58 protein-coding genes, 1 tRNA gene and 1 pseudogene (2 of these 60 cut by a window edge) are annotated in these 55,833 nt (G+C 67.3%); 21 read left to right on the forward strand and 39 right to left on the reverse strand.

Going from position 1 to position 55,833, the window contains the following annotated elements:
* Window positions 1–303 carry the 3' portion of a DUF4383 domain-containing protein gene (locus tag AB4Y94_RS06460; RefSeq protein WP_441726357.1) on the forward strand. Its footprint begins 162 nt before the window's first position, so the window shows 303 of its 465 coding nt (coding positions 163–465); the start codon falls outside the window, past its left edge; it ends in the stop codon at window positions 301–303.
* A 75-nt stretch (window positions 304–378) separates the two neighbouring features.
* Window positions 379–1,722 carry an MFS transporter gene (locus AB4Y94_RS06465; protein WP_441726360.1) on the forward strand — a complete coding sequence of 448 codons (1,344 nt, stop codon included), beginning with the start codon at window positions 379–381 and terminating at the stop codon, window positions 1,720–1,722.
* A 14-nt stretch (window positions 1,723–1,736) separates the two neighbouring features.
* On the opposite strand, the gene AB4Y94_RS06470 is transcribed toward AB4Y94_RS06465, so the two are convergent.
* Both AB4Y94_RS06470 and dcd read right to left on the reverse strand, forming a co-directional pair.
* On the reverse strand, window positions 1,737–2,261 hold the full coding sequence (locus tag AB4Y94_RS06470) for a hypothetical protein (protein ID WP_441726362.1): 525 nt from the start codon (window positions 2,259–2,261) through the stop codon (window positions 1,737–1,739).
* Between the two features lie 130 nt (window positions 2,262–2,391).
* Entirely contained in the window at window positions 2,392–3,009 is a 618-nt protein-coding gene (dcd, locus tag AB4Y94_RS06475; RefSeq protein WP_441726364.1) for a dCTP deaminase, read from the reverse strand.
* Window positions 3,010–3,084: 75 nt separating this feature from the next.
* Between dcd and AB4Y94_RS06480 the strand changes: the two genes are divergently transcribed.
* From AB4Y94_RS06480 to AB4Y94_RS06490, 3 genes are all read left to right on the forward strand, one after another.
* Window positions 3,085–3,155, forward strand: a tRNA-Gly gene (locus AB4Y94_RS06480).
* Between the two features lie 327 nt (window positions 3,156–3,482).
* The gene (locus tag AB4Y94_RS06485; protein ID WP_441726367.1) at window positions 3,483–3,737 is read left to right on the forward strand and encodes a hypothetical protein; all 255 of its coding nucleotides are present in this window, start codon (window positions 3,483–3,485) and stop codon (window positions 3,735–3,737) included.
* Window positions 3,738–3,760: 23 nt separating this feature from the next.
* Window positions 3,761–4,531, forward strand: a complete 771-nt coding sequence (locus AB4Y94_RS06490; protein ID WP_441726369.1) for a hypothetical protein — start codon at window positions 3,761–3,763, stop codon at window positions 4,529–4,531.
* Window positions 4,532–4,559: 28 nt separating this feature from the next.
* Here the strand turns inward: AB4Y94_RS06490 and AB4Y94_RS06495 are convergent, their stop codons facing one another.
* Both AB4Y94_RS06495 and AB4Y94_RS06500 read right to left on the reverse strand, forming a co-directional pair.
* Window positions 4,560–4,892, reverse strand: a complete 333-nt coding sequence (locus tag AB4Y94_RS06495) for an antibiotic biosynthesis monooxygenase family protein (protein ID WP_441726372.1) — start codon at window positions 4,890–4,892, stop codon at window positions 4,560–4,562.
* Window positions 4,889–5,368 (reverse strand): MarR family winged helix-turn-helix transcriptional regulator, encoded by a 480-nt coding sequence (locus tag AB4Y94_RS06500; RefSeq protein WP_441726375.1) that lies wholly within the window; start codon window positions 5,366–5,368, stop codon window positions 4,889–4,891. Before AB4Y94_RS06500 ends, AB4Y94_RS06495 begins: the two co-directional genes overlap by 4 nt.
* 75 nt (window positions 5,369–5,443) lie before the next feature.
* Between AB4Y94_RS06500 and AB4Y94_RS06505 the strand changes: the two genes are divergently transcribed.
* The 3 genes from AB4Y94_RS06505 to AB4Y94_RS06515 are packed head-to-tail and all read left to right on the forward strand — an operon-like array spanning window position 5,444 to window position 8,945.
* Complete coding sequence (locus AB4Y94_RS06505) at window positions 5,444–6,094, forward strand: NADPH-dependent F420 reductase (RefSeq protein WP_441726378.1); 651 nt, start codon at window positions 5,444–5,446, stop codon at window positions 6,092–6,094.
* The gene (locus tag AB4Y94_RS06510) at window positions 6,091–7,128 is read left to right on the forward strand and encodes an LLM class flavin-dependent oxidoreductase (protein WP_441726381.1); all 1,038 of its coding nucleotides are present in this window, start codon (window positions 6,091–6,093) and stop codon (window positions 7,126–7,128) included. Before AB4Y94_RS06505 ends, AB4Y94_RS06510 begins: the two co-directional genes overlap by 4 nt.
* Before the next feature lie 56 nt (window positions 7,129–7,184).
* Window positions 7,185–8,945 carry a pyruvate dehydrogenase gene (locus AB4Y94_RS06515; protein WP_441726384.1) on the forward strand — a complete coding sequence of 587 codons (1,761 nt, stop codon included), beginning with the start codon at window positions 7,185–7,187 and terminating at the stop codon, window positions 8,943–8,945.
* Between the two features lie 27 nt (window positions 8,946–8,972).
* On the opposite strand, the gene AB4Y94_RS06520 is transcribed toward AB4Y94_RS06515, so the two are convergent.
* Window positions 8,973–9,494: a DinB family protein gene (locus AB4Y94_RS06520; RefSeq protein ID WP_441726387.1), complete on the reverse strand. Its 522-nt coding sequence runs from the start codon at window positions 9,492–9,494 to the stop codon at window positions 8,973–8,975.
* Window positions 9,495–9,543: 49 nt separating this feature from the next.
* The gene (locus AB4Y94_RS06525; protein ID WP_441726389.1) at window positions 9,544–10,842 is read right to left on the reverse strand and encodes a serine hydrolase domain-containing protein; all 1,299 of its coding nucleotides are present in this window, start codon (window positions 10,840–10,842) and stop codon (window positions 9,544–9,546) included.
* Between the two features lie 251 nt (window positions 10,843–11,093).
* Here AB4Y94_RS06525 and AB4Y94_RS06530 point away from each other — a divergent pair, with 251 nt between their 5' ends.
* Both AB4Y94_RS06530 and AB4Y94_RS06535 read left to right on the forward strand, forming a co-directional pair.
* Entirely contained in the window at window positions 11,094–11,510 is a 417-nt protein-coding gene (locus tag AB4Y94_RS06530; RefSeq protein WP_441726392.1) for a DUF4383 domain-containing protein, read from the forward strand.
* 35 nt (window positions 11,511–11,545) lie between these two features.
* Window positions 11,546–12,139 carry a hypothetical protein gene (locus AB4Y94_RS06535; RefSeq protein WP_441726395.1) on the forward strand — a complete coding sequence of 198 codons (594 nt, stop codon included), beginning with the start codon at window positions 11,546–11,548 and terminating at the stop codon, window positions 12,137–12,139.
* Window positions 12,140–12,193: 54 nt separating this feature from the next.
* Here AB4Y94_RS06535 and AB4Y94_RS06540 read toward each other — a convergent pair whose 3' ends face one another.
* Window positions 12,194–13,483, reverse strand: a complete 1,290-nt coding sequence (locus AB4Y94_RS06540) for an ATP-dependent DNA helicase (RefSeq protein WP_441726398.1) — start codon at window positions 13,481–13,483, stop codon at window positions 12,194–12,196.
* Between the two features lie 400 nt (window positions 13,484–13,883).
* Between AB4Y94_RS06540 and AB4Y94_RS06545 the strand changes: the two genes are divergently transcribed.
* Window positions 13,884–14,867 (forward strand): hypothetical protein, encoded by a 984-nt coding sequence (locus tag AB4Y94_RS06545; RefSeq protein WP_441726401.1) that lies wholly within the window; start codon window positions 13,884–13,886, stop codon window positions 14,865–14,867.
* Between the two features lie 493 nt (window positions 14,868–15,360).
* Entirely contained in the window at window positions 15,361–16,404 is a 1,044-nt protein-coding gene (locus AB4Y94_RS06550) for a hypothetical protein (RefSeq protein ID WP_441726404.1), read from the forward strand.
* Window positions 16,405–16,452: 48 nt separating this feature from the next.
* Here the strand turns inward: AB4Y94_RS06550 and AB4Y94_RS06555 are convergent, their stop codons facing one another.
* The 14 genes from AB4Y94_RS06555 to AB4Y94_RS06620 all read right to left on the reverse strand — a co-directional run bounded on the left by AB4Y94_RS06555 (window position 16,453) and on the right by AB4Y94_RS06620 (window position 28,781).
* Window positions 16,453–18,426: a cytochrome c oxidase assembly protein gene (locus AB4Y94_RS06555; protein WP_441726406.1), complete on the reverse strand. Its 1,974-nt coding sequence runs from the start codon at window positions 18,424–18,426 to the stop codon at window positions 16,453–16,455.
* Window positions 18,427–18,500: 74 nt separating this feature from the next.
* Entirely contained in the window at window positions 18,501–18,788 is a 288-nt protein-coding gene (locus AB4Y94_RS06560; RefSeq protein ID WP_441726409.1) for an HU family DNA-binding protein, read from the reverse strand.
* 271 nt (window positions 18,789–19,059) lie between these two features.
* Window positions 19,060–19,365: a 30S ribosomal protein S14 gene (gene rpsN, locus AB4Y94_RS06565; protein ID WP_441726412.1), complete on the reverse strand. Its 306-nt coding sequence runs from the start codon at window positions 19,363–19,365 to the stop codon at window positions 19,060–19,062.
* 2 nt (window positions 19,366–19,367) lie between these two features.
* Window positions 19,368–19,535, reverse strand: a complete 168-nt coding sequence (gene rpmG / locus AB4Y94_RS06570) for a 50S ribosomal protein L33 (RefSeq protein WP_066598602.1) — start codon at window positions 19,533–19,535, stop codon at window positions 19,368–19,370.
* A complete protein-coding gene (gene rpmB, locus AB4Y94_RS06575; protein ID WP_441726415.1) occupies window positions 19,535–19,771 on the reverse strand; it encodes a 50S ribosomal protein L28 in 237 nt (78 codons plus the stop codon). The genes rpmG and rpmB overlap by 1 nt, the downstream gene beginning before the upstream one ends.
* 144 nt (window positions 19,772–19,915) lie before the next feature.
* Complete coding sequence (locus AB4Y94_RS06580) at window positions 19,916–20,353, reverse strand: Fur family transcriptional regulator (RefSeq protein ID WP_441726418.1); 438 nt, start codon at window positions 20,351–20,353, stop codon at window positions 19,916–19,918.
* On the reverse strand, window positions 20,350–21,150 hold the full coding sequence (locus tag AB4Y94_RS06585; RefSeq protein WP_441726421.1) for a metal ABC transporter permease: 801 nt from the start codon (window positions 21,148–21,150) through the stop codon (window positions 20,350–20,352). Before AB4Y94_RS06585 ends, AB4Y94_RS06580 begins: the two co-directional genes overlap by 4 nt.
* Entirely contained in the window at window positions 21,150–22,151 is a 1,002-nt protein-coding gene (locus AB4Y94_RS06590; protein WP_441726424.1) for a metal ABC transporter permease, read from the reverse strand. Before AB4Y94_RS06590 ends, AB4Y94_RS06585 begins: the two co-directional genes overlap by 1 nt.
* Complete coding sequence (locus AB4Y94_RS06595) at window positions 22,152–22,934, reverse strand: metal ABC transporter ATP-binding protein (protein WP_441726427.1); 783 nt, start codon at window positions 22,932–22,934, stop codon at window positions 22,152–22,154.
* A 5-nt stretch (window positions 22,935–22,939) separates the two neighbouring features.
* Complete coding sequence (locus tag AB4Y94_RS06600) at window positions 22,940–23,950, reverse strand: metal ABC transporter substrate-binding protein (protein ID WP_441726430.1); 1,011 nt, start codon at window positions 23,948–23,950, stop codon at window positions 22,940–22,942.
* Window positions 23,951–24,013: 63 nt separating this feature from the next.
* Complete coding sequence (locus AB4Y94_RS06605; protein WP_441726433.1) at window positions 24,014–25,471, reverse strand: dihydrolipoamide acetyltransferase family protein; 1,458 nt, start codon at window positions 25,469–25,471, stop codon at window positions 24,014–24,016.
* Window positions 25,472–25,496: 25 nt separating this feature from the next.
* The gene (locus AB4Y94_RS06610; RefSeq protein ID WP_441726436.1) at window positions 25,497–26,516 is read right to left on the reverse strand and encodes an alpha-ketoacid dehydrogenase subunit beta; all 1,020 of its coding nucleotides are present in this window, start codon (window positions 26,514–26,516) and stop codon (window positions 25,497–25,499) included.
* Window positions 26,513–27,613, reverse strand: a complete 1,101-nt coding sequence (locus AB4Y94_RS06615; RefSeq protein WP_441726687.1) for a thiamine pyrophosphate-dependent dehydrogenase E1 component subunit alpha — start codon at window positions 27,611–27,613, stop codon at window positions 26,513–26,515. The genes AB4Y94_RS06610 and AB4Y94_RS06615 overlap by 4 nt, the downstream gene beginning before the upstream one ends.
* Before the next feature lie 61 nt (window positions 27,614–27,674).
* Complete coding sequence (locus AB4Y94_RS06620; RefSeq protein WP_441726439.1) at window positions 27,675–28,781, reverse strand: histidinol-phosphate transaminase; 1,107 nt, start codon at window positions 28,779–28,781, stop codon at window positions 27,675–27,677.
* Between the two features lie 206 nt (window positions 28,782–28,987).
* Here AB4Y94_RS06620 and AB4Y94_RS06625 point away from each other — a divergent pair, with 206 nt between their 5' ends.
* Window positions 28,988–29,383, forward strand: coding sequence for a phage holin family protein (locus AB4Y94_RS06625; protein ID WP_441726442.1), 396 nt, complete (start codon window positions 28,988–28,990; stop codon window positions 29,381–29,383).
* A 10-nt stretch (window positions 29,384–29,393) separates the two neighbouring features.
* Here AB4Y94_RS06625 and AB4Y94_RS06630 read toward each other — a convergent pair whose 3' ends face one another.
* Together AB4Y94_RS06630 and AB4Y94_RS06635 are read right to left on the reverse strand one after the other, a co-directional pair.
* Window positions 29,394–30,917, reverse strand: coding sequence for a hypothetical protein (locus AB4Y94_RS06630; RefSeq protein WP_441726445.1), 1,524 nt, complete (start codon window positions 30,915–30,917; stop codon window positions 29,394–29,396).
* Window positions 30,918–30,956: 39 nt separating this feature from the next.
* Window positions 30,957–31,295, reverse strand: a complete 339-nt coding sequence (locus tag AB4Y94_RS06635; RefSeq protein WP_441726448.1) for a hypothetical protein — start codon at window positions 31,293–31,295, stop codon at window positions 30,957–30,959.
* 165 nt (window positions 31,296–31,460) lie between these two features.
* Here AB4Y94_RS06635 and AB4Y94_RS06640 point away from each other — a divergent pair, with 165 nt between their 5' ends.
* Both AB4Y94_RS06640 and purB read left to right on the forward strand, forming a co-directional pair.
* On the forward strand, window positions 31,461–31,988 hold the full coding sequence (locus tag AB4Y94_RS06640) for a low molecular weight protein-tyrosine-phosphatase (protein ID WP_441726451.1): 528 nt from the start codon (window positions 31,461–31,463) through the stop codon (window positions 31,986–31,988).
* On the forward strand, window positions 31,985–33,367 hold the full coding sequence (gene purB, locus AB4Y94_RS06645; protein WP_441726454.1) for an adenylosuccinate lyase: 1,383 nt from the start codon (window positions 31,985–31,987) through the stop codon (window positions 33,365–33,367). The genes AB4Y94_RS06640 and purB overlap by 4 nt, the downstream gene beginning before the upstream one ends.
* 50 nt (window positions 33,368–33,417) lie before the next feature.
* Here purB and AB4Y94_RS06650 read toward each other — a convergent pair whose 3' ends face one another.
* From AB4Y94_RS06650 to AB4Y94_RS06720, 15 genes and pseudogenes are all read right to left on the reverse strand, one after another.
* The gene (locus AB4Y94_RS06650; protein ID WP_441726457.1) at window positions 33,418–34,146 is read right to left on the reverse strand and encodes a DUF72 domain-containing protein; all 729 of its coding nucleotides are present in this window, start codon (window positions 34,144–34,146) and stop codon (window positions 33,418–33,420) included.
* Window positions 34,147–34,174: 28 nt separating this feature from the next.
* Window positions 34,175–34,444 (reverse strand): hypothetical protein, encoded by a 270-nt coding sequence (locus AB4Y94_RS06655; protein WP_441726459.1) that lies wholly within the window; start codon window positions 34,442–34,444, stop codon window positions 34,175–34,177.
* Entirely contained in the window at window positions 34,441–35,040 is a 600-nt protein-coding gene (locus AB4Y94_RS06660) for a DUF308 domain-containing protein (protein WP_441726462.1), read from the reverse strand. The genes AB4Y94_RS06655 and AB4Y94_RS06660 overlap by 4 nt, the downstream gene beginning before the upstream one ends.
* A gap of 77 nt (window positions 35,041–35,117) precedes the next feature.
* Window positions 35,118–36,491 carry an NAD(P)(+) transhydrogenase (Re/Si-specific) subunit beta gene (locus AB4Y94_RS06665; RefSeq protein WP_441726464.1) on the reverse strand — a complete coding sequence of 458 codons (1,374 nt, stop codon included), beginning with the start codon at window positions 36,489–36,491 and terminating at the stop codon, window positions 35,118–35,120.
* Entirely contained in the window at window positions 36,488–36,793 is a 306-nt protein-coding gene (locus tag AB4Y94_RS06670; RefSeq protein WP_441726690.1) for an NAD(P) transhydrogenase subunit alpha, read from the reverse strand. The genes AB4Y94_RS06665 and AB4Y94_RS06670 overlap by 4 nt, the downstream gene beginning before the upstream one ends.
* Window positions 36,793–37,938, reverse strand: a complete 1,146-nt coding sequence (locus AB4Y94_RS06675; protein WP_441726467.1) for a Re/Si-specific NAD(P)(+) transhydrogenase subunit alpha — start codon at window positions 37,936–37,938, stop codon at window positions 36,793–36,795. The genes AB4Y94_RS06670 and AB4Y94_RS06675 overlap by 1 nt, the downstream gene beginning before the upstream one ends.
* Window positions 37,939–38,073: 135 nt before the next feature.
* Window positions 38,074–39,462, reverse strand: a complete 1,389-nt coding sequence (gene dnaB, locus AB4Y94_RS06680) for a replicative DNA helicase (RefSeq protein WP_441726470.1) — start codon at window positions 39,460–39,462, stop codon at window positions 38,074–38,076.
* A gap of 456 nt (window positions 39,463–39,918) precedes the next feature.
* Window positions 39,919–40,368, reverse strand: coding sequence for a 50S ribosomal protein L9 (gene rplI / locus AB4Y94_RS06685; RefSeq protein WP_441726472.1), 450 nt, complete (start codon window positions 40,366–40,368; stop codon window positions 39,919–39,921).
* A gap of 11 nt (window positions 40,369–40,379) precedes the next feature.
* Window positions 40,380–40,643: a 30S ribosomal protein S18 gene (rpsR, locus tag AB4Y94_RS06690; protein ID WP_123044549.1), complete on the reverse strand. Its 264-nt coding sequence runs from the start codon at window positions 40,641–40,643 to the stop codon at window positions 40,380–40,382.
* A 51-nt stretch (window positions 40,644–40,694) separates the two neighbouring features.
* The gene (locus AB4Y94_RS06695; RefSeq protein WP_441726476.1) at window positions 40,695–41,201 is read right to left on the reverse strand and encodes a single-stranded DNA-binding protein; all 507 of its coding nucleotides are present in this window, start codon (window positions 41,199–41,201) and stop codon (window positions 40,695–40,697) included.
* 186 nt (window positions 41,202–41,387) lie between these two features.
* Window positions 41,388–41,735: pseudogene (gene rpsF / locus AB4Y94_RS06700) on the reverse strand (30S ribosomal protein S6); the annotation flags it as partial.
* Window positions 41,736–41,870: 135 nt separating this feature from the next.
* A complete protein-coding gene (locus tag AB4Y94_RS06705; RefSeq protein ID WP_441726479.1) occupies window positions 41,871–43,202 on the reverse strand; it encodes an ABC transporter substrate-binding protein in 1,332 nt (443 codons plus the stop codon).
* Window positions 43,203–43,269: 67 nt separating this feature from the next.
* Window positions 43,270–44,091 (reverse strand): carbohydrate ABC transporter permease, encoded by an 822-nt coding sequence (locus tag AB4Y94_RS06710; RefSeq protein ID WP_441726482.1) that lies wholly within the window; start codon window positions 44,089–44,091, stop codon window positions 43,270–43,272.
* Window positions 44,078–44,974 carry a carbohydrate ABC transporter permease gene (locus tag AB4Y94_RS06715; protein WP_441726485.1) on the reverse strand — a complete coding sequence of 299 codons (897 nt, stop codon included), beginning with the start codon at window positions 44,972–44,974 and terminating at the stop codon, window positions 44,078–44,080. The genes AB4Y94_RS06710 and AB4Y94_RS06715 overlap by 14 nt, the downstream gene beginning before the upstream one ends.
* Window positions 44,964–46,394, reverse strand: a complete 1,431-nt coding sequence (locus AB4Y94_RS06720) for a CCA tRNA nucleotidyltransferase (RefSeq protein WP_441726488.1) — start codon at window positions 46,392–46,394, stop codon at window positions 44,964–44,966. The genes AB4Y94_RS06715 and AB4Y94_RS06720 overlap by 11 nt, the downstream gene beginning before the upstream one ends.
* 98 nt (window positions 46,395–46,492) lie before the next feature.
* Between AB4Y94_RS06720 and AB4Y94_RS06725 the strand changes: the two genes are divergently transcribed.
* From AB4Y94_RS06725 to AB4Y94_RS06750, 6 genes are all read left to right on the forward strand, one after another.
* A complete protein-coding gene (locus tag AB4Y94_RS06725) occupies window positions 46,493–48,730 on the forward strand; it encodes a DUF6049 family protein (protein WP_441726490.1) in 2,238 nt (745 codons plus the stop codon).
* Window positions 48,723–50,342, forward strand: coding sequence for a murein biosynthesis integral membrane protein MurJ (gene murJ / locus AB4Y94_RS06730; protein WP_441726493.1), 1,620 nt, complete (start codon window positions 48,723–48,725; stop codon window positions 50,340–50,342). The genes AB4Y94_RS06725 and murJ overlap by 8 nt, the downstream gene beginning before the upstream one ends.
* Window positions 50,343–50,519: 177 nt before the next feature.
* The gene (gene trxB, locus AB4Y94_RS06735) at window positions 50,520–51,512 is read left to right on the forward strand and encodes a thioredoxin-disulfide reductase (RefSeq protein WP_441726496.1); all 993 of its coding nucleotides are present in this window, start codon (window positions 50,520–50,522) and stop codon (window positions 51,510–51,512) included.
* A gap of 40 nt (window positions 51,513–51,552) precedes the next feature.
* On the forward strand, window positions 51,553–51,876 hold the full coding sequence (gene trxA / locus AB4Y94_RS06740; protein WP_441726499.1) for a thioredoxin: 324 nt from the start codon (window positions 51,553–51,555) through the stop codon (window positions 51,874–51,876).
* 105 nt (window positions 51,877–51,981) lie between these two features.
* Window positions 51,982–53,301 carry an aminotransferase-like domain-containing protein gene (locus AB4Y94_RS06745; RefSeq protein WP_441726502.1) on the forward strand — a complete coding sequence of 440 codons (1,320 nt, stop codon included), beginning with the start codon at window positions 51,982–51,984 and terminating at the stop codon, window positions 53,299–53,301.
* A gap of 52 nt (window positions 53,302–53,353) precedes the next feature.
* The gene (locus tag AB4Y94_RS06750; RefSeq protein WP_441726505.1) at window positions 53,354–54,370 is read left to right on the forward strand and encodes a D-alanine--D-alanine ligase family protein; all 1,017 of its coding nucleotides are present in this window, start codon (window positions 53,354–53,356) and stop codon (window positions 54,368–54,370) included.
* 598 nt (window positions 54,371–54,968) lie between these two features.
* On the opposite strand, the gene AB4Y94_RS06755 is transcribed toward AB4Y94_RS06750, so the two are convergent.
* Window positions 54,969–55,833, reverse strand: partial view of a ParB/RepB/Spo0J family partition protein gene (locus AB4Y94_RS06755; RefSeq protein WP_441726508.1) — the 3' portion only. Its footprint extends 83 nt past the window's final position; the window shows 865 of its 948 coding nt (coding positions 84–948); the start codon falls outside the window, past its right edge; its stop codon occupies window positions 54,969–54,971.

A 55,833-nucleotide genomic window follows, 5' to 3' on the forward strand; every position in this document is an offset into this window, starting at 1 on the left:
GCCCTCCTGTTGGGAGTGTTCCAGGTCTCCATCCTGCACAACATCGTCCACCTGCTTTTCGGAGTGGCGGGCGTCGCGTTGGCGCGCAGCTACTCGGGTGCGCGCAACTTCCTCATCTGGGGCGGAGTGATCTACCTCGTCCTGTGGCTGTACGGGCTCTTCATCGGACCCGAGTCGACGGCCAACTTCGTACCGCTGAACAGTGCAGACAACTGGCTGCACCTCATCCTCGGCATCGGCATGATCGCCTTGGGGTTCCTCCTCAGCCGCAACCGCGCCCGCGCCGGCGACGCCCGGGCATGAACCCGCGCGGAAGGCCGCTGCACCTCGTGCCGCGGCCTTCCCCATTTGTTTCCCACCGGGCACTAGCCTGATCGCATGACCCACATCACCGACCGCGACAGCACGGATGCCGGCGGTCCTGGCGAGGCCTCCGCTGGAGCGACGGTACCCCGCAGCCGAGTCGTCGCATGGAGCCTCTGGGACTGGGGATCCGCTGCGTTCAACGCGGTTGTGACGACGTTCGTCTTCACCGTGTACATCACCGGATCGTCCTTCGGCGACAAGGACGTCGTCTCCGCCCAACTCGGCTGGGCGTTGGCCATCGCGGGGTTCCTGATCGCCGCGCTGGCACCGATCACCGGCCAGCGCTCCGACACGTCCGGGCGGCGCAAGTTCTGGTTGGGCGTGAACACCGCCATCGTGGTCGGCCTCACCGCCTGCATGTTCTTCGTGCAGGCCAGCCCCAGCTACCTGCTGCTCGGCCTGTTCCTGGTCGCCGCCGGCAATGTCTTCTTCGAATTCGCCAGCGTCAATTACAACGCGATGCTCGCGCAGGTGTCCACCCCTCGCACGATCGGCAAGGTCAGTGGCTTCGGCTGGGGCATGGGCTACATCGGCGGCATCGTGTTGCTCCTGATCGTGTATTTCGGTTTCATCAAGCCCGAGGTGGGCCTCTTCGGCGTCACCAGTGACAACGGACTCGCAGTGCGGGTCTCGATGCTGATCGCCGCCGCCTGGTTCGGCCTGTTCGCCATCCCGGTGCTTCTGAAAGTGCCGGAGTATCGCCTCCCCGCAGCGGCGCGGCGGGAGCGGGTGGGCTTCTTCAGGTCATACGTCGTGCTCGGGCACGATATCGCGCGGCTGTGGAAGACCAGCAGGCAGACCGTCTACTTCCTCATTGCGAGCGCAGTCTTCCGCGACGGCCTGGCCGGGGTGTTCACCTTCGGTGGTGTGCTCGCGGCATCCGTCTTCGGGTTTTCACCCGGGGACGTGATCATCTTCGCCATCGCGGCCAACGTCGTCGCCGGGATCGCGACGATCGGCGTCGGAGCGCTCGACGACCGCCTCGGGGCGAAACCGGTGATCGTGACCGCGTTGGTCGGCCTGGTGGTGTGCGCGCTCATCGTCTTCTTCCTGCATGACGGCGGGCAACTCGTGTTCTGGACGGCCGGGCTCGCCCTGTGCCTGTTTGTGGGGCCGGCCCAGTCCGCGAGCCGCACGTTCCTGGCCCGGCTGATCCCGGCCGGCCGCGAAGGCGAGGTGTTCGGCCTCTACGCCACAACCGGGCGCGCCGTGAGCTTCCTGGCGCCGACCGCGTTCGCCGTCTTCGTGACCATCTTCGGCGCCACCTACTGGGGCATTCTGGGCATCATGCTGGTTTTGCTGCTCGGCCTGCTGCTCCTGTTGCCGGTGAAGGCGAAGCAGGATCAAATCGCGTAGCCGGCATCCGCTCGTCAGCTGATGCGGGTGGCCTCATTGTGCTCGACCAGGGTCCAGGTGGCGCCCTCGTCGTCGGAGAGCCAGCCCTCCCAGGTGTAGCTGGCTGCGGTGATCGAGGTGAAGTTCCACCGGATCAGCTTGCTATCAGTCCGGGTGCCGTCCTGGCGGATCCCGTGCCGGTACGGTGTGGCGATCAACTGGCAGTATTCGTCGATCGCCGGCGCGAAGGAGCTGACCCGCCACACCCCGGCGTGGGGGTCGTAGACGCGCACCGCGGTGGCCACGGTCTTGAAACCCGACGGATGCGAGGCGCTCGCGACGACTTCGATGTCCTGCACCGCTCGTCCGTCGAGAATGAAGTCCACGATCCAGGTGAATTCACGCCCGACCCACTCGCCGGTGGCCTCATCGAGGCGGGAGCCCGTGGCCGCCCAGGACCCGACGAGTTGCCCGAACCGGTTCATCCGGCTGGGATAGTCCGGCGTCGGCCCGGACGCGACAAGCGCCTCGGCGAATCTAGGCGTCACTACTGCGGTCATGCCGCGATTTTACCGGCCGCACGTTGCCTGCGTGTTACGCGCTACGTCTTGTTGCCGGGTTGTGACACGGGTGGGCGTTGGATTGCCCGCTTCCGTGCTCGCTCCTGCCCTGCCTGGAGAGGGCAGGGACTCAGCGTGTGCGAACGTCGGCGACGTCCGCGCTCGGCTCGGCCGTGACATCCGTGCGGTGGAAGTTCAGGTGCGACCGCGAGGCGGTCGGGCCGCGCTGGCCCTGGTAGCGCGAGCTGTACTCGCTCGACCCGTACGGTTTCTCGGCCGCCGACGACAAGCGGAAGAAGCACATCTGCCCGATCTTCATGCCCGGCCAGAGCTTGATCGGCAGCGTCGCCACATTGCTCAACTCCAGCGTGACGTGCCCGGAGAAGCCTGGGTCGATGAAGCCCGCGGTGGAGTGGGTGAGCAGGCCGAGTCGGCCGAGTGAGCTCTTGCCCTCCAGCCGCGCGGCGATGTCGTCGGGCAGCGTCACCAGTTCGTAGGTGGAGCCGAGCACGAACTCGCCGGGGTGCAGTATGAACGGTTCGTCGGGCTTGGCCTCGATTAGACGCGTCAGGCCCGGCTGGTCTTCGGCCGGGTCGATGAACGGATACTTGTGGTTGTCGAACAATCGGAAGTAGCGGTCCAGTCGCACGTCGATGCTCGACGGCTGGATCATCGCCGGTTCATATGGCGCCAGGCCGATTCGCTGCGCGCCGAGTTCCGCCTTGATGTCGCGATCCGAGAGAAGCACGATGCCAGCCTACCGGCGAGGTCTTGGTACGATGACATGGTTACGGATGCCGCAGAGTACGCGACCCCGTCACGCGCGGATGTAGTTCAATGGCAGAACTTCAGCTTCCCAAGCTGATAGCGCGGGTTCGATTCCCGTCATCCGCTCTCTTTTCTCAGCCGCGACCGCGCCGGTGCCCGCCCTCGCCACTCGCACCGCGCCCGCACCGCGCCCGCGCCCCGCACGACTGTGAGGGCGCGCCCGCGGAGCCGCACGCTCCCCCACTATGGGGTTCTTGTCCTCACAAATGAGGACACGTATCGTCATGAATGCGGGAACTTCGAAACCCGAATAAGAAGTGGCCGCGCACGCCGAGTCCCCCTGCGCCGCCCTCTCTTGGGAATCGCAGGGGGCTCTGGCTTCGCCTCCAGCGACATCGAACGACTTGTCGGCAAACCGCCTCCCCAACGCACGAGGGTGCCTATGCTCAAGTCATGGCTGATCTGCCTCATTCCCACTCCGTCTACGACTACGACGGGCACACGCTCACCCTGATGTACAGCGAGGACAAGGCCGGGGTGTGGGAGGTCTACGACGGCGCGACATACCTCGGCATTGTGCTGCAGGCCGAGGCCGGCACCGAGCACGGCTATGCGACGCGGTTGCCGGGCGAAGAGGACGACGACCGCGACGACGATTCCACCGACGACTGGCGCGCCGCCGTGCAGTATCTCGTCGACACCGCTTAGGCCAACTGGGCTAGTCTCTCGAGGTGACCGACCCGACCCTCCGCCTCCCGGCGACTACCTTCCGCGCCGTCCTCAACCTGGGCGTGACACCGATCGGCGGCGCGGCACTGCCGGCCCGCTTCCAGAACCCTGACCTCGACGTGGAACTGCACGATGAGCCCGGCGACGAGTTCGCGGCGTTCTATCTGGAGTTCCCCGACGGTAAACTCCATGCCGAAGTCAGCGCCGACCAGCTCGAGTACCACTACCACGACGCCGACGACGAGTTCAGTGAGGCGAGCCCGTGGCCGGCCGACGACACTGCAGCCCTGCTCGACTGGACGACGAGGCTCATCGCACATGTGCTGCCACGCCTTCCCGATCTCCTGGTCGACATCGACGAAGCCGCAGAATGGTGCGACCTCGGCTTGCCCGTCTATGCGCGCGACTACGATCCCGTTCCGCTGGAGATCATTGAGGTGGAAGTCGAAGGAGATCTCCTCATGCTCCCGTGGCTCGGCGCCGGGTATGTGGACCACGCGCACCTCGACGGAGCCGATGAGCCGATCGCACTTCTCTGGAACCCGGAGCACGAGCTGGCCGACCGCCCGATCGCGAAGGCGTGGCTCGACGGGGAAACGGGGCACCCGGCGTCGGCGGCGGAACCCGGGACCGACTGGGCGGCCGTGGGCCTGCCGGAGGCCGAGGTACTCGCGTGGTTCGAGGGGTTCTATCTCAACCACCAGGTCATCGCGGACCCCGCCGACCTCATCCGCTCGGCAGCATTGAAGCGCATCGGCGGGCTCGACCGCTGAACGGGCGGTGGCGGGAAGGCTGAAGGGATCAGGCCTGGACTCCCGAGCCGCCGGCCACGACGTACGACCACAGTTCGCTGCTGACTCCGACGTGCGCCGGCGCTGCCCCGCCCGAGCGCTCGGCGTCACCGCGGTGACCGTGCCCGAAGGCCGGTGAATTCACCCAGGCCTGGAACGACTCCTCGCTGTCCCATCGGGTGATGACAAGCCACGTGGTCCTGTCATCCGTGGGCTGGAGGAGCTCGAAGCCCTCGAAGCCCGACTGCCCGTCCACCGCGCCGGCGCGGGAAGCGAAGCGCCGTGCAAGTTCGTCGCCGCTGTCGGCCGGCACGGTTATCGCGTTGATCTTGATCACAGTCATTGAGTGTCCCTTGGTTGGTCGAGGCCGTGCACGATCGCCTCTGAAATAGCCTCCAGCTGCAGCAGTTGCTCCGGCGTGAGCGCATCGACGACGTAGCGACGTACGGCCTCATCATGGTAAGCGCGAGCCTGGACGGCCAGCGACCTCCCGGCTTCGGTGATGCTCACATCCGTTCCACGGTTGTCCACCGAGCAGTCCCGGCGGATGACCAGGCCGCGTTCTTCCATGCGACGCAACTGGTGCGAGAGGCGGCTCTTCTCCCATTCCAGCCCGCAGCGCAGCGCGAGGGCGCGAACGGAGTCTCCCGGAGCCTCCAGGAGTGCCCACAGGATCTCATAGTCCGCGTCTGAGACGCCGGCATCCCGCGCGAGTTCCCGGCCGAGTCGCCCGCCGAGCCGAGCCCGCATCCGCTGGTAGCTCGCCCATGACGCAGCCTGGGTGTCGGTGAGCTGCGACGTCAGGTCGGTGGCGATCATGCGACCACTCTAGTTGATGCGTCATCCAAACCGGCTATAGTGGTTGACGGATCAACCGAAAGAGGAGACTTCTGGATGGCAACAATCGGCATTCTCGGCGCCGGACGGGTGGGGTCGGCGATCGGCCGCACCGCCCTCGCGGCCGGATTCAAGGTCACCATGGCTGCGTCCGGAGCGGCGGAGGACATCCAGTTGCTCGTCGACATCGTGGTTCCCGGCGCCAGGGCCATGACCGCAGCGGATGCCGTTGCGAGCGCTGACGTCGTCATCGTTGCTGTCCCGCTGCACAAGTACCGCACCGTGTCCCCGGAGATGCTGGCCGGGAAGATCGTGATCGACACCATGAACTACTGGGCGCCAGTGGACGGCACGCTCGACGACTTTGAGGCCGGGTCCCGCACGAGCAGCGAAGTGATCGCAGACCACCTCGCGGCGTCTCGCGTCGTGAAGACGCTCAACCACATCGGCTATCACGAACTCGAGTCCGACAACACGCCGAGCGGCACGGCGGGGCGGCGCGCCCTCGCCGTCGCCAGTGACGACACGGATGCCGCGATGACGGTCGTGGGCATCATCGACCGGTTCGGGTTCGACCCGGTCTACAGCGGCCCGCTCGCCACCGGCGCGGCGTTCGAGCCCGGCACCGTCATCTTCGGCGGCCCGCACACGGTCGCCGACCTGCGGCGCGAGTTCGACCGCGCCGACGTCATCGTGCCGGCGGCATGACCATGGAGATCGGTGCGTACAGCTTCGGCGACACCCAGCGCAACGCGGACGGGAGCCTGCGGTCGACAGCCGAGGCCATCCGCAACCTGTTCGACGCCATCGTGCTGGCTGACGACGCGGGCCTGGACTACTTCGCCGTCGGAGAGCACCACACCCTCGACATGCCGGCCTCGTCACCCGGAGCGATGATCTCGGCCGCCGCCGGTGCCACCCGGCAGATCACACTCGGCAGCGGCGTCAGCGTCATCAGCACCGACGACCCGGTGCGCGTCTTCCAGCAGTTCGCCACAGCGGATGCCGTCTCAGGGGGCCGGGTGGAGATCACCGCCGGCCGCGGATCGTCGGTGGAGTCGTATCCGCTGTTCGGCTACGACCTGCGCGATTACGACCGGCTCTACGAGGAGAAGCTCGACCTGCTGCTGGCCATCAACCGCGGGGAACGGGTCAGCTGGGCGGGTTCCGTGCGTTCGGCGCTGGACGACCTGCTGGTCGTGCCCCGGCCGGCCAACGGATCGCTCCCGATCTGGGTGGGCACCGGCGGCAGTGCGCCGTCGTCAGTGCGAGCCGGCAAGCTTGGCGTGCCGGTGTCCTACGGGATCATCGGCGGTCAACCGGCCCGCTTCGCGCCCCTGGCGGAACTGTACCGCCGTTCCGCCGCGCAGGCCGGTCACACCGAGAACATCAAGGTCTCCGTGGCCGCGCTCGGCCTCGTCGCGCCCACCAAGAAGGAAGCGCTGGACCGCTTCTACCCAGGCTGGCACAACCTCAACATCGAGATGGGCAAGCTCCGCGGCTGGCCGGCACCCGACAAGCGCCACTTCGACATCCAGGCTGAGGCGCCCGGCGCCTACTATGTCGGGGATCCGGATGACGTGGCCGAACGCATCGTCGACCTTCACCGGCACATGGGCCACATGCGCCACTTCCTGCAGATGGACCTCGGCGGCCTGCCGCAGGACCATTTCCTGGAGTCGATCACGCTGCTCGCCACCGAGGTGAAGCCACGGGTTGAGCGGTTGCTCGCGCGGCGCTAGTCTCCCGGCGGGTAACGCCGCTGTTCTTTCACTACCGGCTGGCGTTGAATGAGGGCATGGCAACCACAGTCGCAGACCAGCTCATCGGCCAACTCCAGCAGGCGGGTGTCCGCCGGATCTACGGGATCGTCGGCGACAGCCTGAACCCGATCGTGGACGCCGTACGACGAACCGGCGGATCTGCCAAGGGCGGAATCGACTGGATTCATGTTCGGAACGAGGAGGCCGCCGCCTTCGCCGCGGGAGCGGATGCTGGGCTCACCGGTGAGATCGCCGTCTGTGCCGGCAGCTGCGGGCCCGGGAACCTGCACCTGATCAACGGCCTCTACGACGCCCATCGCAGCGGCGCGCCGGTTCTCGCGATCGCGAGCCACATCCCGAGTTTCGAGATCGGCAGCGAGTACTTCCAGGAGACCCACCCCGACCGCCTGTTCGTGGGCTGCTCCAACTACCGAGAGCTGATCTCCACGGCCGCGCAGGCTCCGCGAGTGGTCAACTCCGCGCTGCGCCACGCAATCAGCCTCGGCGGCGTGGCCGTGATCAGCCTCCCGGGGGACATCGCCGAACAGGGCGCCGTCGGTGCGGCACCGGACCTGGTGCGCCCGGGCACCCCGGCGCTGGTTCCGGCCGACGCCGACGTGAAGGCCCTCGCCGATGCCATCAATGGCGCGACGCAGGTGGCCATCTTCGCCGGCGCCGGCGTTGCCGGCGCGCACGATGAGGTGGTCGCCTTCGCCGACCTGCTCGCGGCGCCGGTCGGGCACACCCTGCGGGGCAAGGAGTGGATCCAGTACGACAACCCGTTCGACGTGGGGATGACCGGCATGCTCGGCTACGGAGCCGCGCATGACGGGATCCACGACGCGGACCTGCTGATCCTGCTGGGCACTGACTTCCCCTACGACCAGTTCCTGCCGGACGGCGAGAACGAGCGGATCGCCCAAGTGGACACCAAGGCCGAACACCTCGGCCGGCGCGCGAACGTGCACATCCCGGTCCACGGCGACGTGGCGTCCACGATCGCCGCCGTGACCCCCCTGATCGCTCCGCGCACTGATCGGCGCTTCCTTGAGAAGACGCTCAAGCGCCACGACCGGCTGCTGAACAGCGTGGTCGGCGCCTACGCGAAGAACGTCGACAAGAAGGTGCCGATCCACCCGGAGTTCGCGGCATCGTTGCTCGACGACCTGGCGGCGGAGGACGCCATCTTCACGGCCGACACCGGCATGTGCAACGTCTGGCAGGCCCGCTACATCAACCCGAACGGACGGCGCCGCATCATCGGTTCCTTCCTGCACGGCTCGATGGCCAACGCGCTCCCACAGGCCATCGGCGCGCAGCTCAGCCATCCCGGCCGGCAGGTCATCTCGATGTCCGGCGATGGCGGGCTGGCCATGCTGATGGGCGAGTTGGTCACGATTGCCCACTACAAACTGCCGGTGAAGATCATCGTGTTCAACAATTCAACCCTCGGCATGGTCAAGGTCGAGATGCTCGTGGACGGCTTCCCCGATTTCGGCGTGGACGTTCCCGCCGTCGACTATGCGGCGGTGGCCAACTCGCTCGGGATCTTCGGGCAGCGGGTGGAGAAGCCCACGGACATCCGTTTGGCCCTCGAAGCCGCACTCGCGTACGACGGGCCGGCGCTGGTGGACCTGGTCACCGACCCGCTGGCACTCTCGCTGCCTCCGACGATCTCCGGGGAGATGGTGCGCGGCTTCGCGCTGGCGGTGTCGAAGGTGGTGATGAACGGTGGCGCCGGCGAAGCCGTCAAGCTGGCCAAGAGCAACGTGCGGTTGATCCCGGGTCGTCGCTGACCTGCGGTCAAGCCCTGGCCGGGGCGGTCAGTCGCCGTGCACGTCGTGGAGGTGATGCACCGGGTCGTGCAACAGGTACCGGCCGAGCGTCACCACGGTGAACACCGCGCCATCGCTTCGTCGTCCGGGGCGCTGCCGGTCCTCGGGGCGCACTGACGCGAAGGCGTCGGCAACGGATGCTGCCGCCTCGCCGAGTTCGTCCGCCACGCCGGCCGGGTCCTGCTCGTTGTACCGTTCGTCGATCGCCGTTTGGTCCTGGTCCCAATTGGGAAACCGCGGGTTGTCTTCGGCGAGCATCAGGGCCAGCCGCTCCGTGAAGATGCGGAACACGTCGCGCACATGCGCCCCGTATTCGAGCGGGGACCAGGTGTGGTCGTCCGGCCGCACCGCGGCATCCGCGCGGTCGAGCACCGGTGACCAGGCGGCCGCATTCTCACGGAGCAGACGCGGGATGTCGTCGAACGCCACCGAACCGGCGTCGAAGCCGCACTCCGGGCAGCGGCGCGTGAGCACCCAGGTCCAGTCCTTGCTGTCGGGGGTGATGGCCATGACGACAGCCTAGGGCCGGCGCGTGACGCCCGTCGAGGGCGCGGACTCGTTACGGAGCCGGGGCCGGGGCCGGGGGCGGCTGACAGACGGCGCCGGCCTGCATCTGCTGCACCATCTGCTCTTCCGACCAGGGAAGCTCGAGCTGCGGCGCTGTTTCGGTGCCCTTCGCCGGTTCCTTCGACACTATCGCGGCCAGCCGCTGCGCGAGGTGCTGCACGAAGGCCGCGCCCGCGTTGGAGTTGTTGAGCATCACGACGACCGTCAAGCCGCTTTTCGGTTCGGCGAACGCGGCGGAGAGGAATCCGGGAATGGCGCCGGCGTGGCCACGTAGCGGCCCGATCTGCTGCACCCCGAGACCATAACTCTCCGACGATGCGGAGTTGGCGCCGAGTGGCACGGTCGCCCATTGCGCCTTCGCAGACTTGCTGGAGACCAGGGCGCCGGCGGCGAGTGCCTGCGCCCAGGTCTTGAGGTCCCCGACCGTCGAGACCACGCCGCCGGCGACCCATGCCATGGAGGGAGAGAGCCGGGTGTCATCATGCACGACGTCGCAGACCAACTGCCGGGATGGGTCGAGGGCAGAGGCGTACCCGTGAGGATGCGGCCCGGGGACCTCGATTTCGCCCGATCCGGGGAACGATGTTCCGGTCATCCCCAGCGGGCCGAAAATGTAATGGTCATAGAGGGAGGCCCAGTCCTGGTTCGTCGCTGCCGACAGTGCCAACCCGAGCAGGATGAAACCGGTGTCCGAGTCGGCCCACGCGCCGCCGGGCTCGGATACCCGGTTGGCGGCGAGGCCGCTGGAGACCACCTCGAGCGGCGGCCACTGCCGGGTCGGGTTGTTCACGAACTGGCCGGCCAATTCGGGGCGGTAATCGGCGAGGCCGGAGGTGTTCTGGCACAACTGGCCGAGCGTGATGCCGTCGATGCCCGGCATCCGTTTGAGGTACATCGTGACCGGGTCGCTCAGCTTCACCCGCTGCTCGTCGACCAGCTTCAGCAGCACGGTGCAGGTCATGGCCCGGGTGCTCGATGAGGCGCGGAACCGCATGTCCGTGCTCAGCGGCTCGGTGCCGCCGATGGTGGTGGTGCCGGGGGAGACCAGCCATTGTCCGGCCCAGGGCGCCCACACGCCCGCGATCGCCCCGGATGACCCGCTCAACGTGATCGCCTCCTCCAGCGCCGCGTCGAGGCGGGCGGATACGTCGGTGGGGAACGGGGACTCAAGCTGCGGGCGGCCGTTGATCGTCGCATCCGCCGACGGGCTGCATCCGGAGAGCAGGAGGGCGACGGCGGCGGCGGCCGCGAGCACCGCGGTCAGGCGTCTCCTGCTGGCGCGGTCTTTCATGGCACCCCCGTGCTGAATCACTGTCCCCTGTATGTGGGATCCTACCCGGCACTGACGGAGTGGGCGTCGTGCCACGGGCTGATCAGCAGGTCACGATTCGCTACCGAATCCCACCAATCCGAACCGGGCGGCGACTCCGAACTCCCGACAAGCACACACCTGCCGGCCCACCCGGCACTGCGGTGCGAGAACACATCGATCACGGTTCTCCAGTCACCTGCGGGGCCGTGTCCCATTCAAGGAGGCACCTCATGCGCACATCACCCAACCGTCTGCTCGGAACCATATTCGGTGCGGTCTACCTGTTGGTCGGGCTCCTCGGCTTCGCCGTCACCGGCGGGGTCGGGTTCGTGGCCACCCAGGGCGGGCTGCTCCTCGGAATCTTCGAGGTCAACCCGCTGCACAACATCGCGCACCTGCTGATCGGTGCCGCGCTGCTGATCGCCGGGCTCTCCACGCCGTCGGCGGCCAAGGCCACGAACACGACGGTCGGCGCGGTCTATCTGCTGCTCGGCATCGTCGGGTTCTTCATCGCCAGCACGGCCCTGAACATCCTGGCCCTGAACACGGCCGACCACTTCCTCCACCTCGCCAGCGCCATCGTGCTGCTCGGGGTCGGGCTTGCCGCCGACAAGGTCGCGAGTACCCGGCGTCCCGCGGTTGCGTAGGCCGCTGTCGTAACGGTCACACCGAGGAGCACCCGATGACCGCCGTCCTCCGAATCTGGCTCGCCTTCTCCGCCATCGGCGCCGGCCTGATCCACGTGGCCGTCGGGGCGGGTGCTCCCCTCATCCTCAGCGTGACCCTGGTCGGGTTCGGCCTCGCCGAGCTCGGCTGGGGCGCCCTGGTGCTCATTCGCGCCCGGATCCTCGCCGGGGACGTCGTCCTCGGGGCGACGCTCATCCCGGTGGTCGTGTGGGCTGCGGCCAACACCCTCGGCAGCGGCTTCGGCGTTCCCGTCGACGCCGTGCTGCTGCCTCTCCTTCCGATGCTGGTGGCGTCGCTGTTCAACCTGTTCCTCGCCGGCTCGCTGGCGGTGCTGCGCCGCGGACGGGCGGACCATTCGGCCGACACGTCACCGGCCCATGCGTCACCGGCCCACACGTCACCAGCGGATACCGCGGCTGATCCGCAGGGATGGCGATTCCTGATCGGGCTGGTCCTGGCCGGCTTCCTGTTTGCCGGACTCACCACGCCGGCCCTGGCGGCGACGGATGCCGGATTGCACGCGGTCCCGCACGGTTCGCACTCGGTCCCCGGGCTGGAATTCCTGGGCGGCGGGCACGGTGGGCACTGACCGGGCGGGCGACGCCGGGGACGCTTTCCGCAGCATCCGCTGGGAACCCCGGTGTTACTCCGCGCGGGGAGTGGTCGTCATGAAGCGCTGCACGTTCTGGTCGACGATGATGTCCGCCGGGCGGAGCGGCCGGCTGAGATACAGGCCCTCGAGGCTCGTCAGCCGGCTGAGCGCGACGTAGGTCTGGCCGGGACTGAAGACCCGTGAGCCGAGGTCGACGATGGCGCGTTCGTAGGTGGCGCCCTGCGACTTGTGGATCGTGACAGCCCAGGCCAGCCGCAGCGGGAACTGGGTGAATTCGGCCACGACGTTCTTGCTCAGCTTCTTCGTCGTCGTGTCGTAGCTGTACTTGTACTTCTCCCACACCACCGGCTCGACCTCGTGCGTGTCCCCGTCGATGTCGACGTACACGGTCGAATCGATGCGCGTGACCGTGCCGATGCTGCCGTTGACCCAGCGCGGGCCGCCGCCCTCGTGGCCGGAGTCGTTCCGCAGGAACATCACCTGCGCGCCCACCTTGAGCTCAAGCGTCTCGTCGGCAGGGTAGGTGCGACCGCCGAAGTCGCCGGTGACGTCGGCCTTGGCCGACAGCGCTCGGCCGGAGAGGCGGGCCAGAGCGGATGCGTTGATCCGGTTCACCGAGTCGTTGCGCGTCGCCAGCGTGATGGCGCCCTCGGTTGGCGCGGGACGCGCGCCCATGGAGTTGAGGGCGCCGGCGATCTCGGCCGTGACCTGCCCGTGCCGCACCGCGTTCAGCATGTGCTTGAAGTCGGCGTCGTGCTGGCGATGAATCTCCCGCAGTTCGAAGATCCGCAGGTCGGTTTCCCGCCACACCCTGGCGTCGAAGAACCACATCGACCGGTAGGTGTCGGCGAAGTAGGCGCGCTCGTCGCCGTCGCCCGGAACCGGGGCCAGCTGGTACGGGTCGCCGAACAGCACGATCTGCACGCCGCCGAACGCGTCGCCCGGGCGCTGCCTGGCCTGTCGGAGGCTGCGGTCGATCGCGTCCATCAGATCGGCGTTGACCATCGAGACCTCGTCGATGACCAGGGTGTCGATGGCGCCCAGGAGCTTCCGCACCTCGTTGGACTGGTCGATCGGGTGGTCGGCGATCACGCCGATCGGCAGCCGGAACAGCGAGTGGATGGTCTGCCCGCCGACGTTCAGTGCGGCGACCCCGGTCGGGGCGGCGATCACGATCTGCTTGCTGGTGTTCCAGGACAGGTGGTTCAGCAGGGTCGACTTACCGGTGCCGGCACGCCCGGTGACGAAGACGTTCTGGCGCGTGCCTTCGATCGCCTGGAACACTTCGGCCTGTTCAAGCGACAGCGGGATTTCGGACACGGGGCACTTTCTGGCAACGGCGGTGGACATTCAACTGTAGCCGCCGCCGCTGGGTGCGGGTCGGCTATCCCCAGCCCCGTTTCGCGCTGCCCTGCCCGTGCGCCCTGCGCCGCCCGTGCGCCCCGCGCCCCGCCCACCGCCCTCCCCGCGCGCCCCGCCCACCGTCCTGCCCGTGCGCCCCGCTTCCGTGCCCTCCGCTTCCCGCACCCCGCCCCAGTTGCCGCCCGCTTCTCCTTCGCGCTGAGGATTCCCGCATGCGCGGATGGCCTGCCATCCGCGCATGGTCAAAACCTCAGCGCAAAGGTGAGGAGCGGTTTCCACAGGCAGCAAATCGCCGAGTTATCCACAGTTGTGACTGAGGCCGGCGGCCGGGGTCCGGTGATCCAGCAGGGTGTGTGACATGAGCACGTTTGAACTGGCCCGCGAGGCCCTGATCTTCGCATGCGACACCGGAACGCTCGGGCATGACGACGGGCGATTGAGCCGCGCTGCGCACCGCGGGATCCTCGTCCGCGTCAAGCAGGGCGTCTATCTTCCGATCGACATCTGGAAGGCCCTCGAACCGGTCGAACAGCATCGGCTCCGGCTCGTGACCGTCGAGCGACTGTCCGGACCCGGCCTCGTTTTCTCGCACGAGTCGGCTGCCGCACTAGTGGGGCTTCCGGTGCTCGGACGCTGGCCCGACAAGGCGCACGTGCTGCGGGAGTGCGCGGCGGGCGGACGCTCGAACGCAGGCATCAGCCGTCACTCTCTTGGCCTCGCGGGCGTTCCCATCAGCAGGGCCGACGGGCTCACTTTCACGGCGCCGGCCCGGACCGTCATCGATCTGGCGACAACGATGCCCTTCCTCTCAGCCGTCGTTGCAGCGGATGCCGCGTTGCGGGTCGACCGCCGAACCGGTCAATCGCTCACGACTCCCGCGGATGTGCGCTCCCTTTTGGACGCGATGATGCCGTTCCGGGGAATGCGGAAGGTCCTCTCGGCCCTGGACGCCGCGACATCGCTCTCCGACTCGGTGGGAGAGACGGTGTGCCGGCTGATCCTGCTGGAGCTCGGCTTCGCTCCTGCGGCGCTGCAAAGCGAATTCCGCGATGGCAGGGGCTTGATCGGGTACGTGGACTTCACCTGGCGACGCAGCCGCGTGCTGCTCGAGTTCGACGGCGCAGTGAAATACACCGACCCGCGGTATACGCACGGGCTGACGGTGAGCCAGATCGTGATGCGCGAGAAGAACCGCGAGAACCGGTTGCGCGCTCTCGGCTTCCGGGTTGTCAGGACGGACTGGCATGAGCTGCAGAACCCCGCCCTCCTGCTTCGGACGTTGCGCGACGCCGGGCTGGAGCCGGTCAACCCGACCACGATCATCCGCCGCCCCTGGCTGTGACGCCAGGTCACTAGCCGCCCCGCCCACCCAACCGCCGCGCCCCCCAACCGCCCCGCCCGCCCATCCCCTGCCCGTTCCTCCGCTGAGTTCCCGGCACGCCCCATTCCGTCACGCTGAGGATTCCTGCACGCCCCACTCCCTCACGCTGAGGATTTGACCACGCGCGCAGGGCAGGCCATCCGCGCGTGGTCAAAACCTCAGCGCGAGCGGGAAGGAGGCCCTCTCGCACCCGGCACACGGGCGCTCGGGCGCAGGCACGCGGCGCGCCGGGTGCAGGCACGCCGGGTGCCGTGGCGCGGACGCAGGGGCGTAGGGCGCGAGGCCGCCCGCGCAGGGGCGTAGGGCGCGAGGCCGCCCGCGCAGGGGCGTGGGACGCGAAACCACACGCACCCGCACACCCGCACACCCGCACTCCCGCACTCCCGCACAGGCGCACAGGCGCACAGGCGCACAGGCGCACAGGCGCACAGGCGGCCGACCGTAGGATGTTGGGGTGACCAACGGGGACGGCGTGAGGCGGCAGAGTCTGGCGCGCGTGCTCATCGGAGTCGTCATCGTCGGCGTGCTCCTGGTCGGAGCGCTGTTCGCGGCGGTCGGCTCACTCAACCGCGACGTCTACAGCGCCGGCGGATTCGTGCGCCAGTACCTCGACGCGCTGGCCCGGCACGACACGGCGTCTGCCCTCGCGCTGGAGGGGGTCCGCCCCTCAGACGCGCAACTGGCCGCCGCCAGCCTGCCGCAGGATCTTCCGGAGACACTGCTCCGGGCATCCGTGCTGGGATCCCTCACCGACATCGCACTCGTCAGCGACCGGGCGACCAAACCAGGACTCCACACCGTGAAGTTCGGGTTCACCCTGAACGGTGAACCCGGAGCGATGGAATTCTCCGTGCAGAACACCGGCACCTTCGCCGCCGTGTTCAACAGCTGGCGGTTCAGCGTGAGCCCGCTCGCGGTGCTGCAGGTGACCGTGATGCACGCGGCCGATTTCACGGTCAACGGCCTGTCCCTCGATGCGCGTGCGCACGCTCCCGCCGGCGCCCCGGCCACCTTCTCGAACCAGGCGGCCTACCTTGCCTTCGCTCCGGCCGCGTATTCCTTCGCGCATGAGTCGTCGCTGCTGACCGCGCCGAAGACCACGGTGCCGGTCACCGCCTCTGGCGCAGCGGATGTCACGGTGGACGCCGAGCCGAACGATGCGTTCGTCACACAGGTGCAGACCGAGTTGAACAAGTTCCTCGACGACTGCGCCACCCAGGAAGTTCTGCAGCCCTCGAATTGCCCGTTCGGCATCGACATCGACGACCGGGTGAAGGGCCTGCCCGCCTGGTCCATCGCGGAGTACCCGGCCGTGACGTTGGCCGCCGGTGAGACGACCTTCGACATGCCTGACACACCGGGCCGTGCCCACATCGTGGTCGTGGTGCAGTCGCTGTTCGACGGTGAGGTGAGCACCACGGACGAGGATGTGCCGTTCGCGGTGGGGCTTTCGGTCGCGATGAACCCCGACGGCTCGCTGCGGATCCAGCTGCACTAGCTGCACAGCCAACAGCGCCAACAGCGCCAACAGCGCCAACTATCCGGGTTACACCGTGTCGCGTTCGGCGAGCCGGGCCAACCGGGCGTTGTACTCGCCGAGCTCGGCGTCGTGGGTACGATCCGCGTTCCGGTCCCGGCGCCGGGTTTCCTTATCGTCGCTTCGGCTCCACTGGATTGCCACGATGATGGCCAGTGCGATGGTCGGCAGCTCGCCGATGCTCCAGGCGATCCCGCCGCCGGCCTGCTGGTCGGCCAGGGCGCTGGTTCCCCACCCCATAGCGCCGTACCAGTCGGCCAGGAACAGCCCGGTGCCGGTCATGATCGCCAACCCGAAGAAGGCGTGGAACGCCATCGTGCCGAGCAACAGCAGCAACCGGAACGGATAGGGAAGTCGCCAGGGCACCGGGTCGATCCCGATCAGCGACTGCACGAACAGGTACCCGGTGATCAGGAAGTGGACGACCATCCACTCGTGCCCGATGTGGTCCGTGGTGGCCCAGCTGAAGATCGGGGAATAGTAGAACACCCAGAGCGAACCGGCGAACAGCCCGGCCGCCACAAACGGGTTGGCGAGGATACCGGCCGGCTTCGAGTGCACCGCCAGCAGGATCCACTCCCGGGCGCCCCTGCTGTCGTCCTGGCGCTTGCGGATCGCCCGGGCCGCGAGGGTCACCGGCGCCCCGGGTACGAGCAGGACCGGTACCAGCATCGTGAGCACCATGTGCATGAGCATGTGGGTGGAGAACAGGTACTTCTGGTACACGTTGACGCCACCGCTGGTGATGTAGAACAGGGTGATCATGCCGAGCACCCAGAGGATGGTTCGGTAGAGCGGCCAGGAATCGCCGCGCCGACGCAGGCGCCAGACGCCTGCGAGATAGAAGAACACGCCGAATGCGCAGAACAACACCCAGGCCAGGTCGAAGTTCCATTCCGTGAAATAGCGGCTGAACGTCAGCGGCGGCGGCAATGGTTCGCCGGTGAGGAATTGCGCCGGCGTGGAGGTGGGGATCTGTGAGCCGACGACCTGGGCGACCGGGGTCGCCGTTTTCGCCAGGGCTGCGGCCACCCCGGATGCGATGCCCATGAAGCCGAGTTCGGTGACGACCAGCCACCAGAACCAGGGCCTGGTCGGCGTAACGCCGCGCCGCATCCGCTCGATGAAGAACCGCCGCTGCATCAGTCCGAAGCAGCCGAGCAGGATGAGAGCGGCGACCTTCACCAGCACCAGGATCCCGTACGGGGTCAGCAGGTTGTCCAGGGTACCGATGCGGAGTTCCGCGCTGACATACCCCGATGCCGCGACGACGGTGAACGACACCAGCGCAACCGAGGAATACCGGTCGAGTACCGCATTGATCCGCCCGCCGACGAGCTGCTTGCGCAACAGGATGATGGTCAGCAGCCCACCCAGCCAGGCCGCCGCGAACGCGAGGTGCAGCCCGAGCGCCGTGACGGCGGCGTCATGGCCTTCGGCGCCGGCCGAGTGGCCCTGCTGGGCCATCGGCACCAACGCTGCGATCGCCAGGGCCGCCACGAACAGCACTGCCGTCTGGTTCCGCACCGCAAAACACAGCACGGTGACCACCGCGGCGACCAGGGTGGTGCTGAGCCAGGACTGCCCCACTTCGATCTGGGTGAAGAACTGTCCGAGGGTGGAGCTGAACCGGTCGTCGAAGCTGAGCGAGACGTTGGTCACCTGCAGGAAGGTGAAGAAACCGGTGACGGCGGACGCGACGGTGAAGAAGGCAGCGGATGCCGCAGCGAAGTCGAGGGCGGTGTTGAACTCAGGTTTCCCGGGGCTGAGCGCGAAACACGCCAGCACCAGGGCGCCGATCATGCCGGCCGCCCCGATGTTCACCAGCAGTTTCGCGATCGGGAGTCCCCAGCGCACCACCGGACCGGGATCCGACAGCAACTGCGGAGCCGTCGCCCCGCCGAAGGACAGGGCGGCTACCGCGGCCAGCAATGCGACCAACAGGAGGACTGCAGGACCGGCAACACGGACAAGACGGGGCACTGATCAAGCTTAACCGCGCACGAAGGGGGCGCCGACCGAAGTCGACGCCCCCTTGGCGTTGCAGAAGTCTCGAACTACTTGGCGGCAGCCTTGAGCTTGCTGCCGGCGGTCAGCTTGACGCGGTGGCCGGCTGCGATCTTGATCTCTTCGCCGGTCTGCGGGTTACGGCCGGTGCGGGCAGCGGTCGCGGTGCGCTCGACGCCGAGCCATCCCGGGATGGTGACCTTGCCGTCGTTCGCAACGGTGTCGGCGAGGGTGGTGAAGAATGCGTTCAGAACGCCATCCACGGTTGCCTGGCTCTGGTTCGAATCCGCGGCAACCTTGGCAACGAGCTCGGTCTTGTTCAGCGACTTGTCAGCCATTGAGTGTCCTCCTCGGACCTACGTCTGTAAAAACAGCTATTACGTGAATCGGATGCTCGAAAAGAGCCAGTCCGCTGGTCGTTCGACCGCGTTGAATCTAGCAGAGATCACCCGCAGTTCCGCGTATTTACGGCCTTTTCTGACGCAATAACCCGATGATTCGCCCCGTTTTCGCTCTCCGCGGACGAAAATCCGACCACCCTGCGCCCCGGGACGACAAAAACGGATGCCGACTCTCGAGAGTCGGCATCCGTTTCAGACAGGGTGCGAGTTACCAGCTGGACTTGGTGATGCCCGGCAGTTCGCCGTCGTGCGCCATGTCGCGGAAGCGGACACGGGACACACCGAACTTGCTGAGGTAGCCGCGCGGGCGACCATCGATGGCGTCACGGCCGCGAACGCGAACCGGTGAGGCGTTACGGGGAAGCTTCTGCAGGCCGAGGCGGGCTGCCTCGCGGGACTCGTCAGTGCCGTTGACGTCGACGAGGGCCTTCTTCAGCTCCAGTCGCTTCGCGGCGTAGCGCTCGACGATGACCTTGCGCTGTTCATTGCGGGCAATCTTGCTCTTCTTCGCCATGTTTAGCGCTCCTCGCGGAAGTCAACGTGCTTGCGCACTACGGGATCGTACTTCTTCAGCACGAGACGGTCGGGGTTGTTACGACGGTTCTTCTTGGTCACGTAGGTGTAACCGGTTCCTGCCGTCGAACGCAGCTTGATGATCGGACGAACGTCCTGAGCCTTGGCCATTAGATTTTCTCCCCACGAGCGAGCAGGTCCTTGACAACGGACTCGATGCCACGGGCGTCGATAACCTTGATGCCCTTAGCCGACAGCTGCAGCGTGACGTTGCGGCGAAGCGACGCCACGTAGTACGTCTTCTTCTGGATGTTCGGGTCGAAACGACGCTTGGTGCGTCGGTGCGAGTGTGAAATGTTGTGCCCAAAGCCGGGGATGGCTCCGGTCACCTGGCAGGTTGCTGCCATGGTTCTCCTCCAATACCGAAGGGCGAGTGCCCTTCCCAAGATCTCTTGTCGGCGGGCAGGAATCCAGTCATTCCGAGGAGGGAGTGGATGCGCAAGCCCGCAATGCACGCACAGATATGCGCAGCAGCGGTTAACATTACGGGCTTAGCGGGCGTGGCGCAACCCGGCCGCGTCGGCGGCGTCCGGCGGCTCGACGCCGAGGGCCGAGCAGGAGGCGCACAACCCGAACACGTCCACCACGTGGGCGGCCTGCGTGAACCCGTTCTGCGCCGCGACCGCCTGCGCCCAGGTCTCAACGGCATCCGCTTCGATCTCGACGGTGAGACCGCAGTTGCGGCAGATCAGGTGGTGGTGGTGCAGGTCGGTGCTGCAGGCACGGTACAGGCTCTCACCCTCCGGCGACTGCAGCGAATCGGCCTCACCGGTGCCTGCGAGGTCGGCGAGGGCGCGGTAGACCGTCGCCAGGCCGATCGGCGAACCAGTGGCGTGGAGGCTGGAGTGCAGGCCCTGGGCGCTCACGAAACCCTCGGCGGAGGTCAGTGCCGCGCGCACCGCCTCCCGCTGCCAGGTGTTTCGCTTCATGTGTTCAACCGTAAGCGGGCGAGGCGCTGAACCCCTAGCGCGAGCAGGAAGAACGCTGCCGCCGTGAGCGAAATGGCGGGCCCAGCGGCCACGTCGACAGCCCGGGAGAGCAGCACTCCGATGACTCCTGACGCGGCGCCGATCAGGGGCGCAATGAGGAAGATCTCCGCGGTCGTGCGCCCGAGCAGCCGGGCGGCGGCGGCCGGTGCGGCGATCAGCGCGATCGCGAGGATCGCGCCGACGGCCGGCATCGCGGTGACCACGGTCGCGGTCGTCAGGGCGAGGCAGAGCAGCTCGATCGGCCACTCCCGGTATCCGGCGGCACGGAATCCATTGGCGTCGAAGGAGGAGAACAGAATCTCCTTGCCGAGGAAGAAGACCACCACGACGGCGACCGCGAGCACAATCGCGGCCAGGGTGATGTCGCCGATTGTGACGCTGAGGATCGATCCGACCAGGAACGACTCCGCACGCACCGGCAACGACGGATCGAGCGACTGCAGCAGCACACCCAGTGCGAATCCTGCCGTGAGCACGATGCCGGACGCGACCTGGGTGCCCTGGCGGCGCACCCGTTGCACCAGGCTCATCAGGCCGACGATGGCGACGCTGGCGATAGCTGCGCCGAGGGGGATGCTCACCCCGAGCATGGCCGCGCCGACGGCGCCGGGGAAGGTGGCGTGGGTGAGCGCCTGGGCGAAGAAGGTGCGCCGCCGCAGCACCACCAGGGTGCCGACCAGCCCGCTGAGCCCGCCGATCAGGATCGCGGCGACCAGTGCCTTCTCGAAGTACCCCATCAGCGCCCGCCGCCCGTCGCGGTGCGGGGCTCACCCGCGCTGTCGGCGATGCGCGGTAGCTGCGCCGGTATGCGGGTGGCACGCCTGCCGCGCAGCGGCGCAGCCGCCGCAGAACGCTCCCCGCCGCCGGAAGCGCCGAGGCTTCGGCCGCGGCGGCCCCGGTCCACGAGCACCCGGGCGACCAGCACCGCCGCATAGCCGGCCACCAGTACCAGCACGACCGTCGCGCCGCTCGGCAGGTCGATTCCGGCCACGACGGATGCCTGGTACCCGACCACCAGCCCGAGCCACGCCGCGAGCGCGGCGAATCCGGCGGCGAGCCCGAACAGGAGCGACAGCCGGGTGGTGACCAGCCGGGCGACGGCGCCCGGCACGATCAACACGGCGAGTACCAGCAGGTTGCCGACGGCACTCGACGCGGCGACAACGACCAGGGCGATCGCCACGTTGAGGATCACGTCCAGCACCAGCGTTCGGTAGCCGGCAGCCTCGCTTCCGGCACGGTCGAACGCGCGGAACACCTGTTCCTTGAGCGTGAGTGCGACCAGGAGCAGGGCCAATCCGCAGATGATGACGGTGTGCACGACCTCGCTGGCCGTCACGGTGAGGAGGCGGCCGAACAAGAGCTGGTCGAGCTGCCCGGCGTAGTTGGACTGCCGGGAGACCACGATCACACCCACGCTGAAGGTGGCGGTCAGCACGATCGCGATGGCCGCGTCGGCCGGGACCCTCGACCGCACCAGGAGGGTCAGCACCACGGCGGCGATGATCGCAGCGATCATCGCGCCGACGAACAAGCCGTCTCGTCCGCCCCAGACGAAGCCGATGGCGATGCCGGGGAACACCGCATGGGTGAGGCCGTCGCTGATGAACTCGAGGCCGCGGAGGTTCACCAGCACGCCGACGACGCCGGCGACCAGGCTGAGCACGATCAGCACGGTCAGCGCCCGTGCCATGAACGATAGCGCGAAGGAGCCGAACAGTAGGCCGATGAGGTCCACCTAGTGACCCCCGTGGCCCGGGACGACCACCGTGTGCTCGTCCATCTCGACGCCCACCTCGCTGAACGCCTGTTGCACGTTGGCCAGGGTGAGCACCTCGTCGCGCGGCCCGAAGGCGACCTGGCTGCCGTTCAGCAACAGGATTCCATCACAGACGGCCCTCGCCAGCTCGAGATCGTGGGTGGAGACGAGGACCGCCACCCCGTCGGCCTTCAGCCGCTGCAGTGTGTGGATGAGGGCGTCGCGGTTCTTCTGGTCGAGCCCGTTGAACGGTTCGTCGAGGAGCAGCAGGCGAGGACCGGATGCGATCGCGCGCGCCAGCAGCCCGCGTTGCTGCTGGCCACCGGAGAGTTCACCGAATCGCGTCCGGGCGCGGTGCGCGAGGCCGACCGCCTTCAACGCCGCGCGGACCGCCTCGCGGTCACGCCGCCCGGGCAACCGCAGCCAGCCCAGCGTGCGGTAGCGGCCCATCATGACGACCTGTTCGAGTGAAACCGGGAACTGCGGGTCCAGCTCGCCGGCCTGCGGCACGTACCCCACGGCTCCAGCCGGGGCGGGAGAATCACCGAGCACCGTGACGGTTCCCGCCACGCGCGGGATCAGCTCGAGCACCCCCTTGAGCAGGGTGGACTTCCCCGACCCGTTCGGGCCGATCAGCGCCACGGCCTCACCCGGCCGCACATCGAACGTGATGTGCTCCAGCGCAACGGCCTGGCCGTATGCGAAGGATGCGTCAGTGACGTCCAGGACCGCGGGCCGGTCGGTGCGCTGCATCTGGCTCATCTCGCTCACTCTCGCAGGCCGGGCGGCACGCCGGAGGGCGTCACGCCCCAGGACTTCAGGATCAGGGAGACATTGTGCACCTGCGAGTGGATGTACGTGTCTCCGGGGCTGCCGGCGGGGCCGAGCGAGTCGCCGTAGAGTGCGTCGGCGCCGGAGTACACCTCCACGTGGGCTTCCTTCGCGATGGTGTCCGCCGCCTTGGGGTTGATCGACGCCTCGGAGAAGACGGCCTTCACGCCGGTCTTGCGGATGTCGGCCACCAGTTGGTCGATTTGGGCGGCGCTCGGTTCGGCGTTGTCGTCGAAGCTCGGGATGATCGAGCCGACGTAGGTGATGCCGTAGGCGGCGGTGAAGTAGCCGAACGCGTCGTGGTTGCTCACCAGCAGGCGCCGGTCCACCGGCACCCGGTCGACGTTGGTGCGGATCCAGGTGTCGAGTTCGGCCAGCGTGCCGTCATACGCGCTCGCGTGGGCTTCGAACGCAGCGGCGTGGGCCGGGCTGGCCTTGGCCAGGCCGGCGGTGATGGTCCGGGTCATGGTCCGCACGTTCCCGACGGCAGTCCAGATGTGCGGGTTGCCGCCGGCGTGGTCGTGGCTTGCCTCTTGGGCCGCATCGGTTCCGTGCTTGTCGGCCGCGTCCTGGATGCTGATGCCGGCATCCGCATGGATGGTCACGCCGTGGAAGCCGGACGCGTCGATCGCGTCGTCGAGCCACTCTTCGAGGCCAACGCCGTTGATCACGAGGACGTTCGCCTCGGCGAGCGCGGTGAGGTCGGCGGCTGAAGGGTCGTAGCTGTGGGAGCTCTGGTTGGCCTGGATCAGCTGGGTGAGGTTGATCCCCGCGGTGTCGCCCACGATGTTGCGGGTGAAGTCTGCGACCTGCGTGGTCGTGGCGACCACCCGCAGGTCGCCCGGCGTTTCGTCGTTCGACCCGGCGATCGGGTTCGCGGCGCAGGCGCTCAGCGCCAGGACCGCGCTGGCGGCCAGGCCGAGGAGGGTCGCCTTCGGGAAAAGCATATGCCGAAGGTACGCCTATTGAGAATGATTGTCAAAAGCATGGGACCGGCCGGACCGGTGAGGTTACTCGAGCAGGAGCGCGGGCTCCTCGATGATGCTCGCCACGTCGGCGAGGAAGCGGCTGGCCACGTCGCCGTCGACAACCCGGTGGTCGAAACTGGCGCCGATCGTGGTGACCAGGCGAGCGCGCACCTCACCGTCCACGACCCACGGCTTCTGCTTGATCGTGCCGAGCGCCACGATGCCGGCCTCGCCCGAATTGAGGATCGGAGTTCCGGTGTCCATCCCGAATACGCCGATGTTGGTGATCGTGATGGTTCCGTTCGACATCTCGGCGGGGGAGGTCTTCCCGTCCCTGGCCGTGATCGTGAGCGTCTCCAGTGCGCGGGCGAGCTCGAGGAGGCTCATGTCCTGCGCTTCCTTGATGTTCGGAACGATGAGTCCGCGCGGCGTTGCCGCCGCGATGCCGAGGTTCACGTAATGCCGCACGATGATCTCCTCGTCGGTGAACGTCGAGTTGACCGTTGGATTGCGACGAACCGCCCAGATCATCGCCTTGGCCATGATCAGGAGCGGTGAAACCTTCACGCCGGCGAAGTCGGTGGAGGTCTTGAGCCGCTTGACGAACTCCATGGTGCGGGTCGCGTCAACGTCGACGAACAGGCTCACGTGCGGCGCCGTGAAGGCGCTGGACACCATCGCCTGGGCGATCACCTTCCGCACCCCCTTGACCGGGATCCGCTCCTCGCGCACCTCCGGCCATTCCGGGGTCTGGATGTTACGGAACACACTCACCTGGGTGGCCTCACGCAGCACGTCGTCCCGGGTGACGTCGCCGATCGGGCCGGTCGGCGTGACAATGCCGAGGTCGACGCCGAGGTCCTTGGCCAGCTTGCGGATCGGCGGCTTGGCCAGCACCTGTCCGGCGGATGCGGCGAGCACCGGAACCGGGAACGGGTGCGCGTTCGGTGCCTGCCGCGCAGGAGGAGGGGACATCGATTCATGGGCGACGGGAGGCCCGCTGTGGCGCCGTCGGCGGGTGGGCATGGTGGACGCGCTGCCGCGCCCCACGAGCATCGCCCGTGCTCCATCCATCGCGGCGGGAATCGCCGAGCCGTCGACGGAAATGGTGCCCTTCGCGTCCGCTGTCGCGGCGGCGACGTCCGCTGTGACGGCGGTGACGGCGGAGATGTCGGCCGCGGTGTCGGCGGACCCATGCGCCCCGGCGGGACGTGCGTCGGGCGGCGTCGCCTCGGTGCCGATCCGGGCGGGGGCGGCGGCGTCCGTTGTGATCGTGATGATCGGCGTGCCGACGTCGACGGTGGTGCCTTCGGGGATGAGGATCTCACCGACCACGCCGACGAACGGCGACGGGAGCTCGACCAGGGACTTGGCGGTCTCGATCTCGACCAGCACCTGGTTGATCGTGACGGTGTCGCCAGGGGCGACCTTCCATTGCACGATCTCGGCCTCGGTCAGGCCTTCGCCGACGTCGGGGAGAGTGAACTTCGACACGCTCATGAGGTGCCTTCCAGATGGTTGATGGTCAATAGGCCAGCGCGCGGTCGACGGCTTCGAGTACCCGGTCGGGACTCGGCAGGAAGTGGGTCTCCACAGCGGCCGGCGGGAAGGGCGTGTCGAATCCCGACACCCGGATCACCGGCGACTGCAGCGAGTAGAACGCCCGCTCGGCCACCGTCGCGGCAATCTCGGAGCCGACGCTGACGAAGCCGGAGGCCTCCTGGGCGACGACCAGCCGGCCGGTGTTCTCGACCGAGGCGAGGATCGGCCCATAGTCGATCGGGGAGATCGACCGGAGGTCGACGACCTCGATGCTGATGCCCTCGGGGGCGGCGATCTCGGCGGCCTGGAGCAGCACGCTCACCATCGCCCCGTGGCCGACGACGGTGACGTCCGTTCCGCGACGGACCACGCGGCTGGCGTGCAACGGGGTGCCGCTTTCGGCGAACTGCACCTCGCCCTTCGGCCAGTAACGGCTCTTCGGCTCGAAGAAGATCACCGGGTCATCAGAGGCGATCGCCTCTTGCAGCATCCAGTACCCGTCGTGCGCGTTCGACGGGCTGACCACGCGGAGCCCCGGCGTGTGTGCGAAGTAGGCCTCCGGGCTTTCCTGGTGATGCTCGATCGAGCCGATGTGACCGCCGTAGGGAATGCGGATGACGATCGGCATGGTCAGGGCGCCCTCGTGCCGGTTGCGCATCCGGGCCAGCTGGGTGGTGATCTGGTTGAATCCGGGGAACACGAAGCCGTCGAACTGGATCTCGCAGACCGGGCGGTAGCCCCGCATGGCCAGGCCGATCGCGGTGCCGACGATGCCGGCCTCGGCCAGCGGCGTGTCGAGCACTCGCTGCGGTCCGAATTCGGCGTGCAGCCCTTCGGTGACCCGGAACACCCCGCCGAGCGGCCCGATGTCCTCGCCCATCAGGATCACCTTCTGGTCATCCTGCATGGCTTTTCGCAAGGCCCCGTTCAGCGCCTTGGCCAGCGGCAGGGTCGCCGATTCGGCGACGGATGCCGGTGCGACGGAGAGGTTCGTGTCGGTCATGAGCCGTCCCCCTCGAATGAGGCCTCGTAGCGGTCGAGCCAGACCTTCTGCTCGACCATCAGCGGATGCGGTTCGGCATACACATGGTCGAAGATCACGTCCTTCTCCGGGCCCTGGAGCTCGAGGGTGCGCGCACGCACGTCGGCGGCGAAGTCGCCGGCCTCCTCGTCGATGGCGTCGAGGAACTCCTGCTCGACCCCGAGCCCCTGCAGGTAGCTGCGGAAGCGCACGATCGGGTCGCGGGCGACCCAGGAGGCCAGCTCCTCTGGGGTGCGGTACTTGGTGGGGTCGTCGGCGGTGGTGTGGGCGCCGATCCGGTAGGTGAGGGCTTCGATCAGCGCCGGCCCCTTCCCGGCCCGTGCCTCATCGAGCGACTTGGCCGTCACGGCGTAGCTCGCGAGCACGTCGTTGCCGTCGATCTGCGTGCCGGGGATGCCGAAGCCGCCGGCGCGCAGGTACAGCGGGGTCCGGGACTGGCGGGTGACCGGGACCGAGATCGCCCAGTGGTTGTTCTGCAGGAAGAAGACCTGCGGGGTCTGGTAGCTGGAGGCATAGACCAGGGCCTCATTGGCCTCGCCCTCTGAGGAGGCGCCGTCTCCGTAGTAGACGATCACCGCCTGGTCCGTCTCGGGGTTGCCGGTCGCCGTGGAGCCGTCGAGCTGCATGCCCATCGCGTAACCGGTGGCGTGCAGGGTCTGCGCCGCGAGCACCAGCGTGTAGAGGTGGAAGTTGCCGTGCTCCTCCGGGACCCAGCCGCCCAGGGTCAGGCCGCGTAGCATGCGCAGGATGTCGACCACGTCGATTCCCCGGATCATGCCGACGACGTGTTCCCGGTACGAGGGGAAGACGTGGTCCTGCACTCGGGTGGCGCGCGCGGAGCCAACCTGCGCTGCCTCCTGGCCGTGGCTCGGCACCCAGAGCGCGAGCTGCCCCTGCCGCTGCAGGTTGGCCGCTTCGGTGTCGAACCGGCGCACCATCACCATGTCGCGGTAGAAGCGGCGGTGGTCGTCCTCGGTCAGGCGTTCGAGGAACGGCAGGTATTCGTCGGTGCCGGCGCTGTGGACCAGGGCGCCGGCGGGGGAGAGCAACTGGACCATGGGACCGGTGCCGTCGGGCGCTGCCGCGCGGACGGGCTCGTTTCGGGTGGCTGCCACCGTACTAACCTAGCCGCCGGGCCGGGTGCGCCGAGGGGAGAGCCTGAACAATCTCGGCCGAAATTCGTAGGAGTGTGTCCACTGCTTCCTCTTCCCCGACCGAGAGTCGGATCCCGTCTGGTTGGAATGGGCGTACGACCAGGCCCGCCTCGAGGAGCCGCGCGGCGACATCCGATGTCTGCTCGCCGGTGGGCAGCCAGATGAAGTTGCCCTGCGGGGCTGGGATCGACCAGCCCTGGTCGGTGAGGGCCTGCCACATCCCATCGCGTCGCTCGGCGATCACCCGCACTCGCTCGAGGAGGTCGGCTTCGGCGTCGAGCGAGGCGATCGCTGCCGCGCTGGCCTGAGCGGTGACGGAGAGGGGGATCGCGGTGGACCGCGCGGCGTTCAGGATAGCGACCGGACCGAGGGCGTAGCCGACCCGGAGGCCGGCCAGGCCGTAGGCCTTGGAGAAGGTGCGCAGCACCACCAGGTTCGGGTAGCGGCTCAGCAGGCGGGTGCCGGTGACCGCGTGCGGGTCGGTGACGAACTCGATGTATGCCTCGTCGAGCACGACCAGAAGGTCGGCGGGGACCACGGCCATGAAGGCGTCGAATTCGTCGGCGGTCACGATGGTGCTGGTCGGGTTGTTCGGGCTGCAGACGATGACCAGGCGGGTGCGCGGCGTGATCGCGGCGGCCATCTCCGGCAGGTCGTGGCCGTGGTCGGCGCGGTTGGGGACCTGGACGCTGGTCGCGCCCGACACCGTGACGAGCCCGGGGTACGCCTCGAACGAGCGCCAGGAGTAGATGATCTCGTCGCCGGGACCGGCTGCCGCCAGGATCAGCTGCGACAGGAGCGCGACCGAGCCCGACCCGACATGCACTCCGTCGGCGCTGACCCCGTACTTGGCGGCGAGCTTCTCCCGAACGGCCAGAGCGGATGCGTCGGGGTACCGGTTGAACGCGGACTGCGCGTTGACCGCGTCGATCACACCAGGGAGCGGGGCGAACGGATTTTCGTTGCTGGAGAGCTTGAATGCGTCGGGGGCGGCCGGCTTGCCCTGCTGGTACGGCGGGAGGGCAACGATTTCGGGGCGCAGGCGGACTGATGGCAGGTCAGAATGGCTCACCCGGCGAGTCTACGCCGGGGCATATTCGGTATCGCGCATGTTCCCGGAGCCGCTCGCGAGGCCATTCCGCGCTGGCCGGGTCCCTTCGCGCTGCGGTTTCCGCCACGCGCGGCGGGCCTGCCACCCGCGCGTGGAGGATTGGTCAGCGCGAAGGAATCCGGGGGCGGGTTGGTGCAAGCGGTCGCGAGCGCTGCCATAGTGGAGGAATGGCCAGATTCCTGATCAAGCTCGTCGTCAATGCCGTCGCACTGTGGCTCACCACGCTCATCGTGTCCGGCGTCCACGTGGTTCCGTATGCCCCAGACAGCGGCGCAATCATCCTCACCTTCCTGCTGGTGGCGTTCATCTTCGGCCTGGTCAACGCGATCGTCGGCGGATTCGTGCGCGTCATCGCCTTTCCGCTCTACATCATCACCCTCGGCCTCATCGCACTGATCGTCAACGGCCTGCTCCTGCTGCTGGTGGCATGGATCTCTGGCCTGATCGGCTTCGGGCTCGTCGTCGACGGTTTCTGGTGGGGCGTGCTCGGCGCGATCGTGCTGGCGATCATCAGCTGGCTGCTGGGCTTGATCGTGCGACCGGTCACCCCCAAGCGCAGCTGAGCCGGATCCGTCATCCAGCCCCGGGGGCGACGCGGACCGCCCGCCACATCGTCACCTCACCGGGTTCGCTCCCGAGCAGCGCGTCGAGGCGGGCCCTGAATTCGACCAGGCGTGGCTCCGCTGACCCGTCGATCAGGCGGCCGGTTTCCCGGTAGTTCGACAGGGAGTGCGCGGGCACATCCGGCGCGACGGGTACTTCCCGGCCGGCGAAGACCTCGCGGCGCACCAGCAGGTGCTTCGAACCGGCAGCCGTGGCGTCCCGGGCGGCGCCGCCGAGCGCGGGCACCAGGTCGTCGGTGTGCTCGACGCGGATCATGGGCACGGCAGCGGGAACCGGCACCTGCCCGTTGGGCGCACCGAACGTTGCCACTGCCACGGTGTTGAATCCAGCGGATGTCGCCACCTCCGCTGCAACCAACCCGCCTTGGGAGTGTCCCACCTGCACCACCGGATCCGCGGGACCCACCCCGGCCTCCCGCATCGCCTGCACCACCGCGCGGTACGAACCCGCACGCCCGTCCGCACCGGCATCCGCACTTTCATCCGCCCGCGGATGCCCACCGCTCGTGGCGTCGGCGATGGCCGCCAGGTTGGAACCCAGGTCCCACGGCTCCGTGGACGCCCGGGGGTCCCACTCCACCGTTCCGCCGACGTACACCACCCACGCGGGACTGGCCGCGGACCCGTATCGCTCGATCCGCACCTGCGGGCTGGCCCTCGACGCCGGCGGGATGCGGACGGCCAGGTCCGCCAGACCGGCGGGCGGCCCGGCCATGGTCGGAGTTCCGGGGGCGCCACTGCGCTTTGCCGTGACGGCGGTCTCCCTCAACAACCCGAACGGGCGTGCCATCGCGAGCGCCCCGGCCGCCGACGTGCCGACACCGAGGACCCCGAGTCCCTCGTCTCCGAGCGGGAAGGACACCGGAAGCGGCACACCGGCGGCACCGGCTGCCGCATCGTCGATCGAGGAGGCCATCACCCGGACCATTCGCACCAGGACCGGGTTGGTGAGGAGCCGGGGGTTCCGCCGCAGCAACTCGGCCAGCCGGGCCGGCGCCTCGGCCGGGTCGGTTCCCGTGAGCGCACTGCCGAGCAGCCAGGCGAGCGCGCCGCCGGCGAGCGTTGGGATGGCCACAGCCGCCAGCAGGGGCAGTATCCGGCCGAGCAGGTATGCCGCGCCGGCTCCCGAATAGCGGGCGAGCATCTCGGCCAGCCGCTCCGCCCGGCCGTAGTCCTCCGCCGCCGACGTGAGTGAGTCCGCGAGCTCCCTGCTGTCCGCTTCGACCGCATCCACTGCCTGCGCTGCGCCGTAGATCCCTGCGGCACGACCGCCGGCCCAGGTCGGCACCGCCTCGAACTCCAGCGAGCGGATGCGCAGCAGCCGCTCCTGCCACCCCGTCGCCTCCCGGTGCAGCAGCCGCAACATGGCGGCCTGGGCGAGCAGGTGGTCGGTAGCCACCAGGGCGCCGCCCCCGCCCGAGACGATCAGCGGTCCGGGCGGCGGATCACCCGATGAACCCGCACGCCCGGTCACGCCGCTTCCATCGGCACTCACGATCCACTCACGATCCGCTCAGCCGGCGGCCGACAGCTCTGCAATCGCCGCGGCCACCCCCGCCACCGCCGCCTCCAGCGCACGGACGGCCAGCACCAATTCGTGCCGCAGCTCAGACCGGCGGGCGGCATACACCCGCTGGGCATCCGAGACCCATTCGGAGTCGTGGTCAGCCGGAAAGCCGACCAGGGCGGATTCGGCCTCCTCGCGAAGGCCGGCGAGCAGCATTCGTTGCCGGCGCAACGCAGCCAGTCGCTCCGATCGCTCACCGGCACCGATGCCCTGCACCGCCGCATCCGTCCCGCCGAGTGAGCGGACGAAGAATTCGTGGGCGGCGCCGTCGGGATCCTCCAGCACCGGTACCTCCTCCGCATTCCAGTCCCCTGTCGGAACCCGTTGAACGGGTCCCGGGCACCAGAATCGCACCCCGTGGTGCCGCCCAACCGGCTGACGCACGAATCGGTGGACAGTCGCAGCAAATCGGCGGGTGTGGAGGAGTGGGATGTACTCCACAATGGAGTAATGACTTTTGCGGCGCTCAGTCCCGATGAGTCGACGCCATTTCGGATCATTTTCGTCTGCACCGGCAACATCTGCCGGTCGCCGATGGCCGAGGTCATGCTGCGCGACCTGGTCACCCGCGCCGGCCTCGCCCGACTGATCACGACCAGCTCCGCCGGCACCGGGGACTGGCACGTCGGCGAACAGGCCGACAGTCGCACCATCACCGCCCTCGCCAAACGCGGCTACGACGGCAGCCACCATCGCGCCCGCCAGTTCGACCCGGCGTGGTTCGCCGAACTCGACCTGGTCGTGGTGCTCGACCGGTCCCAGGAGCGCATCCTTCGCAACTGGGCCGCCAGCGAACACGACCGCACCAAGGTGCGGCTGCTGCTCAGTTTCGACGCCGAGCAGGCACCGTTGAACGATGTGCCAGACCCGTACTACTCCGATGATGCGCTGTTTGACTCGGTTTTAGGCATGATTGAGAGGGCGAACCATGCGCTCTTCAAGCAGCTCGCGCCCGCAATCAGACAGGGAGTCCGATGAGTCCATTACCCCCACAGGTCCTCAGCCCGCTCGACGGCCGCTACAAGGCCGCCGTCACCGAATTGGGTGAATACCTGTCTGAGGCAGGACTCAACCGCGCCAGGGTGCACGTCGAAGTCGAGTGGCTGATCACTCTCACCGAGCGTGGCCTGTTCGGCTCCTCCCCGCTGCAGCCGCAACAGAAGGCCGACCTGCGCGCCCTGGTCACGAACTTCGGCCAGGCCGAGATCGACGAACTGGCCACGCTCGAGGCCACCACCCGGCACGATGTCAAGGCCGTCGAATACCTCGTCCGTGGGCGGCTCGCCGACCTGGGCCTCACCGGGATCAGCGAGCTCACGCATTTCGCAGCCACCAGCGAGGACATCAACAACCTCTCCTACGCCCTCACCGTGAGCCAGGCCGTGCGGGAGGTGTGGCTGCCGAAGTTCCGTGCCGTCATCACTGCCATCCGCACCCAGGCGATCGAATACCGAGCGGATGCGATGCTGGCCCGCACGCACGGGCAGCCGGCGACCCCGACGACCATGGGCAAGGAGCTCGCCGTGTTCGTGCACCGGCTTGAGCGCATCGCGACCCAGGTGGAAGGGAACGACTACCTCGGAAAGTTCAGCGGCGCCACCGGCACCTTCGCCGCCCACGTCAGCGCCGACCCCTCCGTCGACTGGCCCGCCGTCACGAGCGAATTCGTGCGCGGTCTCGGCCTGGACTGGAACCCGCTCACCACCCAGATCGAGTCCCACGACTGGCAGGCCGAGCTGTACGCCAAGGTCGCGCACGCGAACCGGGTGCTACACAACTTCTCCACCGACGTCTGGACCTACATCTCGATGGGCTACTTCCGTCAGATCCCGCAGGCCGGCGCCACCGGATCTTCCACGATGCCGCACAAGATCAACCCGATCAGGTTCGAGAACGCCGAGGCCAACCTCGAGATCTCCAGCGCCATCCTCGATTCGCTCGCCGCCACCCTGGTTACCTCACGCTTGCAGCGGGACCTCACCGACTCCACCACGCAGCGCAACATCGGTGTCGGTTTCGGCCACTCCCTGCTCGCCCTCGACAACATCCTGCGCGGGCTCGGCGAGATCGACCTCGACCGCGCCCTCCTGGCCAGTGACCTGGACGCCAACTGGGAGATCCTCGGCGAAGCCATCCAGACCGTGATCCGGGCCGAGGTCACGGCGGGGCGCTCGAGCATCGAGGATCCGTACGCGCTGCTCAAGGAACTCACCCGCGGCAAGCGAATCAACCGCGACGACCTGGTGGCGTTCGTGTCACGGCTGGAGATCGGCGAGGCCGCGAAGGCGCGCCTGCTCGAACTGACGCCGGCCTCCTACGTCGGCCTGGCCGATCAGCTGGTCGACTACCTGACCTGACCTGCGGCAGGACCGCACCATCCGCTCCAGTGGCGGAGCGGCCTGAGCTGTCATCCGTCGACCATGCCGCGGAGGGTGAACGCGTTGCGCACGGCATTGCCGTCGCCGTCGTTGTTGAAATAGACGAAGACCTCGGTGCCGGCGTCCTGCCACTCGCGGATTCTCCCGGCCCACCAGCCCAGTTCGGCATCGGAGTATGACCCGCCGTAGAGATAGTCGTGATCGGGGCCGTGCATCCGGATGTACACGAACGGTGCCGTCGCGCGCAGGATGCAGGGCAGGCGCGCACCGCTGGTGATGCAGTACGCGGCCCCGTGGCGCTCGAGCAGTGCGAACACCTCCTCGGTGTGCCAGCTGTCGTGACGAAATTCCACCGCGACCCGGATCCATTCGGGCAGACGATCCAGGAAGTAGCCCAGGCGGGCGTCATCCCGTTCCATCGACGGGGGGAGTTGCACCAGCAGCACGGCCCTCCGGTCACGGAGCTCGTGCCAGCAGCTCGCGATGCGGTCGATCCATACCTCAGGCGAGTACAGCCTCTTCCCGTGGGTCAGCCCGCGCGGCGCCTTCACCGACAACAGGAATCCCTCCGGGAGGCGGCGGCGCCAACTCGCGAAGGAAACTGCCCTCGGCCAGCGATAGAAGCTGGCATTCAACTCCACTGTTCCGAAACTACCGACGTAGTATCGCAGCCGGTCCCGTGGCGGCAGCGCCGAGGGGTACAGCACGTTCTCCCAGTGGTCGTAGCTCCAGCCCGACGTGCCGATCTGCACGCTCATGACGTTTTCCGCCGACTGGCGCGGTTGCCTACGACCCGTGATTCTGCTCGTCGAGGTCAGACTCCTCGGCGGCGTTGGGCTTGGTTCCGAGTGCGAACATGGCGATGACCACGAGCGCGATGATGAAGACCACGCCGAAGCCGACGAGGGAGAGCACCAGTTCGCGGGTGGTGAGCAGGATCGTGAGCCCGACGAACAGCCCCATGCCGCCGGAGAGACCGATGTACTCGGCGGGCTTCAGGCGGTCGGCGCGGCTGGGCTGGTGCGACGGGTTGCCAGGACGGGGGTTCAGGGTCACGAGATGTCCGAATCGTTGACAGCGGGGGCGACCTGTCGCGCGGGCACGGTCGACCATTTGAGGGAGAGCCCTGCGATCACCAGGAACACGCCGAGCATGACCAGGTAGGCCCCGAACAGACCGACCGAGACGACAGCGTGCGGCGGAAGCAGCAGGAACGCCAGCGCGAGCACCGCAGTGGCGCCGCCGACGACCAGCCAGTCGCGGGCCGCCGCCGCGTTCCGGGCGCGCAGGCGGATGCCGCTGTACAGTTCCAGGAATCCGGTGATCGCACCCCAGACGCTGACCAGGTACAGGAACAAGCCGAGTCCACCACTGTGGAAGCCGAGCGCAACTGCGCCCAGAACGACGCCGACGATGCCCTGCAGCAGGAACAGGGTGCGGAACACGCCGTCCGTGATGGTGCGCCAACCGAGGACGCCGACGGCGAGCCCGCTGAGCACGGCGAATGTGCCGAATGCGAGGAGACCGAATTCCGCGGAGTGATCAGGCGTGAACGTGATGACAACCGCCGGGATCAGGGCCAGGACGGCGCGCAGGATCGGCACGGACCAGTATCGGGAGCCGAGAGCGGATGCGGTGGGGACGTTCGCCACGCGGCGACCTCTTTCATTGCGGGCTGGGTACCGGTCCAGTCTACGTCGCGTAGACAACGCGGCCGCCGGTAGTGGGCTCAGAGCGCCTTCACCGCCGAGAGCACAGCGGTCAGGGAGGCCTTGGCGTCGCCGAACAGGAGTGTCGTCTTCGGATCGTAGAGGAGTTCGTTCTCGATCCCCGCGAACCCGGGCCGCATCGAGCGCTTCAGAAAGACCACCTGGCCGGCGTCACCGACCTCCAGGATGGGCATCCCAAAGATGGGTGACCCCGGGGAGGACTTGGCCGCGGGGTTGACGACGTCGTTCGCTCCAACCACGAGCGCGACATCCGTGTTCTTGAACTCAGGGTTGATCTCGGCCATCTCCTTGAGCGATTCGTACGGCACGTTCGCCTCGGCCAGCAGCACGTTCATGTGGCCAGGCATGCGACCGGCGACCGGATGGATGGCGAAGTCGACGCTCACACCACGCGCCTCCAGCGCAGTCGCCAGCTCGGCGATGGCATGCTGCCCCTGGGCAACGGCGAGGCCGTAGCCGGGCACGATCACCACCCGCTCAGCAAAGCCGAGCAGCACCGCCACATCCTCCGCCGTCGAGGAACGCACCGGTCGGTCACTCATCGTGGTGGAGCCGGCCGTCGACCCACCCCGGAACGCGCCGAACAGGATGCCGCTGACTCCCCGGCCCATCGCCGACGCCATGGCCCGGGTCAGGATGGTTCCGCTGGCCCCGACCAGGGTTCCCGCCACCACCAGCAGCACGTTGCCGAGTACGATCCCGGAGGCCGCGACAGCGAGCCCCGTGAACGCGTTCAGCAGCGAGATGACGATCGGTACGTCGGCGCCGCCGACCGGAAGCACCAGGAGCAGTCCCGCGGCGAGGCTGATCAGCAGCAGCGCGATCGCCCACCCGCCGGACCCGGTGGCGATGACGATCCCGGCGGCGACCAGCGCGGCGACCAGCACCAGCACCATCACCCAGCGCATGCCGGGGAACAGCAGCGGCCGGGTGCTGATCAGTTCCTGCAGTTTCCCCACCGTCACTGCCGACCCGGCGAAGGACACCGCGCCGACCAGCATGGTGAACACCACGGCCACCCGCAGCCACGGGTCGGGCGTGTGGCCGAGTTCGAGCACCGCGACGAGGGCGGCCGCACCACCGCCGACGCCGTTGAACAGCGCCACCAGTTGCGGCATCTGCGTCATCTTCACCCGCCGGGCAATCGGAGCGGCGATACCGGCGCCCACGACAATGGCGGCCAGGATCGCCGGCACGTTCTCGAGCCGCACCGAGAGGAACACCGTGACGACGGCGAAACCGGCGCCGGCCGCCCCGATCACGTTGCCGCGCCGCGCAGTCCTGGGTGAGCTGAGGCCCTTCAACGCCAGGATGAAGCAGACGGCCGCGACCAGGTAGGCCAGCGCGGTCCACTCCGGCGAGAGCAGCCTCACTTCGCCGTGTCCTTGTCAGCCGCGGGCTTCCGGGTCCGGAACATGTGCAGCATCCGGTCGGTCACGACGAACCCGCCGACCAGGTTCGCGGTGGCGAGCACGACCGCTGTCAGCCCGACGGCGAGCACCCCGGGGTCCTCGGCCTGCCCGGTTACGATGATCGCGCCGATCAGCACGATCCCATGGATGGCGTTGGCACCGGACATCAGGGGTGTGTGCAGGATGCTGGTGACCTTCGACACCACCTCGAACCCCACGAACACAGCCAGCACGACGATCGTGAGGAGCGTGACCGGGTCCATCATCGTTGTCCCTTCAGAGCGTCCGCGGTCGGCGCGTGCCGCACCTGGCCATCATGGGTCAGGCAGGCTCCGGCGATGACGTCGTCGGAGAAGTCAGGCGACACCTGCCCGTCGGTTACCATCAATGCCAGCAGGTTGGCAACATTCTTCGCGTACAAGCGGGAGGCGTCCGTGGGCAGAGCGGATGCCGCATCCTTCATCCCGACCAGGGTCACCGTTCCGTCCCCGGCGTGCGTCGGGATGGCCAGGTCCGACCCGGCGATGACGCCCTCGATATTGCCGCCCGACTCGGCGGCCAAGTCGACCACGACCGACCCCGCCCTCATCCGGGCGACCATGTCCGTGGTGACCAGGAGCGGGGCCCGCCGGCCGGGAATGGCTGCGGTGGTGATCAGGATGTCGGCCGCGGCGACGTGCGGGGTGAGCAGCTGGCGCTGGCGGGCCGCACGGTCCTCACCGAGCTCCCTGGCATAACCGCCGGCGCCCTCTGCCGCCTCCAGGTCCAGGTTGATGAACGTGCCGCCCATCGAGGTCACCTCGTCGGCGGAGGCCGGGCGCACGTCATTCGCCGAGACCCGCGCACCCAGCCGCTTGGCGGTGCCGATGGCCTGCAATCCGGCGACGCCGGCGCCGAGCACCAGCACCCGGGCCGGCGGTATGGTGCCCGCCGCTGTCATGTAGAGGGGAAGGAACCGGGGGAAGCGGGTCGCCGCCTCGAGCACCGAGCGGTAGCCGGCGACCAGTGCCTGCGAGGTGAGGGCATCCATCGACTGGGCCCGGGAGATGCGGGGCACGAGTTCCAGGGCGAACGACGTGATGCCGGCCTCCGCCAGCGCGGTGACGGTCGCGAGTTCCGTGGCCGGAGAGCCGAACCCGACGGTGACCGCCCCCCGGTTCAGGTGTGACACCTGGTCCGGTGACAACGGTCGCACATGCAGGAGAACGTCGAGATCGCCGAGCTCCAGCCGGGGTACGACGACGGCACCGGCCTCCCTGTATGCGGCATCGGCGTTGCCCGCTGCGACGCCCGCCCCCGACTCGATCACAACGTCGAGGCCCAGGGCTTCGAGCTGGCCAACGGTCTCTGGTGTCGCGGCGACACGGCGCTCACCGTCGATGCGCTCTCGCGCCACGCCCACCTTCACGCGCACCTCCCGCTATGGCGGTCGGCCGCCGGCGCGTCCGTTCCCTGGCGCTGGTGCGGCACCGCACAATGTATTCGTAGCGTAGCGGCAGCGGACCGGAATGTGCGCCCACCCACCGCTGCAGGGCCGGCCGGCTTAGGCGCCGGCGACCATGTCGGCGAACCGCGAGTAGTGGCCGTGGAACGCAACCGTCACGGTGCGGGTGGGGCCGTTGCGGTGCTTGGCCACGATCAGGTCGGCCTCACCGGCGCGCGGGTTGTCCTTCTCATACGCGCTCTCGCGGTGCAGGAGGATGACCATGTCGGCGTCCTGCTCGAGTGAACCGGACTCGCGGAGGTCGGAGATGGCGGGCATCTTGTCGGCGCGCTGCTCCGGGCCACGGTTGAGCTGGGAGAGGGCGATCACCGGCACCTGGAGTTCTTTGGCAAGGAGCTTGAGCGCCCGGGAGAACTCGCTCACCTCCTGCTGACGGGACTCGACGCGCTTGCCGGAGGTCATCAGCTGCAGGTAGTCGATGATGACCATCTTGAGCCCCACGCGTTGCTTGAGTCTGCGGCACTTCGCGCGGATCTCCACGAGTGTCATATTGGGGCTGTCGTCGATGTAGAGCGGCGCGTCGTTGATGCGCCCGCGGGTGGCGGCAATGGTCGTCCAATCGCGGGAGTCGACGGTTCCCTTGCGCATGCTCTGCAGGGGAACGGACGCCTCTGCGGCGAGCAGCCGCATCGCGATTTCGCTTCGCCCCATTTCCAGGGAGAAGAAGATGCTGGGCATGTCGTTCTTGATCGACGCGGCGCGGGCGAAGTCGAGCGCCAGGGTTGACTTACCGAGTGCGGGGCGGGCCGCGACAATGATGAGCTGCCCACCGTGGAAACCGTTCGTGAGTTCGTCGAGGTCGGCGAACCCGGTCGGGACGCCGGTCATCTGGCCGTCCTTGCCCTTGGCCGCCTCGATTTCGTCGATCGCTGTTGTGACGGCCTCGGTGAGGGGAACGTAGTCTTCGGTCTCGGTGCTTCCCGTGACCGAGTAGATCTCGGCCTGGGCATTGTTGACCAGGTCGAGGACTTCGCCCTCGCCGGCGTACCCCATCTGCACGATACGGGTGCCGGCTTCCACCAGCCGGCGCAGCAGCGCCCGTTCAGCAACGATGCTGGAGTAGAAGCCGGCGTTCGCGGCAGTGGGCACCAGGCTGGTGAGCGTGTGCAGGTACTCGGCGCCGCCCGCGCGGGAGAGTTCGCCGATCTTGGTCAGTTCGTCGGTGACGGCGATGACGTCGGTTGGTTCACCGTGCGAGTACAGCGACAGGATGGCGTCGTAGATGATCTCGTGCTTGGGAATGTAGAAGTCGGTGCCACGCACCGTTTCGACGACGTCGGCAACCGCGTCTTTGCTGAGCATCATGCCGCCGAGCGCGCTCTGCTCGGCGAGGAGGTCGTGCGGGGGAGTGCGTTCGGTCTGCCTCGACTCGGCGCCGCGGTATTCGCCCGTGCGCTGTTCGGCCAGACCCAGATGAGCGATTGACACGAGCGCGCCTTTCTTCTAATGCATTCTTCAGGTGTAACAGGACCCACCGACAGTGGACGTCCCGGCGCGCTCATCGACACAGCGTTGTATCAACACAACGTCCATCGACAGCGTGAGTAGTCGGCGCCTGCCCACACTAGGGATCGGGGCGGAGCCAGCCAAACGACCCTGTGGATAACGCTGTGGGGAAAAGGGGTGAAACGCCGTGGCGCGTGTGCACAAGCTGTGCACTCAGCTGTGGACAACGAAACAATCTAACCACATAAATGGCAACTGACCAGCTTTTTTATCTTTCCACAGCTGTGTGTAGAAAGTAGCTTCAAGTGCACCTTGAACCTTGTCGCCGATGAGCGACACCTGTGCACAAAGATGTGGGGAAAACGGCCTGACTAGCCCTTAACGGGGTGTAGCGGCGGGCTCCTTTCGGAACCAGCCGCTACACCGGTAGCTGTCGCCTTACTTGGCGGCAACCACCTGGAGGGTGATCGTGGCGCTCAGTTCGTCACGCAGGCGAACAGTCGCCTGGTGCTCGCCGGTCAGCTTGATCGGGCTCAGCTCGATCTTGCGCTTGTCGATCGCGCCGAGGCCTGCAGCGGCCACCGCGTCGGCGACATCCGCTGTCTTGACGGAACCGAAGAGGCGTCCGCCGGCGCCGGCCTTGACGACCAGCTTGACCTTGGTGTTCTCGATGGCGGCCTTGAGAGCCTGCGCCTCTTCGAGAGTGGCGTGCTCGCGGGCAACCCGAGCGGCCTTGATCTGTTCGATCTGCTTTTCGCCACCGCGCGTCCAGCCCACGGCAAAGCCCTGGGGAACGAGGTAGTTACGGGCGTAGCCGTTCTTGACGTCGACGACGTCACCGGGGGTGCCGAGGCCGGAGACCTCGTGCGTCAGAATAACTTTCGACATGTGGGGGCTCCTTACCGGCCTGAGCCAGCGTAGGGCAGCAAGGCCATTTCGCGGGCGTTCTTGACGGCACGGGCGATGAGGCGCTGCTCCTGGACGGAGACGCCGGTGATGCGACGGGCGCGGATCTTTCCACGCTCCGAGACGAACTTGCGGAGGGTGGCGACATCCTTGTAATCGATGACACCGACCCGGATCGACTTCGCGGGGGCGGCGTTCTTGCCACCCTTGGCTCCGCGGAGTGGCTTGCGGCGGTCGCCGCTGCTCTTTCCAGCCATGATTTCCTTTGCTTTCTTAAGTGTGTTCAGCCGTTGCCGTGAAGGCGAGGCTTAGAAGGGTGTCTCGTCGTTGAAGCTGCCCGGGTTGTTCCAGACGTCTCCGCCGCCGGCCGGTGCCGGAGAAGCGGGGGCGCTGGGAGCCCAGGGCTCGTCGTTTCCGCTGACGGCGCGAGCGCCGTCCCGCGGTCCAGACGACTGCGCGCGCGTGACGGAAGCGGTGGCGTAGCGCAGCGAAGGACCGATCTCGTCAATCTCGAGCTCGATGCTGGTGCGCTTTTCACCTTCCTTCGTCTCGTACGAACGCTGCTTGAGACGCCCGGTAGCGATGACACGGGAACCCTTGGTCAGTGAACCGGCAACGTGCTCGGCGAATTCACGCCAAACGCTCGCGCGCAGGAACAGTGCCTCGCCATCTTTCCACTCGTTCGACGCGCGATCGAGCGTGCGCGGGGTGGATGCGATGGTGAAGTTGGCAACCGCCAGGCCGTTCTGCGTGTAACGCAGTTCCGGGTCGCTGGTCAGGTTGCCCACCACGGTGATTACGGTCTCGCCGGCCATGGGCTACTTGTCGCTTACCTTGTCGGCGGCGGAAGCATCGACCGGTGCGTCGGCGGGTGCCTCAGCATCGCTCGCGGCGGGGGCGGCAGCTGCGGCAGGCTTGGCGGCGGCAACCTTGGCGGCCGGAGCGGCAACCTTGGTGTCCGGCTTCACGTCAGCCTTGGCCGGAGCGGAAGCCTTGGGGTTGGCTGCCTTGCGGGCGGCCTTCTCCTCGGCGAGCTTCTTGGCTTCGACTACCTGTGCAATGGCCTCTTCTGCGCGGAGAACCTTGGTGCGCATGACGGCTTCCGACAGCTTCAGCTGGCGGTCGAGCTCGGCCGTCGCGTCGGCGTTCGCGGTGAAGTCGACGACGGCGTAGATGCCCTCTGACTTCTTGTTGATCTCGTAGGCGAGACGGCGGCGACCCCAAACGTCAACCTTGTCGATCGTTCCACCATCGTTGCGAACAACGTTGAGGAACTTGTCAAGGCTGGGAGCTACGGTGCGCTCATCGATCTCGGGATCGAGGATAACCATCAACTCGTACTGATGCATGACTAACCCACCTCCTTCGGACTAATACGGCTACAGAATTTCTGCAGCAGGAGGGTTGTGCATGTGTTGAAGGCGGAGGCCGGGAGTCCGGCACGCAGGCAACCTTCACAGACTACCCGATGCGGGACCGGGGCGCTACTTCGCGGCGGCGTTGGCCGCGTCCTGCGCGGCGCGCACTCCTTCGTTGACCGGCGTGCGGCCCAGGAACACCTCCTGCAGGATCGGCTGCATGGCGGTGTCGGCGGCGGGCCACCCCGCGCCCCGGGGTGCCGGCGCGGTCCCGTTGGCCAGGACGTCGTAGAACGGACTGATGTCGACGTTCTTCGCCGCCCAGAACGCCGAGTAGTCCTTCTGGGCGGCGATCACGGCCGGCGAAGCCGATCCATTCGCCCCGATGTAACGCGAGCCCGCTTCACTGCCGAGCCACTTCAAGACCCTGGCGGTCTCCTTCGGGTGTTCGGAGGACGTGCTGCCGGCGGCGACGATCCCGTCCACCCCGCTGATCGCGCCGGCGGGGCCGGCCGGCAACCGGGCGACGCCCCAGTCGAACGCGGCGGAGTCGCTCACATTCGCCAGGTTGTAGACACCGCTTTGGAACAGCGCCATCTTGCCCTGCAGGAACTGGTCACGGCTGAAGTCACCGTTGGTGTTCGTGTCGGCGGCGGAGGGTGACACGTGGAACCTGTTGACCAGGTCGACCACATACTGGATGGCCGCCATGCCTTCCGGCGACGCGAAGGCGTACGTGTCGCCATCCTGGAACCGTGCCCCGTTGGATGGCAGGTAGTTCAGCAGGATCGCCTGGATGTCGTACCCGGCGTTGTAGCCGTATTGCACCACCGTGCCGGGGTCGAAGTCGGGGTCGGCGGCGGAGTGCCCGGCCGAATCGAGGGTGAGCCGCTGGAGGATCGGCAGCAGGGTGTCTTTCGAACCGGTCGGGTCCCAGCGGAGATCCGCCAGGTCCGCCGGGGTGATCCCCGCGGACCTGAGCAGTTCGGTGTTGTAGTACACCGCGATTCCGGGGTCGGCCAGCTGTGGCACACCCCAGAGCACCCCGTTGCGGGTGTACTGGTCGACAACGGCGGGGGCCCAGGCCTGGTCGGCATCCGTCCCGAACACGGTGCTGACGTCGAGCAGGGCGCCGGCGTCCGCGTAGGCGGGGTAATTGCCGCCATCCACCCAGAAGACGTCGTCGACGCTCTTGCCGGCGACATCCGTTCGCAGTTTTCCCCAATAGTCGGCCCACGGGACCACCGTCAGCTTGACGTCGATGTCTGGGTTGTGCTGCTCGAATTCGTCGAACGACGCCGCGTACGCCTTGGCGACCTGGTCGTCCCAGATCCGCACCGAGACGGTGGTGCGATCGGTCGATCCCTGGCCTCCGACCCCGAGCGCCGTGGCGACCCCGGCGATGACGAGGATCGCAGCGGCCGTGCTGGCGGCGATGACGGTTGAACGCTTGGCCATGGGGCTTCTTTCTGGCGACTCCGGGCGCGCGCGCTGCGTACCGGGAACGTGCGGGGGTGAAATCACTCTACTTAAGTCCCGTGAGGGTGATCGACCGCACGACGTGCCGTTGGAAGACCAGGAACAGCACCAGGAGGGGCACCAGCGCCAGCGTGGTCGCGGCCATCACGAGCGTCCAGTTGCCGTTGAACTGGCTCTGGAGCGACGCGGTCGCCACGGTGACGACGCGCCACTGGCTGCCGGTGGTCACGACCAGCGGCCACATGAAGGAGTTCCAGTGGCTCACGACGGTGATCACGGTGAGTGTCGCGATGATCGGTCGGGACAACGGCAGCACGATCTCCACCAGCACGTCGAGCGTGTTCGCCCCGTCGAGCCGGGCCGCGTCGATGAGTTCCTGCGGAATCCCGCGGAAATATTCGCGCAACAGGAACACCGCATACGGCGACGCGAAAGCGAAGGGCAGCACCAGCCCCCAGAAGGTGTTGCGGAGACCCACCTCGGTCATCATCAGGTAGAGCGGGACCACCAGCACCACCGGCGGGATCATCAGAGTCGACAGGTAGACCCAGAACAACACCTGCCGCCCCGGGAAATCGACCCGCGCGAAGGCGTACGCCGCCAACACCGAACTGATCAATTGTCCGATCAGGATCAGCGCCGCCGCCAACAGCGTGACCACAACGGCGCGGCCGAACTCCGCGCTGCCGGTGAGCACCTGGGCGAAGTTGTCGAGGGTGAACGGTGCAGGCCAGGCCAGCAGCGATTCACCCGCGAATTGGGAGCGGGTTTTCAGCGCGGTTCCGAAGCTCAGGAGGAACGGCCCGAGCGTGATCGAGACCCCGATCACCAGCAGCAGGTAGATTCCGGCGGTCTTAGTCCATCTCATAGGTGACCCTCCGCCTGAAATACAGCTGCTGCGCCAGGGTGATGGTGACCAGGATCAGCAGCAGGATCACTGCCATCACGGATGCCCGCCCCAGGTCGAAAGCCTCGAACGCCTCGTAGTAGATGCGGGCCGCGACGACGTCGGTGGTGCGGGCCGGTCCGCCCTGGGTCAGTGCGTACACCTGGTCGAAGGTCTGGAACGCCGAGACCACGGTCGTCACCAGCACGAAGAACATCGTCGGGCGCAGCAGCGGCAACTTGATCTGCCAGAACAGGGCGACCGGTCCGGCGCCATCGATGCGCGCGGCCTCGAGTATGTGTTCGGGGATATTCAAGAGGCCGGCGAGGAAGAAAAGCGTGACGTAGCCGACGTTGGTCCAGATCACCACTGCTGCCACGGAGGGCAGGGCAAGCCCCGGGTCGCTCAGCCATTCGATCCGCACGCCGAGAAGCGTGTTCAGAGCGCCGTCCGTCGGCGCCAGGATCCACTTCCACACCACGCCGAGCGCGAGTGGGGCGCAGATCCACGGGAGCACATAGATGGTGCGGAACCAGGCGGACCCGGGCAGCCCTCGGGTGAGAAACGTGGCAGCGGCCAGGCCCAGCACGGTCTGGATCGGCACCACCAGCAGCACGAAGACCAGGGTGACGAGCAGGGAGTTGCCGAACACGCCGTCGGCCAGAACCGACCGGTAGTTGTCCAGGCCGGCGAAGCTGATCGGGCCGATCAGGTCCCAGCTCTGGAAGCTGAGCCAGACCACGACCAGAACAGGCAACAGCAGGAAGCAGGCCACCCCGAAGAGGCTCGGAGCGAGCAGGGTGTAACCCGTGACGGCACGGTGCCGACGAAGGCTGTGTCGACGAATGCCGCCGTTAGAGACCACGCCCCGCCCACCACTCCCGCAGGCGACGTGTCGCCTCTTCTTCACCGAGGGGACCGTCGTCGAGCCGTTGCTCCAGCAGGAACCGGTATGCCTCGCCCACCTCGCGGGAGGGCTTCAGCCCGAGGATGACCATGATCTGCTCACCGTCGAGGTCGGGGCGGACCATCGCCATCTCCTCCTGCTCGGCCAGGGTGCGGATGCGCTGCTCGAGGTCGTCGTAGGCGAATCCGAGCCGGTCAGCCTTGCGACGGTTGCGGGTGGTGACGTCGGCACGCGTGAGGATGTGCAGGCGCTCCAGCTGGTCGCCGGCATCACGTACGTAGCGCCGCACCGCAGAATCCGTCCATGCGCCCTCGGTGTAACCGAAGAACCGCAGATGCAGTTCGATCAGCTGCGAGACCGCGTTGATGGTGTCGTTGTCGAAACGCAGCGCCCGCAGCCGCTTCTTGGCGAGTTTCGACCCGACGACGTCGTGGTGGTAAAAACTGACCACGCCGCCCGGCTCGAGCTTGCGGGTGGCCGGCTTGCCGATGTCGTGCAACAGGGCGGCCAGCCGCACGATCAGGTCGGGGCTGGACAGCACGCCGCGCGACTTCTCGTAGTCGATCGCCTGGTCGACAACGGTGAGGGTGTGCTGGTAGACGTCTTTGTGGTGGTGGTGTTCGTCGACTTCCAGGCGCAGCGCCGGCAGCTCCGGGAGCACGATCTGGGCGAGGCCGGATTCCACCAGGAGCTCGAGGCCGCGCCGTGGAGTGTCGGAGCCCAGGAGTTTGGACAGTTCCTCACAGACCCGCTCCGCCGAGATGTTGCGGATGCTCTCCGACATCGTCTCCATGGCGGTCAGGGTGTCGTGGTCGAGAGTGAAACCCAGCGAGGCCGTGAAACGTGCCGCCCGCATCATCCGCAGCGGGTCGTCGCCGAAGGAGATCTCCGGGCTGGCCGGTGTGCGCAACGTCTTGGCGAGAAGGTCGTCAACACCGCCGGACGGGTCGACCAGCTTCATCTGTGGCAGCGTCAACGCGAGCGCATTGACGGTGAAGTCGCGACGCAACAGGTCGTCTTCCAGGCTGCTGCCGAAGACGACATCGGGCTTCCGGGTTGCGCCGTCATAGCTGTCGGCCCGGTAGGTGGTGATCTCCACCTGTTCGCCCGCCACCATCGCGCCGATGGTGCCGTAGGCCCGGCCGATGTCCCAGTGTGATTCTGCGATCGGCTTGACGATGCGGAGAACCTGGTCCGGTGTGGCATCCGTTGTGAAGTCGAGGTCGTTGGTCACCCGGCCGAGGAACGCGTCGCGAACCGGTCCGCCGACGAGGGCGAGTTCATGCCCCGCGGCGGCGAAGGCATTCGCCAGTCGGGACACCGCGGGAGACGCAGCCAGTTCGCCCAGCCGCGCGAGGGCTGAAGCGACGCTCTGCATGCCCCCATGTTAGTTGCTCGCCTGCAGCGGGCGGCGCGCCTCCATGCACCGGGCGGCGCGCAGGCTCCTTACGGCGGCTACACCGTAGAATCGCTCGCATGGTGGCCGAGTCGATTCCTGCGCGTCGGCCCGTGCTCTCTCTGCTCCTCTCCGCACTACTGGCCGTCGGTTCTGCAGCCGTCCTCGGCGCCCCCGCACACGCCTTGCAGACGGGAACGCACGCCACCGCGCCATCGGTGATCGCGCACACGACGCGACAGGTGGTGGCCGCCGAACCGGATGTCACCCTCAGCCTGGCGCCCGCCGGGGCGGCAGCACTCCAGCCCGGGCAGGACCTCCAACTCACAGCCACCATCAGCAACGGCACCGCGGAGCCGCTCACGCTCGGAGCTCTCAACTTCTACCTGGCCGACCGCGCCCTCACCAGCAGGACCGCGCTCGACGACTGGCTGAGGCCCGACGACGCCGGCAGCCCGGGCGATGTGATCCTCAGCCAGCCGGCGCCGGCGTCAATCCTGCCTGGGAACTCGGAGACGATCTCGGTCACGGTGCCCGCGGCGTCCGTCGGTCTCACAGAACAGAATGCCTGGGGCGCGCGCGGCCTGGCAGCCACCGTCTCCGCGGGCGACAGTGTCGTCGCCGAGGGCCGCAGCACATTCGTGTGGGCGCCACCCACCTCGGTGGTACCGGTCAATGTCGCGATGATCATGCCGATCACCACGCCCGCCGGCACGGCAGGCCTCATCCCGAGCCAGACCCTGGAGACCTACACCGCACCGGCCGGACTCCTCACCCGGCAGCTCGATGGCGTGGCCAATCGACCGGTCGCAATCGCGATCGACCCCATGATCATCGCGTCGATCCGGGTTCTGGGCTCCGCCGCCCCGGCGTCGGCGGTGGACTGGCTGAATCGCCTGGAGCGATCCACCAACGATATATTCCCACTCAGCTATGCGGATGCCGATATCGCTTTAGAAGTCCAGGCCGGCGCTCCGGCGCTGCTGGGCCCGACCTCGTTCGAGCAGGCGATCGACCCGTCACATTTCAGCAGTCCGACCCCGGAACCCAGCGCCGCGACGGGGGTCCAGAGCGATGCACCGCCCCAGGTGTCGCCGGGAACGCCGACGGATGCGCCGTCCCCGGCGCCCACCGGAACACCTCCGAGCACCGGTGAGCTACTCGCCTGGAACTACACGGCCACCAACATCGCCTGGCCGGCCGAGGGAACGGTCACCGCGGCCGACCTCGACGTCTTCGCCGCCGGCGGCCTCACCACCGCGATCCTCGCCGGGTCCCAGGTATCCGGGCACAGCGCCGACGACGTCCCCAACACCGCGATCTCCCTCGGGGACTCGGTGGGTCTCGTCATCGACGATCCGCTTTCCGATGCGATCCGACGCGCGGCGAAGGCGGCGACGGATGATGACTGGCGCCAGGCGATGGCGGAGGTGCTGGCCCAACTGGCGGTGACCGCGCAGGATTCCCGCTCCACCCACACTGTCCTGGCGGCGTTCGACCGCGGCTGGCCACCTACGTCCGCCCGCCTGAGCCAAACGATTGACGCGCTCTCGTCTGTTTCGTGGCGGGCTCCGGCCTCCCTGCAACAGGCGCTTGGATCTCCCCGGACACCCAACGTGGCGTTCCAGGGCAAGGCTGAGCCGGACGCCCGACTCGCCCTGGCCCGGCAACTGTTGCAGCGGGAGGGCGAGGTCGGCGGATTCGCCACCGCGGCCACCAATCCCGTCGCCATCACCGGAACCCACCGCCTGGACCTGCTCGCCATCCTCGCCACCTCCTGGGGGCCACAGGCGAGTGCCTGGCGAGACGCCGTCACGACCAACCTTGCGGCGTCCGACCGCCTGCTGGAGTCCATCGCCGTGACCACCAAGGGCCCGGTCAACGTCCTGGCCAGCCAGGTGGACATTCCGGTGACGCTCAGCAATTCCCTCCCACAGGCTGTGAAGGTACGGGTGCACCTCGTGCCCTCAAACGGTCGACTCGTTGTGGGATCTGACATCGAGGCGACCATCGATGCCGAATCAGCCCGTACCATCAAGGTTCCGGTGAGCGCCAAAGTCGGGAATGGCGACGTGACACTGCGCGTGTCGGTCTTCTCACCGACTGGGGTGGAGGTCGGTGTTCCTGGTTTCGTCGACGTCAACGTGCAGGCAGAGTGGGAAGGCGTCGGCGCGGTCGTATTCGCGGTGCTGGTGGTGTTGTTCTTCGGTTTCGGGGTCTGGCGCAACATCGTGCGCCGCCGAAAGGAGCGAACGGAAACCAGCCCGCCCGCTCTCGCTGAGGAGGCCACGAATGCAGGAGACCCCAGCCATGGCTAGCACCGCCGGTATCGGCCGGGCCAGCCTGTTCCTCGCCTCCGGCACGATCGTTTCACGGATACTGGGGTTCTTGAAGGTGATCGTGCTTGCCCGCGCGATCGGCCTGACCAGCGTCGCTGACGCGTTCACCGTGGCCAACCAGCTGCCGAACACCGTGTACGTCGTTGTGGCAGGAGGCGTCCTCACCGCGGTGCTGGTCCCCCAGATCGTGCGCTCCAGCCTGCACGATGACGGCGGGACGGGGTACATCAACAAACTGATCACCCTGGCCCTGGTCATCCTCGCTGCCACCACCGTCGTTGCCACCCTGCTGGCGCCCGTACTGACCCGGATCGTCGGGGCACGGTTCTCCGACGACAACCTCTCGCTTGCGATCGCCTTCGCGTACTGGTGCATCCCACAGATTTTCTTCTACGGCCTCTACACCGTGCTCGGCGAGGTGCTCAACGCCCGGAAATCCTTCGGCCCGTTCACCTGGGTGCCGGTCCTGAACAACGTCGTGGCCATCGCCGGCCTCCTGGTCTTCATGGCCATGTTCGGCACGGACCCCAACGGTCAACGGGTCGCCGCTGATGTGACACCGCTCATGATCACAGTCCTTGCCGGCAGCGCGACCCTCGGCGTGGTGGCGCAGGCAGTGGTGTTGTTCTACTTCTGGCGCAGGATCGGACTCCGGTACCGCCCTGACTTCGGCTGGCGCGGCGTGGGCCTCGGCGCAGCGGGGAAAATGGCCAGCTGGACCTTCGGCATGCTGATCCTCACCACCATCGCTGGAATCATCGAAACCCAGGTCGCGACGCAGGCCTCCGGGGGCGACGACGCCTCGGCGGCCGTGCTCTCCACGGCGTGGTTGATCTTCATGCTCCCGCACTCCGTGATCACCGTCTCCGTCGCCACAGCCTATTTCACCCGGATGAGCGAGCACGCCTCACTCGAAAAGACGGCGCTGGTGCGGAAAGACGCCTCCTCGGCCATCCGCGGCACCAGTCTGATCATCATGCTTGCCGCGGCAGTCATCGCCGTCTGTGCCTACCCTTTCGCGACCATCTTCGTTCCGGAGAGCTTCGCGCAGATCCAGAGCGTCGGCAACGTGATCATCGCGTACATCCTGGGACTGGTCGCGTTCTGTGTTTTGTTCGTCATCCAGCGCACCTTCTACGCACTCGGTGACACCCGCACTCCGTTCTTCTTCACGCTTTTCCAGGTGGTCCTGGTCGTCCTCGGCGTCCTGGCGTGCTCCTTCCTGCCCAACGAGTGGATCGCCGCAGGGATCGCGCTCGTGGTCACCGTGTCCGGGATCGCGCAGGCCGTCCTCGCCGCCCATCTCCTCCGCGGGCGCATCGGCGGCATCGACGGCCGGCGCATTGCCCAGAGCCTGGCCAAGTACGCGGCGGCGGCCGTCATCCCGATTGCACTGGGTATCGCTCTCCTCAACATCCTCGGTGGCACACATGACGGAGGATTCGCCGTCTCCGGCGAATTCCCGGCCGTCATTTCCATGCTCTCGATCGGAGCAGTCATGGCCACCGCGTACTTCTCCATGCTCATCCTGATGCGCACCGACGAACTCCGCGCAGTTCTCGAGCCGCTCGCAGCGCGCATTCGTCGTTGAGGCCGGCGCCGGAAGCCGGGTTCAGAATCCGGGCCAATCCGAACCGGGGCCCGGTCCGAACCACCTGCGAGACACCGGGCGCGTTCAGGGCCCGGAATAGCATCCGATTAGGATGTGTTGTACCGGGCAGCGAGGCGGCAAGGCCGAGCCTCGAATCGAATTCCAAGGAGAGTGCGCGTGCGCCAGATCATCATCGTCGGCTCGGGTCCAGCCGGATACACAGCCGCGATCTATGCCGCGCGAGCGAACCTCAAGCCGCTCCTGATTGCCAGTTCCGTGGAAGCCGGCGGGGAGTTGATGAACACGACCGACGTCGAGAATTTTCCCGGTTTCCCCGAGGGCATCCAGGGTCCGGAGCTGATGACGAAGATGCAGGAGCAGGCGGAGCGCTTCGGCACCGAAGTCGTCTACGACGACGTCACCCGGCTCGACCTCCTCGGCACGGTCAAGAAGGTCACCCTGGGCTCCGGCCAGAGCCACGAGGCCCTCGCTGTGGTCATCGCGACCGGATCCGCATACCGGAAGCTCGGATTGAGCGACGAGGAGCGCCTGTCCGGCCACGGTGTCTCCTGGTGCGCGACCTGTGACGGGTTCTTCTTCAAGAACAAGACCATCGCTGTTGTCGGCGGCGGCGACTCCGCGATGGAGGAAGCCACCTTCCTGACCCGCTTCGCCGACAAAGTGCACGTCATCCACCGCAAGGACACGTTGCGTGCCTCCAAGATCATGCAGGATCGCGCGTTCGCCAACGACAAGATCGAGTTCGTCTGGAACTCGGAAGTCGCGGGGATCTCAGGCACGGATGCCGTTGACGGCGTCCACCTGCGCGACACCGTGACCGGCGAGGAACGCACCCTGGACCTCGGTGGCCTGTTCGTGGCGATCGGGAATGACCCGCGCACCCACCTGGTGCATGGTCAACTGGACCTCTCCCCTGAGGGCACGATCGCTGTTCAGGGCCGCACGTCGAAGACCAGCCAGGCCGGCGTGTTCGCCGCCGGCGACGTCGTCGACCCTACGTACCGCCAGGCCGTGACCGCCGCAGCGTCCGGCACGGTGGCGGCGCTTGACGCCGAACACTACCTCACCACGCTTTCCAGAGACCTGCTGGCCCTGGTCGATGAAACCGACCAGGCCAGCGAAACCGAACTCGCTACGGCGACCAACTAGCCTCTGTCGTCGAGACGCAGGCCGAAAAAAGGAGAATTACATGACCGCACGCGCCGTCACCGACGCGACTTTCGACCAGGAAGTCATCAACAACGAGAAGACAGTCCTGGTGGACTTCTGGGCTGAGTGGTGCGGCCCGTGTCGGGCTGTCAGCCCGATCCTCGATCAGATTGCGCACGAGCACTCGGACAAGCTCGACATCGTCAAGCTCAATGTCGACGACCACCCGGCGCTGGCCGCGAAGTACCAAATAACGTCGATTCCCGCGATGAAGGTGTTCCAGAAGGGTGAGGTCGTCAAGACCGTCATCGGCGCCAAGCCCAAGCCAGCCCTCGAAGCCGACCTCGCCGCCTACCTCGCGTAGCCGCCGGCGTCGATACCAACCCTCGAACCCCGCCCGGCTCCTGCCGGGCGGGGTTCTTCGCTTTAAACACCGAATACGATTGAACGACACCAGAACGGACGTGACGTGACTAAACAGGGTTTCCCGCAGGCCGGCAACAATCTCGACCCGTGGTATCACCACTACGCCGAGCGAGCCGCGGGCCTCCGCGCGTCTGAGGTTCGTGCCCTGTTCGCCGTCGCATCCCGCCCCGAGGTCGTCTCGCTCGCCGGCGGCATGCCGTTCGTGTCCGCCCTCCCCCAGGACCTGGTCATCAACGCGATGGATAAGGTGATGCTGGAGCAAGGTGCCGTCGCGCTGCAATATGGCTCTGGTCAGGGGATTCCGTTGCTCCGAGAACAGATCCTCGACGTCATGGCACTCGAAGGCATCCGCGCCAACGCCGACGACGTCGTGGTGACGACCGGCTCCCAGCATGCCCTGGAGCTTGTCAGTAAACTCTTCCTCGACCCGGGCGACGTCGTCCTCTCTGAGGGACCGAGCTACGTGACGGCAATGGTCATCTTCAAGTCGTACCAGGCCGAGGTCGAGCACGTACCGATGGATGAGCACGGGATGATCCCCGAAGCCCTTCGCGAGCACATCGTGCGGCTGCGCGCCGCGGGCAAGTCCATCAAGCTGCTCTACACGATCCCCAGCTTCCACAATCCGGCCGGTGTCACCCTGAGCTGGGAGCGTCGGGTGGAGATCCTCCAGATCGCACGCGAGAACAACATCCTGGTACTGGAGGACAACCCGTACGGCCTGCTCTACTTTGATCAGCCGGCACCGGATGCGATGCGTTCGATCGAAGAGGACGGTGTCGTCTACCTCGGCACGTTCTCCAAGACGCTGGCACCGGGTTTCCGTGTGGGCTGGGCTCTCGCGCCCCACGCCATCCGCGAGAAGCTGGTACTGGCCAACGAGGCCGCCGTGCTGTCACCCAGTTCGTTCACCCAGCTGGTCATCTCGGAATACCTCTCCACGGCCGACTGGAAGGGGCAGATCAACACCTTCCGGGGGGTCTACCAGGAGCGCAAGAACGCCATGCTCGGTGCGCTCGAGGAATTCCTGCCCGAACTCACGTGGACCAACCCCAACGGCGGTTTCTACGTGTGGGTGACACTTCCGGAACGCCTCGACTCCAAGGCCATGCTCCCGCGCGCCGTCAAAGAACTCGTCGCCTACACCCCCGGAACCGCCTTCTTCGCGGACGGCGACGGGCGCCAGAACATGCGCCTTTCGTTCTGTTATCCCACGCCGGACAGCATCCGGCTCGGCGTTCGGCGGCTCGCCACCGTCATCCGTGGCGAGCTCGACCTGGTCGACACCTTTGCCGGCACCGACCTGCTCGGCGCCGTTGATGACAAGCGTCGCTTCAGCGCGCCTCCCCCCAACATCTCCTGACGACACTCCACAGGCAAAACACATTCAGATAAAGCGAGGAAAAACCCTGATCATGAGCGAATCCGAGACTCACGAAGCGACCTCCCGCCGGGTCTCAGACCCCCTCGACATAGTGATCCTGGCCGGCGGCATCTCCCATGAACGTGACGTCTCACTGCGGTCGGGCCGTCGCGTCTCGGATACCCTGACATCGCTTGGCCACCGGGTCACCATCGTCGATCCGGATGCCGCAATGCTGGTGAACCTGTCGGCGCGTCGACCCGACCTGATCTGGCCCGTACTGCACGGCGCCACCGGGGAAGACGGCGCCCTGCTCTCTCTCCTCGAGGCCACCGCGATTCCCTTCGTGGGCTCCCGCGGCCCTGCGGCGGCACTGGCGTGGAGCAAACCAATCGCCAAAGAGCTTGTCTCACGCGCCGGCTATGGCACCTCGCCCTCCATCGCGCTCACCCGCGAGACCTTCCGAGACCTCGGAGCCGCCAGCGTGCTACGCAACGTCCTGGATACCCTCGGCACCCCGATCGTCGTCAAGCCGGCCGAGGGTGGCTCGGCCCAGGGTGTGACTATTGTCGAAGCACCGGCCGCCCTGCCCCGTGCGATGGTGGACGCCTATACTTACTCGAACACCGCGCTCGTCGAGCGCCGCATCCTCGGCACCGAGGTGGCGGTGACGGTCATCGACACCGGAGACGGCCCGGTCGCCCTCCCCGCGGTTGAAATCGTCCCCGTCGAAGGGCTTTACAGCTTCGAAGCCCGGTACAACGCCGGTGAAACGCTGTTCTACGCTCCGGCGCGCGTCGAATCCGAGGTCGAAACCATCCTCGCCGAGACAGCTGTGGCAATCCACCGACTGCTCGGCCTCCGCCACATCTCGCGAATCGACCTCATCGTCGACGCCGAACGGAACGTTTGGTTCCTGGAAGCCAACGTGCTGCCGGGGCTCACGGAGACCTCGCTGGTGCCACTCGCGATTGAGGCGTCCGGCCAAAGGCTGGGTGCCGTCTACGCCGCGCTTGCACGAAGCGCCCTCGCGACGCATCGCGCCGCCGGGGCGGATCCCGCTTCCTGATCCCCGCCAGACGCGCCCGCCGGCGCGGGCGCGGCAGGGTTTCACGTGAAACATCCGCGATCGGGTCGGGTGAGGTGAAGAGGCAGTGCGTTTCACGTGAAACCTCCGAACCGGCTCGGCCTGCGCCCCGGCACGGGAAGCGCGCCACTGCTGGTTGGCCCGTGCCACTCCGTTGACGCCCTGGCCTGTAGCGCACCGGGTGGGGTCGGCTCAGTCAGGCATGCCAGTGCCGGGCCGTTACGAGCGACGAGGGGCCTCACGATGGGGCTGGCTCCTGGCTTGAGCCCAGCCCGGGACTGGCACCCGTCATGAGGCGGGTTCGGGGGTCATTGACTCACGGCTTCGGGGTCCACGCAACAAGGCCGGGACAGCACCTCTTCTGAGTTGGCAGGGCCACGGCACATCGGGCACCAGCATGTTTCACGTGAAACCTCACCGGGAGCCCGTGCGGGGAGTCGCGGCACCCGTCATCCCTGCCCTCAAGACGGCCGCCCGCTACCGGTTTCACGTGAAACATCTCGGCGGCGAGTCACGACGCGTCGCCCGAATCAGCAGACCCCCCGCTTTCCCTGTGCGGTGGCGTCCGGAGAAGCGGGTGCTAGTTCGTACCGAAGCCGGGTTCGCCCATTTCTCCGAGGATGCGGTTGAGATCGCCGATTGTCGCGAAATCGATGCTGACCTGCCCTTTTCGAGAAGTCAGTTTGATTTTGACGGTTGTGTTCAGGCGGTCTCCCAACCGACTCGCGACCTCGTCCAGGTGTCCCCGGTACTTTCCGGCCGCCGGCTTTGTTCCCTGCGGCCGGGGTGTCGCGGTGGCGACGGCCTCCGCGGCCCGCACCGACAGGTCCTCGTTCACGATCTTGTCGGCCAGCCGCAGCATGGCCTCCTGGTCGGAAACGGAGAGGATCGCGCGCGCGTGCCCGGCGCTCAGCACGCCTGCCGCGACGCGCACCTGGACTGGCTCAGGCAGTTTCAGCAAGCGCAGAGTGTTCGTGATTTGTGGCCTTGACCGGCCGATTCGCGACGCAAGTTCATCCTGGGTGATGCCGAAATCAGCCAGGAGCTGCTGGTACGCCGATGCCTCTTCCAGCGGGTTCAGCTGGGCACGGTGAAGGTTCTCGAGTAGTGCATCACGCAACATGTCAGCGTCAGCCGTGTCCCGCACGACCGCAGGGATGGTGCTCAGGCCGACTTCTTTGGTCGCACGGAGCCGCCGTTCCCCCATCACGAGTTCATACTTACCGGGCTGGTCGGCCAGGGGCCGCACAACGATGGGCTGGAGCACACCGATCTCTCGGATGCTGTGCACCAACTCAGCCAGGTCCGATTCGTCGAACACGGTACGCGGCTGATGCGCGTTGGGGATGATGTCCGCGGGATCCAGGTGCGCCAGCCGCGCACCCGGCACTTCGAGCAGCTCGACCTCGTCCTCTGCTTCGTCCACCACTCCGTGCGGGAAGAAT

The organism is Glaciibacter sp. 2TAF33, assembly GCF_052114945.1.
In the GTDB taxonomy this organism is placed as follows: Bacteria; Actinomycetota; Actinomycetes; order Actinomycetales; family Microbacteriaceae; genus Cryobacterium.

Bases quoted from the DNA above. Each gene is read 5' to 3' on its own strand.
- AB4Y94_RS06465 (WP_441726360.1), top strand. From the start codon at position 379: ATGACCCACATCACCGACCGCGACAGCACGGATGCCGGCGGTCCTGGC.
- AB4Y94_RS06470 (WP_441726362.1), bottom strand. From the start codon at position 2,261: ATGACCGCAGTAGTGACGCCTAGATTCGCCGAGGCGCTTGTCGCGTCC.
- AB4Y94_RS06485 (WP_441726367.1), top strand. From the start codon at position 3,483: ATGGCTGATCTGCCTCATTCCCACTCCGTCTACGACTACGACGGGCAC.
- AB4Y94_RS06495 (WP_441726372.1), bottom strand. From the start codon at position 4,892: ATGACTGTGATCAAGATCAACGCGATAACCGTGCCGGCCGACAGCGGC.
- AB4Y94_RS06500 (WP_441726375.1), bottom strand. From the start codon at position 5,368: ATGATCGCCACCGACCTGACGTCGCAGCTCACCGACACCCAGGCTGCG.
- AB4Y94_RS06505 (WP_441726378.1), top strand. From the start codon at position 5,444: ATGGCAACAATCGGCATTCTCGGCGCCGGACGGGTGGGGTCGGCGATC.
- AB4Y94_RS06510 (WP_441726381.1), top strand. From the start codon at position 6,091: ATGACCATGGAGATCGGTGCGTACAGCTTCGGCGACACCCAGCGCAAC.
- AB4Y94_RS06515 (WP_441726384.1), top strand. From the start codon at position 7,185: ATGGCAACCACAGTCGCAGACCAGCTCATCGGCCAACTCCAGCAGGCG.
- AB4Y94_RS06520 (WP_441726387.1), bottom strand. From the start codon at position 9,494: ATGGCCATCACCCCCGACAGCAAGGACTGGACCTGGGTGCTCACGCGC.
- AB4Y94_RS06525 (WP_441726389.1), bottom strand. From the start codon at position 10,842: ATGAAAGACCGCGCCAGCAGGAGACGCCTGACCGCGGTGCTCGCGGCC.
- AB4Y94_RS06530 (WP_441726392.1), top strand. From the start codon at position 11,094: ATGCGCACATCACCCAACCGTCTGCTCGGAACCATATTCGGTGCGGTC.
- AB4Y94_RS06535 (WP_441726395.1), top strand. From the start codon at position 11,546: ATGACCGCCGTCCTCCGAATCTGGCTCGCCTTCTCCGCCATCGGCGCC.
- AB4Y94_RS06545 (WP_441726401.1), top strand. From the start codon at position 13,884: ATGAGCACGTTTGAACTGGCCCGCGAGGCCCTGATCTTCGCATGCGAC.
- AB4Y94_RS06560 (WP_441726409.1), bottom strand. From the start codon at position 18,788: ATGGCTGACAAGTCGCTGAACAAGACCGAGCTCGTTGCCAAGGTTGCC.
- rpsN (WP_441726412.1), bottom strand. From the start codon at position 19,365: ATGGCGAAGAAGAGCAAGATTGCCCGCAATGAACAGCGCAAGGTCATC.
- rpmG (WP_066598602.1), bottom strand. From the start codon at position 19,535: ATGGCCAAGGCTCAGGACGTTCGTCCGATCATCAAGCTGCGTTCGACG.
- rpmB (WP_441726415.1), bottom strand. From the start codon at position 19,771: ATGGCAGCAACCTGCCAGGTGACCGGAGCCATCCCCGGCTTTGGGCAC.
- AB4Y94_RS06580 (WP_441726418.1), bottom strand. From the start codon at position 20,353: ATGAAGCGAAACACCTGGCAGCGGGAGGCGGTGCGCGCGGCACTGACC.
- AB4Y94_RS06585 (WP_441726421.1), bottom strand. From the start codon at position 21,150: ATGGGGTACTTCGAGAAGGCACTGGTCGCCGCGATCCTGATCGGCGGG.
- AB4Y94_RS06595 (WP_441726427.1), bottom strand. From the start codon at position 22,934: ATGAGCCAGATGCAGCGCACCGACCGGCCCGCGGTCCTGGACGTCACT.
- AB4Y94_RS06600 (WP_441726430.1), bottom strand. From the start codon at position 23,950: ATGCTTTTCCCGAAGGCGACCCTCCTCGGCCTGGCCGCCAGCGCGGTC.
- AB4Y94_RS06605 (WP_441726433.1), bottom strand. From the start codon at position 25,471: ATGAGCGTGTCGAAGTTCACTCTCCCCGACGTCGGCGAAGGCCTGACC.
- AB4Y94_RS06610 (WP_441726436.1), bottom strand. From the start codon at position 26,516: ATGACCGACACGAACCTCTCCGTCGCACCGGCATCCGTCGCCGAATCG.
- AB4Y94_RS06615 (WP_441726687.1), bottom strand. From the start codon at position 27,613: ATGGTCCAGTTGCTCTCCCCCGCCGGCGCCCTGGTCCACAGCGCCGGC.
- AB4Y94_RS06625 (WP_441726442.1), top strand. From the start codon at position 28,988: ATGGCCAGATTCCTGATCAAGCTCGTCGTCAATGCCGTCGCACTGTGG.
- AB4Y94_RS06640 (WP_441726451.1), top strand. From the start codon at position 31,461: ATGACTTTTGCGGCGCTCAGTCCCGATGAGTCGACGCCATTTCGGATC.
- purB (WP_441726454.1), top strand. From the start codon at position 31,985: ATGAGTCCATTACCCCCACAGGTCCTCAGCCCGCTCGACGGCCGCTAC.
- AB4Y94_RS06650 (WP_441726457.1), bottom strand. From the start codon at position 34,146: ATGAGCGTGCAGATCGGCACGTCGGGCTGGAGCTACGACCACTGGGAG.
- AB4Y94_RS06670 (WP_441726690.1), bottom strand. From the start codon at position 36,793: ATGGACCCGGTCACGCTCCTCACGATCGTCGTGCTGGCTGTGTTCGTG.
- rplI (WP_441726472.1), bottom strand. From the start codon at position 40,368: ATGTCGAAAGTTATTCTGACGCACGAGGTCTCCGGCCTCGGCACCCCC.
- rpsR (WP_123044549.1), bottom strand. From the start codon at position 40,643: ATGGCTGGAAAGAGCAGCGGCGACCGCCGCAAGCCACTCCGCGGAGCC.
- AB4Y94_RS06695 (WP_441726476.1), bottom strand. From the start codon at position 41,201: ATGGCCGGCGAGACCGTAATCACCGTGGTGGGCAACCTGACCAGCGAC.
- AB4Y94_RS06705 (WP_441726479.1), bottom strand. From the start codon at position 43,202: ATGGCCAAGCGTTCAACCGTCATCGCCGCCAGCACGGCCGCTGCGATC.
- AB4Y94_RS06710 (WP_441726482.1), bottom strand. From the start codon at position 44,091: ATGAGATGGACTAAGACCGCCGGAATCTACCTGCTGCTGGTGATCGGG.
- AB4Y94_RS06720 (WP_441726488.1), bottom strand. From the start codon at position 46,394: ATGCAGAGCGTCGCTTCAGCCCTCGCGCGGCTGGGCGAACTGGCTGCG.
- AB4Y94_RS06725 (WP_441726490.1), top strand. From the start codon at position 46,493: ATGGTGGCCGAGTCGATTCCTGCGCGTCGGCCCGTGCTCTCTCTGCTC.
- murJ (WP_441726493.1), top strand. From the start codon at position 48,723: ATGGCTAGCACCGCCGGTATCGGCCGGGCCAGCCTGTTCCTCGCCTCC.
- trxA (WP_441726499.1), top strand. From the start codon at position 51,553: ATGACCGCACGCGCCGTCACCGACGCGACTTTCGACCAGGAAGTCATC.
- AB4Y94_RS06750 (WP_441726505.1), top strand. From the start codon at position 53,354: ATGAGCGAATCCGAGACTCACGAAGCGACCTCCCGCCGGGTCTCAGAC.